The following is a 47267-nucleotide window of genomic DNA, read 5'->3' on the forward strand; positions in this document are numbered from 1 at the left end:
GAGTTCAGAGCGAGTGACAAAATTGTGTTCTAGGGATTGGGCAAGTGTGACCAGTTAATTTTCCAGTTTGGTATTACCATTAAAGTGCTCCAAGCTTCTTCGATTTACTTCTTTAGGCTACAATAGTTGTTTTCCCCTAAATGATATCCAAATGCCAACCAGCCCACTTTATTCCCTTCAAGACTTTAATACTTTCGCTTTAGCCCATGGCTGTCAGCAATTAGTTCATGCTACGACATCAAATGTGTTGGTTGATACTTGCTGCAAACTTTATCAAGCGCAGCAACCTATGCTTATTTTAGGTGGCGGTAGTAATATTATTTTATGTGAAGATTTTCAAGGGACTGTGGTATTAGTCGAAACTAAAGGGATTGATATTACGGACGATGAGAATTATCACTATCTGAGTGTAGCGGCTGGAGAGAATTGGCATGATCTTGTTAGTTTTTGCTTAAGAAATAGATTCAGTGGTCTAGAAAATCTAGCGTTGATCCCGGGGACTGTTGGCGCTGCTCCGATTCAGAATATTGGTGCATACGGCGTCGAATTAAACGATTTTTGTGATTGGGTTGAGTACGTTGATTTGCGTGATGGCCACTTGGTACGTTTAGCTGCCAATGCTTGTGATTTCGGTTATCGAGACTCTATCTTTAAGAAAGAGTTGTTAGGTAAGGCGGTGATCACCAAGGTTGGTTTTAAGCTACCAAAGCGTTGGGTTCCACGATTAGATTATGGCCCTCTTAGATCGTTTAAAGCTGAACAAGTCACTGCTCAGCAAGTGTTTGATAGCATTTGTGAAACTCGTCGAGAAAAATTACCTGATCCAGCGGAGTTTGGCAATGCGGGGAGCTTCTTTAAAAACCCGATAATCGATAAGGCTGACTTTGATCGGCTTGTCGGCGTATTTCCAGATATCGTCGGCTATCCTCACGGCGATGAACAAGTAAAAGTGGCTGCTGGTTGGCTTATTGATAAATCGGGTTTAAAGGGACGCCAACTTGGTGGTGCTGCTGTGCACCAGAACCAGGCATTAGTGTTAATAAATAAACATAATGCGACCAGTGAAGATGTACTTTCGTTGGCGAGATTGATTGTTGAGAAAATTGAAGCACAATTTGGTATTAGGCTTGATCCTGAACCTCGAATGATCACTGCCAATGGTGAAAGGAGTTTATAGATGGCTGAGCAATGGAGTCGAAAACGCGAGATACTATCTGAATTGGCCGCAGGGTCATTTGTATCTGGAGAGGCTTTGGCCTCTCTTTTAGGGGTTTCTCGTACCGCTGTAAGTAACCATATTGCTGGACTGGAAGAGTATGGCGTTGATATTTACAGTGTCAAAGGCAAGGGCTACCGCTTAAACGGACCTATATCGTTAGTTGATGAAGTGAAGCTAAAGCAACAAATTAGCAATCGTTGCTTTTATTTTGACGAAATCCCCAGTACTAACGCTTTTATTTTAAAACACGCAGAAGACTTAGTTTCGGGCGATATCTGTGTTGCTGAATATCAATCGGCAGGGCGAGGTCGACGTGGTCGTGTTTGGGTTTCGCCTTATGGTTGTCACTTGTATTTCTCTATGTATTGGCAATTTCCGCAAGGAATGGCGCAAGCGATGGGGTTAAGCCTAGTTGTGGCATGCTCGATTGTTACCGTACTTGAAAAGCTTGGCATTAAAGATGTTGGGGTAAAGTGGCCTAACGATATCTACCTTGAAAGTAAAAAACTCGCTGGCGTGTTGATTGAGATGAGTGGTCATACAGATAGTGAGTGCAATTTAGTCATAGGTATCGGCTTGAATATGGCCATGGGTGAGCAACATGCAGCACTGATTGATCAGCCTTGGAGTGATTTAACCGGTCAAGCAAGTCTGCCAGATAAAACGGCTTTGTTAGCTCTGCTGCAGAAGCAATTACAGCAAGATCTTAATCTATTTCAACAGTCTGGACTCACACCGTTTCAAGATCGTTGGCGCGAAGCTGATCTCTTTCAAGGAAAGTCGGTAAAGTTACTGATGGGCCAAGATGAGATTTATGGTGTCTGTATGGGGGTCGATGAGCAAGGGGCTGTTGTCTTAGAAACAGAGTCGGGATTGCAAAGCTATATTGGTGGTGAGATTAGCCTGCGTAAAGCAGACTAATCAGTATTAGCTTTTATACATAGCAGGTTCTCTATTTACGCAATAGGACTTGATCCATCATATGATCAGGTCCTTTTTGTAAGATAAGGTGTGCTCTTTCGCGCGTAGGCAATATATTTAGAGTGAGGTTAGGGCCGTTAATTGAGTCCCAAATGTTTGAAGCTGTCGCGGTTGCTTCAGAGTCATCGAGCTTTGAGTAATGATGGAAGTAAGAATCTTCACTACTGAACGCCCCGGTTCTGAACTGTAAAAAACGGTCGACATACCACTCTTTTAGTAACGCCTCATGGGCATCGACATAGATCGAGAAATCGACAAAGTCAGAAACAAATGGACGCTGGGTATCAACAGGTGAGTCTTGGCCAGTTTGCAAAACATTGAGTCCTTCAATGATTAAAATATCTGGCTGTCTGATCCATTGTTTTTCATCTTGAATGCGGTCATAGGTAATATGTGAGTATATCGGTGCACTGACTGCCGACTCACCAGCCTTAATCGCTGAAATAAACTCAACTAAGGCTTTCATATCGTAACTTTCTGGAAAACCTTTTCGCTGTAATAGGCCACGTCGCTTAAGCTCTGCTAACGGATACAAAAAGCCATCAGTGGTAATTAAATCGACTTTTGGATGCTCAGGCCAATGGCTGAGCAGTGCTTGTAGAATACGGGCTGTAGTGCTCTTACCAACAGCTACGCTGCCTGCGATACTGATAATATAGGGGCGTTTAGGCGGTACATGTCCGAGGAACTCATTTAACGCCAAACCTCTTTGCTGCTTTGCGCCAACATTTAAATTTAATAGACGACTCAGCGGCAGATAAATATCGGTGACTTCAGATAAGGATATTTTTTCATTAATACCACGTAAATCTGCCAAATCATTTTCACTGAGTGTTAATGGCACAGACTCTCTCAGTCCTGCCCACTGTAGGCGCTGAAAAGCGAGATAAAGAGCGTTGTGAATTTGGTTTGGTTGCGACATTGCGAAGTTCTCCGTTCAGGAGGGCACAGTACACTATGAATTTATTATGAACAACTGCAATGAGAACTGCGATGCTGGCTTTAAGTACTAATTTGATTTAATTGCTTCAAAAGTATACTTGAAAGTAGCGTTAAGCATAAAAAAACGCCATTTAACTCACTTTTTTAATAATATTTCACTTTTGCTATTGCACTTAGGCTCACATTTCCATAATATCCGCTACCGAAATGACACGCCGGCATAGCTCAGTTGGTAGAGCAACTGACTTGTAATCAGTAGGTCCCGAGTTCGACTCTTGGTGCCGGCACCATTTCTCTGGAGGGGTTCCCGAGTGGCCAAAGGGATCAGACTGTAAATCTGACGGCTCAGCCTTCGAAGGTTCGAATCCTTCTCCCTCCACCATATTCTAGGTAGTTAGGTAACCTGAAGTAGGTTCCGCGGATGTCGTATAATGGTATTACTCCAGCCTTCCAAGCTGATAACGCGGGTTCGATTCCCGCCATCCGCTCCAAAATCTTGCTGATAATACTTAATCAGTAGAAAGCACTCGGTCTCGAGTGCTTTTTCCCGTTTAAGACTACCTATCAGCTCCTCCCTGCTTCTCACCATTCTGATTATCTTACTAACTGATTCGATGACATTTTAATGCATCGGATTTTTTGCTATATGCAGTTTCATCACCAAAATACTTGGATTGGGGCAATACCATGGCTAAAGAAAAATTTGAACGCGTAAAACCACACGTAAACGTTGGTACCATTGGACACGTTGACCATGGTAAAACTACTCTAACTGCCGCTATCTCTTCTGTGTTAACGAAGACTTACGGTGGTACTGCACGTGATTTCGCACAGATCGATAACGCTCCAGAAGAGCGTGAGCGCGGTATTACAATTAATACTTCTCACATCGAATATGACACTCCATCACGTCACTACGCACACGTAGACTGTCCAGGTCACGCGGATTATGTTAAAAACATGATCACTGGTGCTGCACAGATGGACGGCGCGATTCTAGTAGTTGCTTCTACAGATGGTCCAATGCCACAAACACGTGAGCACATCCTGCTTTCACGTCAGGTTGGCGTTCCATTCATCATCGTATTCATGAACAAGTGTGACATGGTTGATGACGAAGAGCTTCTAGAGCTAGTAGAAATGGAAGTTCGTGAACTTCTATCTGAGTACGACTTCCCAGGTGATGACTTACCAGTTATCCAGGGTTCTGCTCTTAAAGCTCTTGAAGGCGAGCCAGAGTGGGAAGCTAAGATCCTTGAACTAGCTGAAGCTCTAGACACATACATCCCTGAGCCAGAGCGTGCTATCGATGGTGCATTCATTCTTCCAATTGAAGATGTTTTCTCAATCGCTGGTCGTGGTACTGTTGTTACTGGTCGTGTAGAGCGCGGTATCATCAAAGTTGGTGAAGAAGTAGAAATCGTTGGTATCAAAGATACAACTAAGTCTACTTGTACTGGTGTTGAAATGTTCCGTAAGCTTCTTGACGAAGGTCGTGCTGGCGAGAACTGTGGTGTTCTTCTACGTGGTATCAAGCGTGAAGACGTTGAACGTGGTCAAGTATTGGCTGCACCTGGTTCAATCACTCCACATACTACTTTCAAGTCAGAAATCTATGTTCTGTCTAAAGAAGAAGGCGGACGTCACACTCCATTCTTCAAAGGCTACCGTCCACAGTTCTACTTCCGTACAACTGACGTAACCGGTACTATCGAATTGCCAGAAGGCGTAGAGATGGTAATGCCTGGTGACAACGTAGCTATGACAGTAACTCTAATCTGCCCAATCGCGATGGACGAAGGTTTACGCTTCGCAATCCGTGAAGGTGGCCGTACAGTTGGTGCTGGTGTTGTAGCTGAGATCGTTGCTTAATTAGCAATCGTCTTAACTCGATACTGAAAAAGGCAGCTTAGGCTGCCTTTTTTGTTTTTATTGTATTTAGGTTTAATTTGTTAGTGAAGCTGGGCTATGTATTCTTGCCAAATAAGTGGAATAAGAATACAATCTATGACCGATTTTTGACTCGTTGAGTATACTTAACTAAGTATGTTGGACAGTCGCCAGTTCGGATAGCGAGTCTGACTGAATTTTTCACTGAGCAAAATGCTATTTATAGTGTCACTTGACTCAGAACGTAGTGAGTAACGGAATTAACCGATGACAACAAATACTGAAAGCCAGGGTAACTCTCTGGATATCGTAAAGTGGGGCCTAGTCGTAATCTTGTTGGCTGCTGCAATTATTGGCAATCAATATTTTAATGAAGCAAGTGTTGTAGTGCGCGCCCTAGGTGTCGTCGTGACTTTTGCTATCGCTGGTTTCATCGCGTTGCAAACAGAAAAAGGCAAGCAAGCTTTAACTTTTGCTCGTGAATCACAGATTGAAGTTCGTAAAGTGGTTTGGCCTACGCGTCAAGAAGCACTCAATACAACTTTCATTGTATTAGCTGCAACAGCCGTTTTAGGTTTAATCCTTTGGGGCCTAGATGCAGTATTGCTTAGAATTGTTAATTTTATTACAGGCGTATAGGCATTAAGTATGACTGAAGCTACTGAAGCTAAAAAAAGATGGTATGTAATTCAAGCGTTTTCCGGTTATGAAGGCCGTGTGTGTAAAACGTTGCTTGAGCATATCAGAATGCACGAAATGGAAGCTTACTTTGGTGAGGTTTTAGTACCGACTGAAGAAGTGGTAGAAATGCGTGCAGGCCAACGTCGTAAAAGCGAACGTAAGTTTTTCCCTGGCTATGTATTAGTTCAGATGGAAATGAATGATGAAAGCTGGCACTTGGTGAAAAGTATCCCTCGTGTAATGGGCTTCATCGGTGGTACGTCTGATCGTCCTGCCCCAATTTCTGATAAAGAAGCTGATGCAATTCTTCAGCGTCTGCAAGAAACTACTGAGTCTCCAACGCATCGCGTTATGTTTGAGCCAGGTGAAGTTGTTCGTGTTACTGACGGACCTTTTGCTGACTTTAACGGTACGGTTGAAGAAGTGGATTATGAGAAGAACCGCGTTAAGGTTTCTGTGATGATCTTCGGTCGTTCAACACCAGTAGAACTTGATTTTAGTCAGATTGAAAAAAGCTGATTAAATAAAGCACAAATACTGTTTGGAAATGGGAGCGAATTTATATATAATTCGCTCCCATATTTTTCGGGGAGCTGTTCAGCATAGTGCTGATAGCGTTTGTACCCAAACTTGAGGAAATGTCTCATGGCAAAGAAAGTTGATGGTTACATCAAACTGCAAGTCGCAGCCGGTGCTGCAAACCCGTCGCCACCAGTAGGCCCAGCATTGGGTCAGAAAGGTGTTAACATCATGGAATTCTGTAAAGCATTCAACGCTCGTACTGAAAAGTTCGAGAAAGGTATGCCAATTCCTGTAGTTATCACTGTTTACTCTGATCGCTCTTTCACTTTCGAAACTAAGACTCCACCTGCGTCTTTCCTACTGCTTAAAGCAGCTGGTCTGAAATCAGGTTCTGGCCGTCCTAACACTGAAAAAGTGGGAACTATCAAGCGTAGCGCTGTCCAGGAAATTGCTGAGACTAAAGCCGCTGATATGACTGGTGCTGATATTGAAGCGATGACTCGCTCAATTGAAGGTACTGCGCGTTCAATGGGTTTGGTAGTAGAGGATTAAGATTATGGCAAAGCTAACTAAACGCGCTCGTCTAATTCGCGAGAAAGTTGAAGCGACTAAAAGCTACGACATCAATGAAGCTGTTGCACTACTTAAAGAACTAGCTACTGCTAAGTTCCTTGAAAGTGTTGACGTTGCGGTTAACCTTGGTGTTGATCCACGTAAATCTGACCAAAACGTTCGTGGCGCTACTGTGCTACCACACGGCACTGGTCGTGACGTACGTGTTGCTGTGTTCACTCAAGGTGCTAACGCTGAAGCTGCTACAGCAGCTGGTGCTGAGCTTGTTGGTATGGACGAGCTTGCTGCACAGATTAAAGCTGGCGAAATGAACTTCGACGTAGTTATCGCATCTCCAGATGCAATGCGCGTTGTTGGTCAGTTAGGTCAAATCTTAGGCCCACGCGGTCTAATGCCTAACCCAAAAACTGGTACTGTAACGCCAAACGTTGCTGAAGCAGTTAAGAACGCAAAAGCGGGTCAAGTACGCTACCGTAACGATAAGAACGGTATCATCCACACTACTATCGGTAAAGTGGACTTTGAACCAGCTCAACTTAAAGAAAACTTAGAAGCACTACTTGGCGCACTTAAAAAAGCCAAGCCAGCTGCAGCTAAAGGCGTTTTCATTAAGAAAGTAAGCATCTCTACCACTATGGGTGCAGGTGTTGCGGTTGACCAGGGTACTCTGGAAGACGCAAAGTAAATTTACAAAGCTCGCGCATTAGTCTATAATGCGCGCACTTTGTAGGGTTGAGGCTGAGAGTTAACCTTTTAGGTTGATTATTAGTCTCCGTCCAAGACCGTAGGTGTTGCTCAAGTAGTTAACTTAATTTCCTGCGTAGACGGTGTCGGACCCCAGATAGATTTTTGTCTGCTGGAATTTTTCGCGCCGTAAGTCGCTAAGTATCTATGATATTTAGCATGGTAATTGCTAGGGAATTTCCCTAGATAGAATCCAGGAGTATACCAATGGCGTTAGGACTCGAAGACAAAAAAGCGATTGTTGCTGAAGTCAACGAAGCTGCCAAAGGTGCTTTATCTGCAGTTGTAGCCGATTCACGTGGCGTAACTGTAGCTAATATGACCGGACTTCGTAAAGCAGCTCGTGAAGCTGGAGTGTACATTCGTGTTGTACGTAACACTCTTGTTAAGCGCGCTGTAGCTGGTACTGATTTTGAGTGCCTAAGCGATACGTTTACTGGTCCTACTTTGATTGCATTCTCTTCTGAGCACCCAGGTGCAGCTGCGCGTCTTCTTAAAGATTTCGCTAAAGCGCAAGAGAATTTTGAAATCAAAGCAGCAGCCTTTGAAGGGGAATTAATCCCTGCAGAAAATATTGATCGTTTAGCAAAACTACCAACTTACGAAGAAGCACTAGCTCAGTTCATGATGACTCTAAAAGAAGCATCTGCTGGCAAGTTCGTTCGTACATTGGCCGCTCTACGCGATCAGAAAGAAGCTGCTTAATTTTAAGCCGCTTTAATTTAAAATTGAATTCAGTACAATTAGGAAACTTTTGTTATGTCTATCACTAAAGACCAAATCTTAGAAGCCCTTGCAGCAATGTCTGTAATGGAAGTTGTTGAACTAATCGAAGCAATGGAAGAGAAGTTCGGCGTATCTGCAGCTGCTGCTGTTGTTTCTGGTGGTGGCGATGCTGCTGCTGCTGAAGAGAAAACAGAATTCGACGTAATTCTTACTTCTCACGGCGACAACAAAGTTGCAGTAATTAAAGCTCTTCGCGCTGCTACAGGTCTTGGCCTGAAAGAAGCTAAAGGCATGGCTGAAGCTGCTCCAGTAGCAGTTAAAGAAGCTATCTCTAAAGAAGAAGCTGATGCTCTTAAAGCTGATCTAGAAGCGGCTGGTGCTGCAGTAGAGATCAAGTAAGTTATACTATAACTTACAACCACCCGAGTAATCGGGCGGAGGCTGGCGGTTTTTTAACCGTCGGCCTTTTTTGCGCTGTAAGCGCAGGCGATTTTTTTTTCACCGTTTATCGCCAGATTTCGCAGTTCCTAGCAGAGATTACTGGTTGGGTTCTTGCTTTCAACGGTGATGGGCAAACGCGCTGTTTCGACATTTTAAGTCGTTTCAGTCTTGGTCACATCTCGCAATCAGAGGAAACCCATGGTTTACTCCTATTCTGAAAAGAAGCGTATTCGCAAAGACTTTGGTAAGCGTCCACGTGTTTTGGATATCCCTTACCTTTTGTCAATCCAGTTGGACTCTTTTAAGAAGTTCACCGATCAAGATCCTACAGGTGAGCGTGGCTTTGAAGCTGCCTTCCGTAGCGTTTTTCCCATCAAGAGCTTTTCTGGTAATTCTGAGCTGCAATATGTCAGTTATAAGCTAGGCGAGCCAGTTTTTGATGTGAAAGAGTGTCAAATTCGCGGTGTTACATACGCAGCTCCATTGCGCGTTAAGTTACGCATGGTTCTGTATGACCGTGAAGCAGCACCTGGCACAGTAAAAGACATTAAAGAACAAGAAGTTTACATGGGTGATATACCCATGATGACTGACAACGGTACCTTTGTAATTAATGGTACTGAGCGTGTAATCGTATCTCAGCTACATCGTAGCCCAGGCGTATTCTTTGATCATGACCGTGGTAAAACCCACTCTTCAGGTAAGGTGCTGTATAACGCACGTATTATTCCTTACCGTGGTTCTTGGTTAGATTTTGAATTCGATCCGAAAGATGCATTGTTTGTTCGTATTGACCGTCGTCGTAAGTTGGCGGCATCGATCATTCTGCGCGCTTTAGATTATTCAACTCAAGATATTCTTGACCTGTTCTTCGATCGCGTAAACTTTAAGATCAAGAAAGATTCACTAGTAATGGATCTTGTTGCTGACCGTCTACGTGGCGAAACTGCAAGTTATGATATTAAAGACGCTGAAGGCACTGTTCTTGTTGAGAAGGGTCGTCGCATTACTGCACGCCATATTCGTCAACTTGAAAAGTCAAATACTACCGAGCTTGAAGTACCAGTTGAGTACATCTCTGGTAAGATTTCTGGTCAAGATTATATCGATCCAGATACAGGCGAAGTATTGGTTTCAGCTAACGCTGAGATCAGCCTAGAAGATCTTGCTAAGTTATCTATGGCTGGCATCAAAGAGATCAGTACACTGTATATCAACGAACTTGATAACGGTGCATACATCTCTGACACGCTACGTATCGATTCAACAACTAACCGCCTAGAAGCGCTAGTTGAAATCTATCGTATGATGCGTCCTGGTGAGCCACCAACCAAAGATGCAGCAGAAGCACTATTTAACAATTTATTCTTCAGTGAAGAACGTTATGATCTATCTAAAGTAGGTCGTATGAAGTTCAACCGTCGTCTAAGCATTGATGACGATGAAGGTACGGGTATTCTTTCTAAAGAAGATATCGTTGCCGTAATGAAGAACATTATTGCTATTCGCAACGGTTTTGACGAAGTCGATGATATCGATCACTTGGGTAACCGTCGTATCCGTAGTGTTGGCGAAATGGCTGAAAACCAGTTCCGTGTTGGTCTTGTTCGTGTTGAACGTGCCGTACGTGAGCGTTTAAGCCTTGGCGATCTAAATGAGCTAATGCCTCAAGATTTGATCAATGCTAAGCCAATCTCTGCAGCTGTTAAAGAATTCTTTGGCTCTTCACAGCTTTCACAGTTTATGGACCAAAACAACCCATTGTCAGAAGTAACGCATAAGCGTCGTATTTCTGCTCTAGGTCCAGGTGGTCTAACTCGTGAACGTGCTGGTTTCGAAGTTCGAGACGTACACCCGACTCACTACGGTCGTCTATGTCCAATCGAAACGCCTGAAGGTCCAAACATTGGTTTGATCAACTCGTTGTCAACCTTTGCGCGTACTAACAACTATGGTTTCCTTGAAACACCTTACCGCAAGGTTATCGATGGTGTGGTTACTGATGAAGTAGATTACTTATCAGCAATCGAAGAAGGCCGTTACGTTATTGCACAGGCTATCGTTCAGTTAGATGAGAACGGTCGTATGATGGATGAGCTTATTGCTTGTCGTCATAAAGGTGATTCTACCTTTATGGGCGCAGCTGACATCCAGTATATGGACGTTTCACCACAACAGATTATTTCTGTTGCGGCATCGCTAATTCCGTTCCTAGAACACGATGATGCTAACCGTGCATTGATGGGTGCGAACATGCAACGTCAGGCCGTTCCAACACTACGTGCTGATAAGCCGTTAGTTGGTACAGGTATTGAGCGTACACTTGCTGTTGACTCTGGCGTGGTTGTTGCTGCTAAACGTGGTGGTTATGTTGACTACGTTGATGCAAGCCGTATCGTTGTTAAAGTTAACGAATCTGAGTTAACTCCAGGCGAAGCGGGCATCGATATTTACAACTTGACTAAATACACGCGTTCTAACCAGAACACATGTATTAACCAACGTCCTTGTTGTTCAGTCGGTGACCCAATTGTTCGTGGCGACGTACTTGCTGATGGCCCATCTACCGATTTAGGTGATTTGGCACTTGGTCAGAACATGCGTATCGCGTTCATGCCTTGGAACGGTTACAACTTCGAAGATTCGATCTTAATCTCTGAGCGTGTAGCTCAGGAAGACCGTTTCACGACTATCCACATTCAAGAGCTTTCGTGTATTGCTCGTGATACTAAGTTGGGTAGCGAAGAGATCACTGCTGATATTCCAAACGTTGGTGAGTCTGCGCTTTCTAAGCTAGATGAATCAGGTATCGTTTATATCGGTGCAGAAGTGAAGGGTGGCGACATCCTAGTTGGTAAAGTAACACCTAAAGGTGAAACTCAGCTGACTCCAGAAGAGAAGCTCCTCCGAGCAATCTTCGGCGAAAAAGCATCTGACGTTAAAGACAGCTCACTACGCGTACCTAATTCTGTTAAAGGTACTATCATCGACGTACAAGTATTTACTCGTGACGGCGTTGAGAAAGACAAGCGTGCTGTAGAAATCGAAGAGATGCATATCGCTCAGGCGAAGAAGGATTTGACTGAAGAGTTCCAAATTCTTGAAGAAGGTGTTCTTGGTCGTGCTCGCAACCTATTACTAGGTGCTGGTTTCGATGAAGCCCATCTTGCAGCAATTCCACGCTCACAATTGTTGGTTCAAACCATCGATGACGAAGCGAAGCAAACTGAGCTAGAACAACTAGCTGAGCAAGCGGAAGAGCTGAAAGCAGATTTCGATAAGAAGTTTGAAATCAAGCGTCGTAAGATCACTCAAGGTGATGACTTAGCGCCTGGCGTACTAAAAATTGTTAAGGTTTACTTAGCCGTTAAACGTACTATCCAGCCTGGTGATAAGATGGCGGGTCGTCATGGTAACAAGGGTGTAATCTCTAAGATTTGTCCTGTTGAAGATATGCCATACGACGAAAAAGGTAACCCAGTTGATATCGTTTTGAATCCACTAGGTGTACCTTCACGTATGAACATCGGTCAGGTACTTGAAGTTCATATGGGCGCAGCAGCAAAAGGCATCGGTAATCGTATTACTGAAATGCTTGAAGAGCAGCGCGAACTGGCAGAACTTCGCGGATACATCAAGCAGGTTTATGAACTAGGTGACGAAGTAATTCAAAAAGTCGACATCGATTCATTTACTGATGATGAAATCTTGCGTCTTGCTAAAAACCTTAAAGGCGGTGTTCCAATTGCTACACCTGCGTTTGATGGCGCCAAAGAGAAAGAGATCAAGCAGATGCTTGAGCTTGCAGGCCTACCAAAATCTGGTCAGTTAACACTGATTGATGGTCGTACAGGTAACGAATTTGAGCGTAAGGTAACCGTTGGTTACATGTATATGCTTAAGCTTAACCACTTGGTTGACGATAAGATGCACGCCCGTTCTACCGGTTCGTACAGTCTTGTTACTCAGCAACCATTGGGTGGTAAAGCACAGTTCGGTGGTCAGCGTTTCGGTGAGATGGAAGTATGGGCACTTGAAGCTTACGGTGCTGCATATACCCTTCAGGAAATGCTAACTGTTAAGTCGGATGATGTGAACGGTCGTACTCAGATGTATAAGAACATCGTCGACGGTAACCATCAGATGCAACCAGGTATGCCTGAATCTTTCAACGTATTGTTGAAAGAGATCCGTTCACTTGGTATCAACATTGAGTTAGATACTAAGTAAAACAGGTTACCGCCTCTATTTGGCAAAATCGGTGCTCTGTATATGCAGGGCACCTGATTTAACTCCTTCAGGAGAGAAACGTGAAAGATTTATTAAAGTTTCTAAAACAGCAAAGTAAGACTGAGGAATTTGAAGGTATCAAGATCGGCCTAGCGTCGCCTGATCTGATCCGTTCTTGGTCATTTGGTGAAGTTAAGAAGCCAGAAACCATTAACTACCGTACATTCAAGCCTGAGCGTGAAGGTTTGTTCTGTGCGCGTATTTTTGGTCCTGTAAAAGATTATGAATGTTTATGCGGTAAGTATAAGCGTCTTAAGCACCGTGGTGTGATCTGTGAAAAGTGTGGCGTTGAAGTTACACAGACTAAAGTACGTCGTGAACGTATGGGTCACATCGATCTTGCTAGCCCTGTTGCGCACATTTGGTTCTTGAAGTCTCTTCCGTCACGTATCGGTTTGATGCTAGACATGACTCTTCGTGATATCGAACGTGTACTTTACTTCGAATCTTTCGTAGTAATCGAGCCTGGCATGACCAGTCTTGAACGTGGTCAAATGCTAACAGAAGAAAACTATCTGGATGCATTGGAAGAGTACGGCGATGAATTCGACGCCAAGATGGGTGCTGAAGCAGTTCTAGAATTGCTACGTGCTATCGATCTTGAGAAAGAAATTGAAATGATGCGCGAAGAATTGCCATCTATCAATTCTGAAACTCGTCGTAAGAAGGTCACTAAGCGTCTTAAGCTTATTGAGGCATTCTTCACTTCTGGCAACAAGCCTGAGTGGATGATCCTTAAAGTGTTACCGGTTCTGCCACCAGATCTACGTCCTCTAGTTCCACTAGATGGCGGACGTTTTGCTACGTCTGATTTGAACGACCTTTACCGTCGTGTAATCAACCGTAACAACCGTCTAAAGCGTCTGTTAGACCTAGCTGCTCCAGATATCATCGTACGTAACGAAAAGCGTATGTTGCAAGAATCTGTTGATGCGCTATTAGATAACGGCCGTCGTGGTCGTGCTATTACAGGTTCTAACAAGCGTCCGCTTAAATCTTTGGCTGATATGATCAAAGGTAAGCAAGGTCGTTTCCGTCAGAACTTGCTAGGTAAGCGTGTTGACTATTCTGGTCGTTCGGTAATTACCGTAGGTCCAACTTTACGTCTACACCAGTGTGGTCTTCCTAAGAAGATGGCACTTGAGTTATTTAAGCCATTCATCTATGGCAAGCTAGAAGGTCGTGGCCTAGCTACAACTATTAAAGCTGCAAAGAAGATGGTTGAGCGCGAAGTTCCAGAAGTTTGGGACGTACTAGATGACGTGATCCGCGAACACCCAGTGATGCTTAACCGTGCACCAACACTGCACAGACTAGGTATCCAGGCGTTTGAGCCAGTACTAATCGAAGGTAAAGCGATTCAGCTTCACCCATTGGTTTGTGCGGCATACAACGCCGACTTCGACGGTGACCAAATGGCTGTTCACGTGCCACTAACGCTTGAAGCGCAGTTAGAAGCACGTTCACTAATGATGTCGACCAACAACATCTTGTCACCAGCAAACGGTGAGCCGGTGATTACACCATCTCAAGACGTTGTATTGGGTCTTTACTACACGAGTCGTGAGCGAATTAACGGCAAGGGTGAAGGCATGGCATTTGCTGATGTGGCTGAAGTTGAAAAAGCTTACCGCACCGGTGTTGCAGAGCTACACGCTCGCGTTAAGGTACGTATTACCGAGACTGCGACCACTGAAGCTGGCGAAAAAGTGAAGACACGTCGTATCGTAGATACAACGGTTGGTCGTGCATTGCTTTCAACGATCCTGCCTAAAGGTCTTTCTTATGATTTGGTTAACCAAAACATGGGTAAGAAGCAGATCTCTAAGCTATTGAACACTTGTTACCGTCAACTAGGTCTTAAAGATACCGTTATCTTTGCTGACCAATTGATGTATACCGGTTTCCATTATGCAACTGTGTCAGGTGCCTCTGTAGGTATCGACGATATGGTTATTCCTGATGAGAAATACACCTTAGTTGCTGATGCTGAAGCGGAAGTTCTTGAAATTCAAGAGCAGTTCCAATCTGGTCTAGTAACTGCTGGTGAGCGTTACAACAAAGTAATTGATATCTGGGCAAGTGCCAACGAGAAAGTTTCTAAAGCGATGATGGCTAACCTGTCTACTGAGACAGTGATTAACCGTGATGGCGTTGAGGAACAGCAAGAATCGTTTAACAGCATCTATATGATGGCTGACTCGGGCGCTCGTGGTAGTGCTGCACAGATCCGTCAGTTGGCGGGTATGCGTGGTCTGATGGCTAAACCAGATGGTTCAATCATCGAGACTCCAATTACCGCTAACTTCCGTGAAGGTCTAAACGTATCTCAGTACTTTATTTCTACTCACGGTGCGCGTAAAGGTCTTGCGGATACTGCATTGAAGACAGCTAACTCTGGTTACCTAACTCGTCGTCTAGTTGACGTTGCTCAAGATTTAGTTGTAATTGAAGATGACTGTGGCACGTTTGAAGGTCTAACTATGAAACCGCTGATTGAAGGTGGTGATGTAGTTGAGCCGTTACGTGAACGTGTTCTTGGTCGTGTTGTTGCACAAGATGTGTTGAAGCCTGGTACTGAACAAGTACTTGTACCGCGCAACACGCTTCTTGACGAAGCATGGTGTGACATCATCGAAGAGAATTCTATCGATGAAATGATTGTTCGCTCAGTGATTAGCTGTGATACAGACTTCGGCGTTTGTAAGTTCTGTTACGGTCGTGATTTGGCTCGTGGTCATATCATTAACCAAGGCGAAGCGATTGGTGTTGTTGCTGCTCAGTCAATTGGTGAGCCAGGAACACAGCTTACGATGCGTACTTTCCACATCGGTGGTGCGGCATCACGAGCTTCTGCAGAGAACAATGTTCAAGTTAAGAACTCTGGTACGCTTAAGTTACACAACGCTAAGTTTGTAACTAACAGCAACGGCAAATTGGTAATTGTTTCTCGTTCTTCTGAACTTGCAATTATTGATGAGCTTGGCCGTGAGAAAGAACGTTATAAGGTTCCTTACGGTACAGTTCTTGAGAAATTGGAAGATGATGGTGTTGCTGCTGGCGAAATTATCGCTAAGTGGGATCCGCATACTCACCCAATTATCACTGAAGTGGCGGGTAGTATTAAGTTCGTAGATATGATTGAAGGTGTCACTATGACACGTCAAACAGACGAACTAACGGGTCTATCTTCAATCGTAGTGCTTGAAGTTGGTCAACGTCCAACAGCAGGTAAAGAGATGCGTCCGATGATCCGTCTAGTTGCTGCTGATGGTAGCGATTTGATGATCCCCGGTACTGAAGTACCAGCGCAATACTTCTTGCCTGGACAAGCGATTGTTAACCTTGACGATAACGCACCAATTAACGTTGGTGATGCATTAGCACGTATTCCTCAAGAATCTTCAAAGACTCGCGATATTACCGGTGGTCTACCACGCGTTGCGGACTTATTTGAAGCGCGTAAGCCAAAAGAGCCTGCTATTCTTGCTGAAGTATCGGGAACTATCTCGTTCGGTAAAGAAACCAAAGGTAAGCGTCGTCTAGTTATCACCCCAGCTGATGGTGGTGAGCACTATGAAGAGATGATCCCTAAGTGGCGTAACCTTAACGTGTTCGAAGGTGAAAAAGTTGAACGCGGTGAAGTTATTGCTGATGGTGCAGAAGCAGCTCACGACATTCTACGTCTACGTGGTATCCACAATGTGGCTAACTACATCGTGAATGAAGTACAGGACGTTTACCGTCTACAGGGCGTTAAGATCAACGATAAGCACATTGAGGTGATCATTCGCCAGATGCTGCGTAAGTGTGAGATCGTAGACGCTGGTGATAGTGAATTCCTACCGGGTGAACAGGCGGAAGTTTCTCGCGTTAAGATCGCCAACCGCGAACTTGAAGCGCAGGGTAAGCAGCCAGCAACATTCGAGCGTGAACTTCTTGGTATTACCAAGGCGTCACTAGCAACAGAATCGTTCATCTCTGCAGCATCGTTCCAGGAGACCACTCGTGTTCTTACTGAAGCGGCTGTTGGTGGTAAGAGCGATAAGTTACGTGGTCTAAAAGAGAACGTAATTGTTGGTCGTCTAATCCCTGCTGGTACGGGTTACTCATACCACCAGAAGCGTGCTGAAGCTGCAGTTAAACCTGCGGCTTCTGAAGCGCCAGCGATTAGCGCAAGTGAAGCTGAGCAGAATCTTGCTGATCTACTTAATCTAGCTGGTAGCAACGATTAATCGGTGCTGAAAAGTAAATAGATTGTAAAAAAGGCGCGTTTAGCGCCTTTTTTTTACTTTAAATCGGTTAAAAGTTGTCTATTTCTTGACAGATACTCCATACACTTCTAAAATTTCGCGTCCCACACCTGTGGGATATAGATTTTTCACACCTTACTGTTGATTTAGTCAACTGATTCGGAGCTATACATGGCAACTGTAAACCAGTTGGTACGTAAGCCTCGCGCACCGAAAGTCGATAAGACTAACGTTCCTGCGCTAGCTGCGTGTCCACAAAAGCGTGGTGTTTGTACTCGCGTATATACAACAACACCTAAAAAACCTAACTCTGCACTACGTAAAGTAGCTCGTGTGCGTCTAACTAACGGTTTCGAAGTTACTTCGTACATCGGCGGTGAAGGCCACAACCTGCAGGAACACAGCGTAATTCTAATCCGTGGCGGTCGTGTAAAAGACTTACCGGGTGTGCGTTACCACACTGTACGCGGCGCATTAGACTGTGCTGGTGTAAGTGAACGTCGTCAAGGTCGTTCTAAGTACGGTGCTAAGCGTCCTAAGTCTTAACGTTTTCCGTTAAGTAAGGCCAAGCTAGTTTTTATTGAGATTCCAGTTTTGGGGTCCCTGAAGCATACGGAGAAATTGTTATGCCAAGACGTCGCGTTGTAGGACAACGTAAAATCCTACCAGATCCAAAGTTCAAAAGTGAGTTGCTGGCTAAGTTCATCAACGTCATTATGCAGGACGGCAAAAAGTCGACTGCAGAAAAAATTATCTACAAGGCACTAGATACTGCGTCTGAAAAGAAAGGCGAAGATCATTTAGTAATCCTTGAAGCAGCCCTGGACAACGTACGTCCATCAGTCGAGGTTAAATCTCGTCGTGTTGGTGGTTCTACTTACCAGGTACCATGTGAAGTTCGTCCAGTGCGTCGTAACGCACTAGCGATGCGCTGGTTGGTTGAAGCTGCACGTAAGCGTGGTGAAAAATCTATGGCTTTACGTCTAGCAGGTGAAATGTTAGACGCATCTGAAAACAAAGGTACTGCTGTTAAGAAGCGCGAAGACGTGCATCGTATGGCAGAAGCAAACAAAGCGTTTGCTCATTACCGCTGGTAATATCTTGGCGTGGGTTATACCCCACGCCTTACTTGCATTGCTAACACTCAGATTAAGCTAAGAGGGTATAAATCGTGGCTCGTACAACTCCAATTGAGCGCTACCGTAATATCGGTATCTGTGCTCATGTTGATGCTGGTAAAACCACTACAACTGAACGTGTTCTGTTCTACACTGGCTTATCTCATAAGATCGGTGAAGTTCATGATGGCTGTGCCACTATGGATTGGATGGAACAAGAGCAGGAACGTGGTATTACCATCACCTCAGCCGCAACGACTACTTTCTGGCGCGGAATGGATGCGCAGTTCACTGAGCACCGCATAAACATCATCGACACTCCGGGTCACGTTGACTTCACTATTGAAGTAGAGCGTTCTTTGAGAGTACTTGATGGTGCTGTGGTTGTTTTTTGTGGCTCATCAGGGGTAGAACCTCAATCTGAGACTGTTTGGCGACAAGCTGATAAGTATCATGTGCCGCGCTTAGTGTTCGTCAATAAGATGGACCGCGCAGGTGCAAACTTTGATAGCGTAGTCGACCAGATCCGTAATCGCCTTGGTGCGACTTGTGTACCGATTCAAATGAATATTGGTGCGGAAGAGGATTTTAACGGTGTTATCGATTTGATCAAAATGAAAGCGATTAACTGGTCTGAAGAAGATCAGGGAATGACTTTCTCTTATGAAGCTATCCCAGAGCATTTAGCCGAGAAAGCGGCAGAAATGCGCGAGTATTTGGTTGAGAGTGCAGCTGAAGCGACAGAAGAATTGATGGAAAAGTACCTAGAAGATGGGGAACTTTCAGAAGATGAGATCAAAAAGGCACTACGTATACGCACCTTAAACAATGAAATCGTATTGGCAACCTGTGGTTCTGCATTTAAGAACAAGGGTGTACAAGCGGTTCTTGATGCTGTGGTAGATTTTCTGCCATCGCCTGTCGAAGTTCCCGCAATTAAGGGGATTGATGACAATGAAGAAGAGACTTGTCGTCAAGCTGACGATAATGCTCCATTTGCGGCGTTAGCATTTAAGATTGCAACAGACCCATTCGTGGGTACCTTAACCTTTATTCGTGTTTATTCAGGCGTATTGGAGTCAGGTGCTGGCGTTTATAACTCTGTTAAGCAAAAGCGTGAACGTATTGGTCGTATGGTGCAAATGCACGCTAATGATCGTCAAGAGATTAAAGAAGTGCGCGCTGGCGACATCGCAGCTCTTATTGGTCTTAAAGACGTGACTACTGGCGATACATTATGCGATATCGATCACAAAGTAATTCTAGAGCGCATGGAGTTTCCTGAGCCTGTAATTACTATCGCTGTTGAACCAAGAACCAAGGCAGACCAGGACAAGATGGGGATGGCATTGCAAAAACTTGCAATGGAAGATCCGTCATTCCGTGTTGAGACTGATGAAGAATCGGGACAAACACTGATCTCTGGTATGGGTGAGCTACACTTAGACATCATCGTAGACCGTATGCGTCGCGAGTTCGGTGTTGAATGTAATGTAGGTAAACCACAAGTTGCATATCGTGAGACTATCCGCAAAACAGTGGAAGTCGAAGGTAAATTCGTACGTCAATCTGGTGGTCGAGGTCAATTCGGTCACGTTTGGTTGAAACTAGAGCCTCAAGAAGAAGGTTTTGGTTACGAATTCGTCAACGATATTGTTGGTGGTGTGGTTCCTAAGGAATACATCCCAGCAGTTGATAAGGGTATTCAAGAGCAGATGAAGAGCGGTGTATTAGCTGGCTTCCCTGTTCTCGACATAAAGGTTACTTTGTATGACGGTTCATATCATGATGTGGACTCGAACGAAATGGCCTTTAAAGTCGCTGGTTCAATGGGCTTTAAAAAGGGTGCGCTTGAAGCAGACCCTGCCTTACTTGAACCTTGCATGAAAGTTGAAGTTACAACACCTGAAGATTATATGGGTGATGTGGTCGGAGACTTGAACCGTCGTCGTGGCCTTATTGAAGGTATGGATGATGGCATTGCAGGTGTTAAACTTGTGCATGCAACAGTACCGTTATCTGAAATGTTCGGTTATGCAACCGACTTGCGCTCTGCTAGTCAGGGACGTGCCTCATACTCTATGGAGTTTTTGAAGTACTCTGATGCACCGCAAAATGTTACTAAAGCAATAATAGAGGCCAGAGGCTAAACTGTCTCACTCTATTGTTGATATACTTAATTGCTATTGCTCGGTTTTAAGCCGAGCATTTTCTGAAAAGAAAGGAATATATCGTGGCTAAAGAAAAATTTGAACGCGTAAAACCGCATGTTAACGTTGGTACTATCGGACACGTTGACCATGGTAAAACTACTCTAACTGCTGCTATCTCTTCTGTGTTAACGAAGACTTACGGTGGTACTAAGCGTGACTTCGCACAGATCGATAACGCTCCAGAAGAGCGTGAGCGCGGTATTACAATTAATACTTCTCACATCGAATATGATACTCCATCACGTCACTACGCACACGTAGATTGTCCAGGTCACGCCGATTATGTTAAAAACATGATCACTGGTGCTGCACAGATGGACGGCGCAATCCTAGTAGTTGCTTCTACAGATGGTCCAATGCCACAAACTCGTGAGCACATCCTGCTTTCACGTCAGGTTGGCGTACCATTCATCATCGTATTCATGAACAAGTGTGACATGGTTGATGACGAAGAGCTTCTAGAGCTAGTAGAAATGGAAGTTCGTGAACTTCTAACTGAATATGACTTCCCAGGTGATGACTTACCAGTTATCCAAGGTTCTGCGCTTAAAGCCCTTGAAGGCGAGCCAGAGTGGGAAGCTAAGATCCTTGAGCTTGCAGAAGCACTAGATACTTATATTCCTGAGCCAGAGCGTGCTATCGATGGTGCATTCATTCTTCCAATCGAAGATGTTTTCTCAATCGCTGGTCGTGGTACTGTTGTTACTGGTCGTGTAGAGCGCGGTATCATCAAAGTTGGTGAAGAAGTAGAAATCGTTGGTATTAAAGATACAACTAAGTCTACTTGTACTGGTGTTGAAATGTTCCGTAAGCTTCTTGACGAAGGTCGTGCTGGCGAGAACTGTGGTGTTCTTCTACGTGGTATCAAGCGTGAAGACGTTGAACGTGGTCAAGTATTGGCTGCACCTGGTTCAATCACTCCACACACTACTTTCAAGTCAGAAATCTATGTTCTGTCTAAAGAAGAAGGCGGACGTCACACTCCATTCTTCAAAGGCTACCGTCCACAGTTCTACTTCCGTACAACTGACGTAACCGGTACTATCGAATTGCCAGAAGGCGTAGAGATGGTAATGCCTGGTGACAACGTAGCTATGACAGTAACTCTTATTGCTCCAATCGCGATGGACGAAGGTTTACGCTTCGCAATCCGTGAAGGTGGCCGTACAGTTGGTGCTGGTGTTGTAGCTGAGATCGTTGCTTAATTAGCAATCGTCTTAACTCGATACTGAAAAAGGCAGCTTAGGCTGCCTTTTTTGTTGCCTGAAGAAAAGTGAGGGCAGGGCTAGCATTCCAGATCTGACTGTGTATAATGACGCCACTTTGTTGAAATGAGTCAATTTGACGGTATTTCAAACAACGGGCTTGATCTCAGCGATGAAATCAGTATAATAGCCCCTCGCCTTAACCATTAGGCGATTTAAATTGGTCTGCCTTCGGGTTTGACGTAAAAAAAACAGCGACTCCGATTGTGAGTCGAACGGTTAAATCATCTCACTCTGCTTTTTCTATAAGGAAAATTGCTAGAGGGTGATTTTTTTGTGTACATTTTAGGAGCTCTGGTCAATGCAGAACCAAAGAATCCGTATCCGCTTAAAAGGATTTGATCATCGTTTGATTGATCAGTCTACTGCGGAAATCGTTGAAACTGCTAAGCGTACCGGCGCGCAGGTTCGTGGTCCAATTCCACTACCAACGCGTAAAGAACGTTATACCATTTTGACTTCTCCACACGTTAATAAAGATGCACGTGATCAGTACGAACTACGTACTCACAAGCGTCTTGTTGACATCGTTGAGCCGACTGAAAAGACTGTAGACGCACTTATGCGTTTAGATCTTGCGGCTGGTGTTGACGTTCAGATTAGCTTGGGTTAATTGAGATCCTTAGAAGAGGTTTGAGAGATGGCTATCGGTCTTATCGGTCGTAAAGTAGGTATGACTCGCATCTTCAATGAAGATGGCGCGTCGGTACCTGTAACAGTAATTGAAATTGCTGCTAACCGCGTAACCCAAGTGAGAACTTTGGATACAGATGGTTACCGTGCACTTCAAGTTACTACTGGTACCAAAAAAGCTAATCGCATCACTAAACCAGAAGCAGGTCACTTTGCTAAGGCAGGCGTTGAAGCCGGTCGTGGTTTATGGGAAATGCGTTTGGCAGATGGTGAAGGCGAGGGCATCGAAGTTGGTGCTGAGCTTAATGTAGATATCTTCGCTGACATAGCGAAAGTTGATGTTACTGGTCAATCTAAGGGTAAGGGCTTCCAAGGCGGTATTAAGCGCTGGAACTTCGCTACTCAAGATGCAACACATGGTAACTCACTGGCACATAGAGCTAACGGTTCTATTGGTCAAAACCAAACACCTGGTCGCGTTTTCAAAGGTAAGAAAATGTCTGGCCACATGGGTGCAGAGCGTGTTACGACACAGAATCTAGAAGTAATTCGTGTAGATGCTGAACGTAACCTGCTTTTGGTTAAGGGTGCAGTTCCAGGCGCTACTAATGGCGACCTGATCATCAAACCAGCTGTTAAAGCTTAAGGTCTGAGGAGATAGTAATGGAATTGGTATTGAAAGACGCACAGAGTGCTCTTGAAGTTTCCGAAGCTACCTTTGGCCGTGACTTTAATGAAGCACTGGTTCATCAGGTAGTTGTAGCTTACGCTGCAAACGCGCGTCAGGGCACTCGTGCTCAAAAGACTCGCGCAGAAGTAACTGGCTCTGGCAAGAAGCCATGGCGCCAAAAAGGTACTGGCCGCGCACGTGCTGGTACTGTTAAAGGCCCAATCTGGCGTGGCGGTGGCGTAACATTCGCTGCTAAAACACAAGATCACAGCCAAAAAGTTAACAAAAAGATGTACCGCGGAGCGCTGAAAAGCATTTTCTCTGAATTGGTACGTCAAGACCGTCTTATCGTTGTTGAGTCATTTGGCGTTGAAGCTCCTAAAACTAAAGAGCTAAAAGCTAAACTGAACGAAATGCAACTTGAAGACGTGTTGATTGTTACTCCAGAAGTTGACGAGAACTTGTTCTTAGCTGCTCGTAACTTGTACAAAGTTGACGTACGTGATGTTGCTGGTATTGATCCAGTTAGCCTTATCGCATTCAACAAAGTACTCGTAACCGCTGAAGCTATTAAGCAAATCGAGGAGATGCTGGGATGATAAGCGAAGAACGTTTGTTAAAAGTTATTCTTGCTCCACACATCTCTGAAAAGAGCACTGTGAATGCAGAGAAGAACAATACAGTTGTTTTCCGTGTAGCTATCGATGCAACTAAAGCTGAAGTTAAAGCTGCAGTAGCACAGCTATTCGAAGTTGAAGTCGATTCAGTTCGCACTTTGGTTAACAAAGGTAAAACTAAACGCACCGGCGCCCGTGTTGGCCGTCGTAGCGATTGGAAAAAAGCCTATGTTACTCTAGCTGAAGGTGCTGACATCGATTTCGTCGGCGGCGCTGAATAAGGCAAAGGAGAATTATCATGGCAGTTATTAAGTGTAAGCCAACCTCTCCAGGTCGTCGCCACTTAGTTAAAGTGGTGAACAGCGATTTGCATAAAGGTAAACCTTTTGCAGGCCTGTTGGCGAAAAAATCAAAAAGTGGTGGCCGTAATAATACGGGTCGTATCACTGTCCGTCACATTGGTGGTGGTCATAAGCAACATTATCGTCTAATCGACTTTAAGCGTAACAAAGACGGTATCCCTGCGAAGGTTGAGCGTTTGGAATATGATCCAAACCGTACAGCTAACATCGCTTTGGTACTATACGCTGATGGTGAGCGTCGTTATATTCTTGCTGCTAAAGGCATGAAAGCTGGTGATAAGATCCAGTCAGGTATCGATGCAGAGATCAAGAGCGGTAACGCACTGCCTCTACGCAACATCCCAGTGGGTAGCGTAGTACACGCAGTTGAAATGAAGCCTGCTAAAGGTGCTCAAATCGCGCGTTCAGCTGGTGCTTATGTACAAGTTATTGCTCGTGATGGCGCATACGCCACTCTACGTCTTCGCTCTGGCGAAATGCGTAAAGTGCCGGTTGATTGCCGCGCGACATTGGGTGAAGTTGGTAATGCCGAGCATATGCTACGCCAGTTAGGTAAAGCAGGTGCTAAACGCTGGAGAGGCGTACGCCCAACAGTTCGTGGTGTTGCAATGAACCCAGTAGATCACCCACATGGTGGTGGTGAAGGCCGTACTTCTGGTGGCCGTCACCCTGTATCACCTTGGGGTCAGCCTACTAAGGGTTATAAGACTCGTAGTAATAAACGCACCGACAAGTACATTGTACGTCGTCGCAATAAAAAGTAAGAGGATTCGCCATGCCACGTTCTCTCAAGAAAGGTCCATTCATTGACCTACACTTGCTGAAGAAGGTAGAGAAAGCGATGGAAGCGGGAGATAAAAAGCCAATTAAAACTTGGTCTCGTCGCTCTATGATCATTCCTAACATGATTGGAATGACCATCGCTGTCCATAATGGTCGTCAGCACGTACCTGTGTTCGTAACTGACGAAATGATCGGCCACAAGCTTGGTGAATTTTCACCAACTCGCACTTATCGCGGCCATGCTGCAGATAAGAAAGCGAAGAAGCGTTAATACGGGAGACATAAGATGGAAGTTTTAGCTAAACATCGTTTTGCCCGTACGTCGCCTCAAAAGTGTCGTTTGGTTGCAGATCAAATCCGTGGACTGCCTGTTGCTAAGGCTCTCGAAATTCTAACTTTCAGCCCTAAGAAAGCTGCAGTACTTGTTAAAAAAGTACTGGACTCTGCTATCGCCAATGCTGAGCACAATGAAGGTGCTGACATTGACGAATTAAGAGTTGGAGCGATTATGATCGATGAAGGTCCAACTATGAAACGTATCATGCCACGTGCCAAAGGCCGTGCTGATCGTATAATCAAGCGTACCAGCCACATTACTGTGGTTGTATCAGATCGCTAGGAGTTAGCAATGGGACAGAAAGTACATCCTAATGGTATCCGTCTGGGTATCACTAAGCCTTGGATCTCGACCTGGTACGCTGACAAGTCAGACTATGCCAATAACTTGAGCAGTGACTGGGAAGTGCGTAAGTTTCTTGAAAAGAAACTTAAGCAAGCATCAGTTTCTAAGATTGTTATCGAGCGTCCAGCAAAGAGTGTTCGCGTTACTATTCACACTGCCCGTCCAGGTGTTGTGATTGGTAAGAAAGGCGAAGACGTTGAGAAGCTACGCAACGCAGTTGCAAAGCTGACTGGTATTCCAGCTCAAATCAACATCGCTGAGATCCGTAAGCCTGAGCTAGATGCTAAGCTTGTTGCCGATGGCATCGCTTCGCAGCTAGAGCGTCGTGTTATGTTCCGTCGTGCTATGAAGCGCGCAGTTCAAAACGCAATGCGTCTTGGTGCTAAGGGTATCAAAGTTGAAGTGAGTGGCCGTCTAGGCGGCGCTGAGATTGCGCGTTCAGAGTGGTATCGTGAAGGTCGTGTACCTTTGCATACACTGCGTGCTGATATCGACTATTCTACTTCTGAGAGTCACACTCAATACGGTGTGATTGGCGTTAAAGTTTGGGTCTTCAAAGGCGAAGTTCTAGACGGCGTTCTACCTCAGCACGAAGAGCCGAAACAGCAGCCGAAGCGTAAGCCTCGCGGTAAATAGGAGAGCTGGCAATGCTGCAACCAAAAAGAATGAAGTTTCGCAAAATGTTCAAGGGCCGTAACCGCGGTCTAGCGAACGGCACTGAAGTTAGCTTCGGTGAATTCGGTTTGAAAGCTGTTGGACGTGGTCGTCTAACTGCTCGTCAAATTGAAGCTGCGCGTCGTGCTATGACACGTCACATTAAACGTCAAGGTCAGATCTGGATTCGCGTATTCCCTGACAAGCCAATTACCTCTAAGCCTCTTGAAGTGCGTATGGGTAAAGGTAAGGGTAACGTTGAATATTGGGTTTGCCAGATTCAACCTGGTAAGGTTCTTTACGAGATGAATGGTGTATCTGAGGAGTTAGCTCGTGAAGCTTTCACCCTAGCTGCTGCTAAACTACCTCTGAAGACTACCTTCGTAACTAAGACGGTGATGTAATGAAAGCGAGCGAACTAACAGAAAAGAGCGTTGAAGAATTGAACGCTGAACTGCTTGGTCTGCTGCGTGAGCAGTTTAATCTGCGTATGCAACACGCCACTGGTCAGTTGACTCAGACTCATCAGCTTAAAATCGTGCGTCGCAACATTGCGCGCGTTAAGACCATTATTACTTCTAAGGCGGGTGCATAATGTCTGATACTATCCGTACTTTGCAAGGTCGAGTACTTAGCGACAAGATGGACAAGTCTATCACTGTAGCTATTGAACGTAAGGTAAAACACCCTTTATACGGTAAGTTTATCAAGCGTACTACTAAGATCCATGCACATGACGAACAAAATCAGTGTAATGCTGGCGATGTCGTGACTATTCGCGAATGTCGTCCGCTGTCTAAGACTAAGTCTTGGACTCTGGTTGAAGTAATAAGAAAAGCTTAATTTTATTAAGCACTTAAACGAACGGCTCCTAAAGTTGGGGCCGTTTTTATTATTAGTACTATCTATTCCTATTTTTAGGTGTTACACTTGCGCGCCAATTTTGACTAAATTAAAGTCAGAATTAGGGTAAAATGTAGCCCCTTTGTGGGATTGTGAAGTAACGATAGCGGAGCACTTAAAATGATCCAAATGCAATCGACTCTAGAAGTCGCCTGTAATAGCGGCGCTCGTAGAGTTCAGTGTATTAAGGTCTTGGGTGGCTCTCATCGTCGTTATGCCGGTATCGGCGACGTCATCAAGGTTTCTGTTAAAGAAGCTATTCCTCGCGGTAAAGCGAAGAAAGGTGATGTATATAACGCGGTGGTAGTCCGTACTAAGAAAGGCGTACGTCGTCCAGACGGTTCTGTCATTCGCTTCGATCGGAACGCAGCGGTATTGCTTAACGCAAACCTTGCACCGATTGGTACTCGTATCTTTGGACCTGTGACACGTGAGCTGCGTACTGAGCAGTTTATGAAGATTGTGTCATTGGCACCAGAAGTACTGTAAGGAGCTTCAAAATGGCAGCTAAAATACGTCGTCAAGACGAAGTAATTGTACTAGCAGGTAAAGACCAGGGTAAACGCGGTAAGGTTTCTCAGGTTCTTCCAACTGGTAAATTAATTGTAGAAGGTCTTAACCTTGTCAAGAAACACCAAAAGCCAAACCCACAATTGGGCGTAGCTGGCGGTATTGTTGAGCAAGAAGCACCGATACAAGCATCAAACGTAGCGATTTTCAACTCTGCCACTGGCAAAGCTGATCGCGTTGGTTTCCGATTTGAAGACGGCAAAAAAGTTCGTTTCTTTAAGTCGAACAGTGAACTCGTTAAGTAATTTGGAGTAAACGATGGCGAAACTGCATGATAAATACAAAGAGACTGTTAGTCCTGAACTTGTAACCAAGTTTGGTTTTACCAGTGTCATGCAAGTCCCTCGGATTGAAAAGATCACCCTTAATATGGGTGTTGGCGAAGCAGTAGCAGATAAGAAAGTTATGGAGCATGCGCTTCGTGACATGACTGCTATCGCTGGTCAGAAGCCAGTAGTGACTGTAGCTCGTAAGTCAGTTGCTGGTTTTAAAATCCGTGAAGGCTACCCAATTGGCTGTAAGGTTACACTGCGCGGTGAGCGTATGTGGGAATTCTTAGAGCGTTTAGTTGATATCGCGATCCCTCGTATTCGTGACTTCCGTGGTTTGAGCGCTAAGTCGTTCGATGGCCGTGGTAACTATGCGATGGGCGTACGTGAGCAAATCATCTTCCCAGAGATCCAATACGATAAAATCGATAAGATCCGCGGTATGGATATTGTAATCACTACTTCTGCGACGAATGATGAAGAAGGCCGAGCTTTGCTCGAAGGCTTTAACTTCCCATTCAAGAAATAAGGGTAGCGTAATGGCAAAAAGTTCAATGAAAGCACGTGAAGCAAAACGTGCACAGCTCGTAGCAAAGTTCGCTGAAAAGCGCGCTGCACTTAAAGCTATCATTAGCAGTCCAGCAACATCTGATGATGATCGTTGGGATGCAGTACTTAAGTTACAAGCTCTACCACGTGACTCTAGCGCGGCGCGTCAGCGCAATCGCTGTAGTCAAACTGGTCGCCCACATGGTTTCCTACGTAAATTCGGCCTTAGCCGTATTAAATTACGTGAAGCAACTATGCGCGGTGAAGTTCCTGGTCTACGCAAGGCCAGCTGGTAAGCACTTGTCACGGAGTAAGCTAATATGAGCATGCAAGATCCTATTGCGGATATGTTAACACGTATTCGTAACGGCCAAGCTGCTAAACACGTATCTGTGAAGATGCCTTCTGCTAAGCTTAAAATCGCTATCGCGAAAATGCTTAAAGAAGAAGGTTATATCACTGACTACGCCGTAGCAGATGAAGCCAAGCCTGAATTGGAAATCACTTTAAAGTATTTCCAAGGTCAGCCAGTCGTTGAGACTATCCAGCGCGTTAGCCGTCCTGGTCTTCGTATTTACAAAGGTAAAAACGAACTTCCAAAGGTTATGGGCGGACTGGGTGTCGCTATTGTGTCCACTTCTCAAGGTTTGATGACTGATCGTACTGCCCGCCAAAATGGCATGGGCGGGGAAGTTATCTGCTACGTAGCATAAGGAGCTAGCAATGTCTCGTGTCGCAAAAGCACCAGTCGCTATCCCTGCAGGCGTAGAAGTGACTTTAAACGAACAAACTATCACCGTAAAAGGTACTAAAGGTAGTTTGACTCGAGTTATTAACTCTGACGTTTCTGTTGTTGTTGAAGACAATGAAATCAAGTGTTCACCAGTTGAAAGCGCTAAAACCGCTGCTCAAGCTGGTACAGCTCGTGCATTAATCAACAACATGGTTGTTGGTGTTACTGAAGGTTTCGTTAAGAAACTACAGTTAGTTGGTGTTGGTTACCGTGCAAAACTTGCCGGTAAAGATATCGATTTGACTCTAGGTTTTTCACATCCTTTGGTTCACAAACTTCCTGACGGCGTAACAGCTGAATGTCCATCACAAACTGAAATCGTACTTTCTGGTACTGATAAGCAGTTGATCGGACAAGTAGCAGCTGAGATTCGCGGTTACCGTCCACCAGAGCCTTACAAAGGTAAAGGTGTTCGCTATGCTGACGAACAAGTACGCCGTAAAGAGGCTAAGAAGAAGTAAGGTAATACGATATGGATAAGAAAACATCTCGCTTACGCCGCGCTCTACGTGCCCGTAAGAAGATCCAAGAGCTGGGCGTTAATCGTCTGGTTGTACATCGTACACCACGTCACACTTACGCTCAGGTCATTAGCCCTGAAAACGTAGTGTTGGCGGCAGCTTCTACTGCTGAAAAAGCAGTAACCGAGCAGCTAAAGTACACAGGTAACGTAGATGCAGCTAAAGTAGTGGGTAAAACCGTTGCTGAGCGCGCTATCGAAAAAGGCGTAGCTGTAGTTGCATTCGATCGTTCCGGCTTCAAGTATCACGGACGCGTTGCTGCATTAGCAGACGCTGCTCGTGAAGCTGGCCTCAAGTTCTAAGGAATGATGAAAAATGGCTAAATTTGAAGCTCAACAGCAAAAAGACGATCTGCAAGAGAAATTAGTTGCAGTAAATCGTGTTTCTAAAGTAGTTAAAGGCGGACGTATCTTTAGCTTCACTGCACTAACTGTAGTGGGTGATGGTAACGGTAAAGTCGGTTATGGCTATGGTAAAGCGCGTGAAGTACCAGCAGCAATTCAGAAAGCAATGGAAAAGGCTCGCCGTAACATTGTAAACGTTGAATTGAACAATGGTACTTTGCACCACCCTGTAAAGGGTCGTCACACTGGTTCACGTGTTTACATGCAACCAGCCTCTGACGGTACCGGTATTATTGCCGGTGGCGCAATGCGTGCCGTATTGGAAGTAGCAGGCGTTCATAACGTTCTGTCAAAAGCATACGGTTCTACTAACCCGATTAACATCGTTCGCGCTACTGTCGATGCGTTGGTGAATATGAAATCACCTTCACAAATCGCAGCTAAGCGTGGCCTGAATGTTACTGAAATTCGAGGTTAATGCACCATGGCTACTAAAACACTTAAAGTAACTCAGACTAAAAGTTCAATCGGCCGCTTACCAAAGCACCGTGCAACTTTGACAGGTCTTGGTCTACGCCGCATTAATCACACTGTTGAACTAGAAGATACTCCTTCAGTTCGCGGTATGATTAACAAGGTTTACTACATGGTTTCGGTGGAGGAAGTATAAGATGCGTCTAAATACTCTATCACCTGCTGCAGGTGCTAAGTCAGCAGCTAAGCGTGTAGGTCGCGGTATCGGTTCAGGCACTGGTAAAACTTGTGGCCGTGGTCACAAAGGCCAGAAGTCTCGTTCTGGTGGCGGCGTTCGCGTCGGTTTCGAGGGTGGTCAAATGCCACTTAAGATTCGTTTGCCTAAGTTTGGTTTTACCTCGCGTAAAGCGTTGGTATCTGCCGAAATTCGCATTAGCGAGTTGGCTAAAGTTAACGGTGATGTTATCGACCTAAATGCGCTGAAAGATGCGAATCTAGTTACTCGCAACATACAGTTTGCTAAAATCGTTCTTTCAGGTACCATTGAGCGCCCTGTGACCGTTAAAGGTCTGAAGGTAACCCAAGGTGCACGTGCAGCTATTGAAGCTGCCGGTGGCAAGATCGAGGAATAATACGTCGATGGCAAAACCAGGACTTGATTTAAAAAGCGCGAAAGGCGGTTTATCAGAATTGAAAACCCGTCTCCTGTTCGTGATTGGTGCAATTATCGTCTTTAGAGCCGGTTCGTTTGTACCAATTCCTGGTATTGACGCTGCTGTATTAGCAGAGCTGTTTAATCAGCAAAAGGGGACCATCCTAGGCATGTTTAACATGTTCTCTGGTGGTGCCCTTGAACGTGCCTCTATCTTCGCATTAGGTATCATGCCGTATATTTCGGCATCGATCATAATGCAGTTGTTGACTGTGGTTCATCCTGCACTTGCTGAATTGAAAAAAGAAGGCGAGTCGGGAAGAAAGAAAATCAGTCAATATACTCGATACGGCACATTGGTCCTGGGTACGTTCCAGGCAATCGGTATCGCAACAGGTCTACCAAACTTGGTTCCAGGGTTAGTTGTTAACCTAGGATTCAGTTTCTACTTCGTTGCTGTAGTGAGCTTAGTGACAGGAACAATGTTCCTAATGTGGCTAGGTGAGCAAATTACCGAAAGAGGCATAGGTAACGGTATCTCGATTCTTATTTTCGCAGGTATTGTTGCTGGCCTGCCATCTGCTATCGGCCAAACAGCCGAGCAGGCGCGTCAAGGCGACTTGAATGTACTAGTATTGTTGTTGCTAGCAGTGATTGTTTTCGCTGTTACTTATTTTGTGGTTTTCGTTGAGCGTGGACAACGTCGTATCGTTGTTAACTATGCAAAGCGTCAGCAGGGCCGTAAGGTTTTTGCAGCGCAGAGCACTCACTTACCGCTTAAGATTAATATGGCTGGTGTAATCCCGCCTATTTTTGCGTCCAGCATCATTTTGTTCCCAGGCACACTGGCTCAGTGGTTTGGTCAAAATGAGTCCATGTCATGGTTAAGTGATTTTTCACTGGCTGTGTCACCAGGACAACCGCTGTACTCATTATTATATGCAACAGCGATTATTTTCTTCTGTTTCTTCTATACTGCGTTGGTATTTAACCCTCGCGAAACAGCAGATAACTTGAAGAAGAGTGGTGCGTTTATTCCCGGGATTCGTCCTGGAGAACAGACTTCGCGTTATATTGATAAAGTTATGACCCGCCTAACATTAGCTGGCGCGTTATATATAACCTTTATCTGCTTAATTCCGGAGTTCATGTTAATTGCGTGGAAAGTACAGTTCTATTTTGGCGGTACTTCACTACTAATTATGGTAGTCGTAATCATGGACTTCATGGCTCAGGTTCAGACGCATATGATGTCTCATCAGTATGAGTCTGTAATGAAGAAGGCTAACTTGGTAAACAAAGCGAATTTAGATCGCTTTGGTCGCTAAGATAGCAATCTCGGAGTGATGAAATGAAAGTTCGAGCTTCCGTGAAGAAGATCTGCCGTAACTGCAAGATCGTAAAGCGTAGTGGCGTTGTACGTGTGATTTGTGTTGAACCTAAACACAAACAGCGTCAAGGCTAAACAAAAATTGACCAGCCCAGTCCGGGCTGGTCAAAATATTATTTGCTAAATTGTCGTCTGTCGAGTATCCTACCGGGCTTTTCACAGATGACCTTTAACTTAAGGAGTGCATAGTGGCCCGTATCGCTGGCATTAACATTCCTGATCAAAAGCATACAGTCATTGCATTGACTGCTATCTACGGCATCGGTCGTACTCGCGCACAAGCTATTTGCGCGGCTACTTCTATTGCTGAAGATGCTAAGATCAAGGAATTGAGCGAAGCTCAAATTGATACTCTACGCGAAGAAGTTGCCAACTACATTGTAGAAGGTGATTTACGTCGTGAAGTTTCCATGAACATCAAGCGTCTTATGGACCTTGGTTGTTACCGTGGCCTTCGCCATCGTCGTAGCCTTCCCCTTCGTGGGCAACGTACTAAGACCAATGCGCGTACGCGTAAAGGTCCACGTAAACCAATCAGAAAGTAACGGGGTAATCCAGAATGGCTAAAGTTCCGTCACGTTCTCCGCGTAAGCGTGTACGTAAACAGGTTGCTGATGGTATGGCGCATATCCATGCGTCTTTCAACAACACAATTATTACCATTACAGATCGTCAAGGTAACGCACTATCTTGGGCAACTTCTGGTGGTTCAGGTTTCCGTGGTTCACGTAAATCTACCCCATTTGCTGCACAGGTTGCTGCTGAGCGTGCAGGTACTGCTGCTCAGGACTACGGTGTTAAAAACCTAGAAGTTTTTGTGAAGGGTCCAGGTCCAGGACGCGAATCAGCGATTCGTGCACTAAACTCGGTTGGTTATAAGATTACTAACATTACCGATGTGACGCCTATCCCTCATAATGGTTGTCGTCCTCCTAAGAAACGTCGCGTTTAATTCGTCGTTTTTAATAGGATAGTTGGAGAAAGAACATGGCAAGATACTTGGGTCCAAAGCTCAAGCTCAGCCGCAGAGAAGGTACAGACCTTTTCCTAAAAAGCGGCGTGAGAGCAATCGATTCGAAGTGTAAGCTTGAAACTGCACCTGGACAACACGGCGCTCGTAAGACCCGTCTGTCTGAGTATGGTGTTCAGCTACGCGAGAAACAAAAAGTTCGTCGTATTTATGGTGTGCTAGAAAAGCAATTCCGTAACTACTACAAAGATGCTGCACGTACTAAAGGTAACACTGGTGAAAACCTACTTACTCTTTTAGAAACCCGTCTAGATAACGTTGTTTATCGCATGGGCTTTGGTGCAACACGCGCTGAATCACGTCAGCTAGTTAGTCATAAGTCAATTATGGTTAATGGTAGCGTCGTTAACATTCCATCATTCAAAGTGTCTGCGAATGATGTAGTGAGCGTTCGTGAAAAGTCTCGCACTCAAGCTCGTATTAAAGCGGCTTTAGAAGTGTCGGCTCAACGCGAAAAGCCAACATGGGTTGAAGTTGACAACACTAAGATGGAAGGTGCTTTCAAGCGCATTCCTGAGCGTAGTGATTTGTCTGCGGAAATTAACGAACAGCTGATCGTCGAACTTTACTCTAAGTAAGGTTAAAACAAAAGAGAGGACACAATGCAGGGTTCTGTTACAGAATTTCTTAAACCGCGTCTCGTTGATATCGAGCAGGTTAATCCAACACGTGCCAGGGTTACACTGGAGCCGCTTGAGCGTGGTTTTGGTCACACTCTAGGTAACGCGTTGCGTCGTATCCTATTGTCGTCTATGCCAGGCTGCGCGGTTACCGAAGTAGAGATTGATGGTGTACTGCATGAATACAGTAGCAAGGAAGGCGTGCAAGAGGATATCCTTGAGATACTACTAAACCTTAAAGGTTTGGCAGTAGTTATCGAAGGGAAAGACGAAGCTATGCTTACGCTAAGTAAGTCAGGCGCAGGCCCTGTTACTGCAGCAGATATCACGCATGATGGTGATGTTACTATCATGAATCCTGACCATGTTATCTGTCATTTGACAGGTAATAATGACGTCAGCATGCGTATCCGCGTAGAGCGTGGTCGTGGTTATGTACCGGCTTCTGCCCGTGCACAAACCGAAGACGATGATCGCCCTATCGGCCGTTTGTTGGTTGATTCTTCGTTCTCACCTGTTGCTCGCATTGCATACAATGTAGAAGCAGCTCGTGTTGAGCAGCGTACAGACTTAGACAAACTCGTTATTGATATGACCACAAATGGTACTATCGATCCTGAGGAAGCTATCCGTCGCTCTGCAACAATTCTTGCTGAACAGCTAGATGCGTTTGTTGAGTTACGTGATGTGACTGAGACTGCACCAGTAGAAGAGAAGCCGGAGTTCGATCCGATATTGTTGCGTCCTGTCGACGATTTAGAGCTAACTGTACGTTCAGCCAACTGTTTGAAGGCTGAAGCGATTCATTACATCGGCGATCTGGTACAACGCACTGAAGTTGAGCTGCTTAAGACTCCTAACTTAGGTAAGAAATCTCTTACTGAAATTAAGGATGTTTTAGCGTCTCGCGGACTGTCGTTAGGTATGCGTCTGGAAAACTGGCCTCCAGCTAGTTTAGCAGACGACCTTTAAGTCCAGATTAGTACAGATATAGGTAATAAGGATTAGGTCATGCGCCATCGTAAGAGTGGTCGTCAACTAAACCGTAACAGCAGTCATCGTCAAGCTATGTTCCGTAACATGGCTTGCTCAATAGTTCGTCACGAAGTGATTAAAACTACTGTAGCTAAAGCGAAAGAACTGCGTCGCGTAGTTGAACCTCTAATAACACTTGCTAAGAGTGATAGCGTTGCAAACCGCCGTTTGGCATTTGCTCGTACTCGCGACGCTGAAGTCGTTGGTAAGTTATTTACTGAATTGGGTCCACGTTTCCAGGAACGTCCTGGTGGATATACCCGTATTCTTAAGTGCGGTCTACGTACTGGTGATAAAGCGCCTATGGCGTATATTGAACTAGTAGGTCGTCCTGAAGCAGCTGAAGCTGTTGAAGACACTGCAGAGTAAATAAGTCTTAGTTTTAAAAGGCCGAACAATAGTTCGGCCTTTTTTATGCCTGAAATAAATTAATTTAATATGCTTCCCCTCTTTAGAAACCGCTCGATACTCATTAAGTATAAACATGCGATGATTCAGCGTGGGTCTAATGCTTCTGTAAAAATGATATTGATGGCTCCATGTTTCAGCCATCTTCGGTAACGGTTCCAGCTAGACTTTACCTGCTCCATCCCTCCGGTATATTTTACCTGCTATACCTATATAGCCGTTCAATACTGAGATTCGTAGAGTGTGAATTCAATATATCGGAAAGATGCTTATTCAATGTCAGTACGATGCAAGGTCATGCTGCTCGCAACCAGCTAAGATCATAGTTGGCCTGTTATACCAATCAGTATAAAGATTTGGTCGCTCAGCGAGAGTTTAGCGGCACTGAGACAAGGTCATTAAATGCTCATCGTTAACTGCTCCTGCGTTACTCTACCTCCTATATCCATATAGTCGTGCAGTAATGATATTCACCACATCTGACCTTCAGGGATGGAGGAAATGTCTTATGTATGTCGGGAACATACAAGACCATGTGGTTTGCAACGAGTGAAGAGCATAGTAATTCTACGTTTAAGCTCGTTAATACAGTATCAGAGCCGCTAAAACTCGCTATTCTGGCGCGTTTTTGGCTGCCTACTTCTGCGTTGAACAACTTCACAACGGAGTGACCATTCTTTCAGTTATTCGCCTTGAATTAGTTTGCCAAAAAACGTTCTGAGTAGATCAACTTCTTATACTGATTGGTATTAACGCAGCATTCGCGGCGTTAGCCTTGTTCAAAGTTGAAGTGCAGTACGGAGTATTTATGGCTGCTTACTTCAGTGTTGAATGATGTTTCAAGGGGGCAACAGTCCCATCATGTATTTGACTAGACATAATTTGCCTAAAATACTCTGGTAGAGCGCTTTATTATAGTGATTATAATTATCTCAGGAAGTTTTCAGTTAGCTAACTCCATGAGCCAAGATGTTAGCGATATCCACAGGCTAGTCGTTGCTGATTTGACTGCAATGCTAAGAACATGGAGTATGAATACTCAACGAGAAACGTAAACAGTGTTATCCGCAATATCAATTGATATAAGCAGGTGTTCTACTTAAAGTTAGTTCCCGGCATAATTAAGTAACTATCTGACTGTTCGGACGCATTATTTTTAGGTCACTTAACGCTGAATGGGGACATAACAACAGTAGAAGCAGATCTTTGATGTGAACCCTATTTAATCGTACTCGATATGCCAAGGTGCTCGTTCGCTTTGTGAAGCGTAATGGTAGGACTGCATATGTGTGTTTTTCGGATGCCTTCCTATTGTGCATCTTCCTTTCGAGGGCTATAAAGCTTACTTCAAACCCAATCTCTTCAACCCAAACTTAATCTCAAGCTCAAGCATAACCTGACGCAGCCTCTATTCTTGAGCTCATTTAATACCTCTTTGATACTATTAGTTAGATTTGTAGGAATATCTATTTTTTTGGTTGGTTTCTAGATGTTATTTCTGGCCGTTTTTGATTATGTTGTACTAAGTAAGCCTATATCAGCCTTATCAATACGTTTAGACGATAAATAGCTGCAATGCTGCCCAAAGGTGTCACGGTTGTATAGTGCGTGATAGAGAGCGTTACTGGCGTCCGGATAGCCTAGTGGTTGAACCTTATCTATTTTGATAGATACAAAAAAGCCTTCATGACGAAGGCTTTTTGATTAAGATGATAACGAGCTAGGCTTAGTAACCGCCAGTTTTTTGCTCTTGGTTATAATCCAGTTTCTCATGAGTTTGACCCATGGCTTCGGCAACTTCTGGTGGCATGTAGTTTTCATCATGCTTAGCCAGAACTTCAGTCGCTTGTAACACGCCCGGTGCAGCAAGTACGCCCTGCGCCACAATGCCTTGTCCCTCACGGAATAGATCTGGTAATAGGTCGTCATAAGTTACGATGATTTCACCACCTGCAGCGTCATGTACAGCAAACTCTACATGCAAACTCTCAGGGTCACGTACCATAGAGCCAACGGTTACCATACCGCCGACACGAATACGTTGACCAATCTCAGGCATAACCCCAGTATCTTTCTTACCTTGTACAATTTCAGTGGGTGTAAAGAAAAGGTTCAAGTTTGAATTCAGCGCATATAAAAGCAAAGAAGCGATTGCTGCTACACCGACAATTAGGGCTACAGCAAGGGTAAGGCGTTTTTTACGTCTAGGATTCACTATTTAATACTCCGAGTTTCTTTAAGGCGATCTTCGCGTTGGATCTTCTTTGCGATTTCAACTAATACCTTACGTTTCTGTCTAACACTAAGGACAACCAGGGTACCTAGTGAAAGAAAAGTTACACCATAAGCCAACCATACATAAAAAGCATAGCCGCCCATGTTGAAAAATTCACTAATTGAGTCGAACTGCATTATTTGACCCCTTCTGCTTTAGCAAGTTCACGCACCCATGGACGCATTCCATTTCGTGCTAAAATTTCTGATCTAAATCTCACTAATGTAATCGCACCGATCATTAATCCGAAGCCTGCGATGTTAATCAATAACGGGTATAGCATTTCTGTTGGCATCGTAGATTTTTCTGTGATGCGTATAGTTGAAGGCTGATGTAGTGAGCTCCACCAATCAACAGAGTACTTGATGATTGGAATGTTAATAACACCTACGATTGCTAAGATCCCAGCGGCTCTTGCTGCAAGCACTTTATCTTCAAAAGATGCATATAAAGAGATCACACCCAAGTATAAAAACAACAAGACTAGTTCAGAGGTTAGTCGTGCATCCCATACCCACCAAGTGCCCCACATCGGCTTACCCCACGTTGCCCCCGTAATCAGTGCAATAAAGGTAATCACCGCACCAATAGGTGCAATCGCAGCGGCGGCCCAATCAGCAGATTTTATTTGCCACACTAGACCAATGAATGATGAAGTCGCCATTGCCATGTAAGCGGCCATTGACATCGACGCTGCAGGTACATGGATAAAGATGATTCTATAGCTGTCACCTTGCTGATAATCGGTTGGAGCAAATGCTAAGCCCCATACTGTACCAATACCGATAAAAGAGATGGCAAGCATGGCAAACCAAGGTAGTAGGGTGCCTGAGAGTTTGTAGGCGCGTTCAGGATCCGCGTATGGATGTAACCATTTCCACATTTTAGTTAGTACTCACTCGTAAGGATGCACCAATTGCAAAAGGTGCTAACGTTAATGAACCGACCAGCATTGCGCCAATAATAGCGAGCTGACCATCATAGGGTAAATTCATACCAGCAGCATCAATCGCGCTGGTAGCAAAAATTAAAACAGGAATATATAAAGGCAATATCAATAGGCTTAATAACACGCCGCCTTTACGTAAACCTACAGTTAGAGCTACACCAATGGCTCCCAGTAAACTTAATACCGGTGTACCGAGGGCTAGTGTCGCAATCAATGCGCCATAGCTATTACCGTCTAGATGCAGTAACACTGCTAATAAAGGTGCAACTAAAATTAAAGGTACACCTGTTAATATCCAATGCGCCAGTACTTTAGCCAATACCATCAAAGGTAAAGGTTGAGGACTCAGTAGCATTTGCTCCAAGCTACCATCAGCGTAATCCGCCTTAAATAAACGTTCGAGCGATAGCATTGATGCTAATAGTGCCGCAACCCAAATAATGCCAGGTGCAACGCGTGTTAATACTTGAGGCTCGGGTCCGATGCCAAGTGGGAACAGGGTAACCACTAGGACAAAAAACAGTAGCGGATTGAAAATATCACCGCGATGTCTTATAGCTATCTGCAGATCCCGCTTTAACAGCGTGTTAAACGCTTTGGTATAACTGATACCTTTCTTCATTGCCAAACCTTATACAAAGCGATAATCGAGACGAATTTTACGAAGAATATCATCACCAATCACACCCATATCTTGGTGTGTGGTCAATATTACGCATCCCCCCCGTTTTGCATGGGCTAAAAACAGGTGTTCGAGTTCTTCAACGCCTTTCTTATCGATAGCGGTAAAAGGCTCATCAAGTAGCCATATCTTACAGTTGGTATGCCATAGTCTAGCGAGTGCTGTTCGTCTATGTTGACCTGCTGATAAATGACCTGCGAGCGCTTCTTCAAAACCTGACAGATTGACCTTAGATAGAATTTCACGAGTATCGAATTCATCATACCCACTAATTCTTAAATTGAAGTTAAGATTTTCTTCGGCTGTTAACTCACTTTTAACACCAGCAAGGTGGCCAAGATACAATAACTCATCATTGTACTCGTCACGACAGCGGTTTATGTCTTCACCCTTAAAGTTGATTTGCCCGGCATAGGGGCGAGATAAACCGGCGATAATCCGCAAAAGACTTGTTTTGCCAGCACCGTTAGGACCTTCGATTTGAACGATCTCACCTTCAAAAATATCGAAGCTAAGTTCATCAAATAGAATACGTTCTTCTCTGATGCAGGTTAAGTTATTAGCTGATACCAGTGTTGTTGCTTTTGATTTTTCTACCACTGAGCCCTCTATATCAAGCTGTATGAAAACACAAGAGATACTAACACATACACTTTCAAGCGTTTAGTCTTGCTTGTTGCTAAGTGTCAGCAATTTGATGTAGTTCGAATATTATGTATTTTCTATGAACTTTTTAAACATTTGCTAATATATTAACCTTTTTGAGAGTTATGTCTTGCGAAAACCCCATTGTCGCGATTAATATCACAAAAAGATGCCATTTGTTGAACTTTGTAGTAACCTAGCCGAGATTTAAGAAGTCTGCCGAATTTTATGAGGGCAGCGTGAGCTTTGTTAGAATTTGCATTAGGAACGTATAAAATGAAAAAATTATTAGCACTGACTGCAGCTGCAGCTTTGACTCTGTCTACAAGCGCTTTTGCCCAAGATGGTAAGGCTGTATATGACAAGGCATGTCAAGTATGTCACAGCATGGGTGTTGCTGGCGCGCCAAAGTCACATGACGCAGCGGCATGGGAGCCACGCCTAGCTAAAGGCATGCCGGCTCTAGTATCTTCTGTTAAGTCAGGCCTAAATGCTATGCCACCAGGCGGCATGTGTACTGATTGCTCTGATGAAGATTACACGAAAGCAATCGAGTACATGTCTAAGTAACTTTTAGTTAGACATTAAAAAAAGCCGGCATTAGCCGGTTTTTTTGTACCTGTTATTTGGTCTGCCATGTTGTTAGGCCGGGCTATTAAGATGTTTTATACCAATTAGTATAAAGATTTGGTCGCTCAGCGAAAGTTTAGCGGCACTGAGACAAGGTCATCAAATGCTCCTCGGTAACTGCTCCTGCGTTACTCTACCTCCTATATCCATATAGTCGTGCATTAATGACATTCACCACATCTGACCTCCAGGGATAGAGGAAATGTCTTATGTATGTCGGGAACATACAAGACCATGTGGTTTGCAACGAGTGAAGCGCATAGTTGAACTAGGTTAAGCTCCCTCTTGTTCCATAAGAGTCACAGTATCAGAGCCGCTAAAACTCGCCATTCTGGTGCGTTTTTGGCTGCCTACTTCTGCGTTGAACAACTTCACAAGGGAACAACCATTCATTCAGTTATTAGCCTTGAATTAATTTGCCAAAAAACGTTCTGAGTAGATCAACTTCTACAGATTGGTATTAGCCATGCATAGTGAGGTGTAACTTCCTTTATCTTGAGGATCTGAATTGGCAGGCAAGGTATCCGTTTATATATTATCTAATGACTTTGGTGAACAATTTATAGAGTGGGATTTATTTGGGGTTTACGCGTAAGAACCATTCATTAGCTTGAATGAAGAATGTTTATACAAAATACCTGTCGTTAATGGAGCGGGTTTAACCTGACTATTTTGATGATGCTTAAGCTGAAAGGGGAGGCATCATCATCGGTACAATTTCCTGCCTCATAATATAGACATAAAAAAACCGGCTAATGCCGGTTTTCTCATTGGTAATTAGGATTTACTGTACTTGAGTATCTAGTACGAGTTGGCCAGTTTCACCGACTTTAACCATGGCTAGTGTGCCCTGGATATCACCCGTTTGCGCTCTAACGCTGCCATGTTTAGAAAGTACTGCAATGACTTCAACTGCTTTTGCGTCACTCAACTTAACGTTACCACCCATATTGGTGCTGTCGTCTAGCGTGATGGTTACCGGTAGAGACTCAGCAGAAACTTTAGTCGCTGCAAGTGGAACCTTTGGACCTTCAGTTGAACGAGCGAAGATGAATAACATATCAGTGCTAGACACTTTAGCTTGTAGTTCTGGAGAGATGGAGACTTCAACAGTAACAGTTTTAGCGGTTGCATCAGACTTTACATTCTTGTGAGCGTCATCATTTGGCATAACGCCTTCAGAGTTCATTCGCATTTTTGCGCTATCGATAGCGTTCATGATTGCACCACGATCTACGTCGCTGCGGTCGCTATCTAGGATTAGCTGCCATGCGTTAATCGCTTTTTGATAATCAGCTGTGAAGAATGAATCCATACCAACAAGTAATAATGTTGATGGGTCTTCAGCATCAAGTGCTAAAGCCTGATCAACGAGCGCTTGCACTGCTGGGGTCATCTGCTGGTTTGAACGGTAATAAAGCGCAGTGGCTTTAGGGCCAAGCAGTTCAGCATGGACGCCGACAAGATCCATCGTCTTATCGAATGCTTTAATTGCATCATCGTAACGATTTGCAGAGATATAAGCGTGGCCTAGGCCAAACCATAATTGACTATTCTCTGGCTCAGCTTGTACTTGCGCTTCCATCATCTCTACACGCTGAGACATGATCTGCTCGGTTGTCTGGCCAGAATGTGGATCATTTGCAGTCATTGGTTGGTCTAGGTTTTTGTATGCACCCAAAGTTGAGTACATGTAACCGCAAATACCAATAATAACTGCAGACATGACTGAAGGCCAAAGAATACTTTTTGGCTTAAGGTTGTTAACGAGTGATTCATCGTTACCTTGTTTCATATCTTGAAGTAAGCTGATTTCGAGCTCTTTCTTTAGTGCGTCAAACTCAGGTTGATCGAGTCGCTCATCTTCAAGTTCTTTCTCTAATGTTGAAAGGCGTTCATTGAATAATTCAAGGTTGGTATCTTTACGAACACCCGCTTCTTCAGCTCTCAGCATACGCTGCTGGCGGAAGTGTGGGAACCAAATTAGCGCTAAGCTAACCAACAGGAATGAGGCTATTAAAATCCAGAATGTGGTCATTATGTCTATTTCACTTTCGTTTGCGAAAAAGCGGATTCACCGCTGAACTAGGGATAAGATTATACGTAAAGATTATTCATTGAACAGTAATATAACCTTAAAAGGTCATAGTTGAGTACTTGTTCACAAATTGATTCTATTTGTAAATCTTATTGAAACTTACGGGAACTTTGTCTGTCAGACCTTAAAATTCCGCTAAATATGCTCGGTTTACAGTGGAATGTGATCTGCAATTGTTTATGTGTGTTTGTTAATAAGATAGGGGAAGAATGCGACAAGTCACCCATATTTGTACGAAATAGGCAGACATTAACAATAGCAAATACTAAACTGAGCTAAAATTTGTACCTTTTAATAGTGTTAACTACTAACACGTATGTAATGATTAAGCGATAGCTTAACAATACATGATTTAGGACTGAGGAAAACCCATGATCCCAGAATTAGGACACTTTTCGCTGATTATCGGCCTGGCATTTGCCATGCTGTTAGCCATCGTTCCTTTAGTAGGTGTAGCTCGTAAAGACCAGTACCTAGTGCGCTATGCTTGGCCACTAAGTTACGGTATGTTCTTCTTTATTCTCTTCTCCGTTATTGCGCTTGGTTATAGCTTTGCCGTCGATGACTTCTCTGTTGCTTATGTAGCACATCACTCGAACTCTGAATTGCCAATCTTCTTTAAGATTGCTGCAGTATGGGGTGGCCATGAAGGTTCTTTGCTATTTTGGGTATTCTCACTAGCAGCTTGGGCCGCGGCAGTTGCACTATTTAGTAAAGGTTTAGAAGAAGTCTTTACTGCACGTGTTCTTGCTGTTCTAGCGATGATCTTAATCGGCTTTACGCTGTTTATGTTGCTAACGTCTAGCCCGTTTGAGCGCCTATTCCCTATTCCTATGGAAGGCCGTGACCTTAACCCAATGTTGCAAGACGTTGGATTGATTTTCCATCCTCCAATGCTTTATCTAGGTTATGTAGGTTTCTCTGTTAGCTTTGCTTTCGCAATAGCAGCATTGATGAGTGGCCGTCTTGATTCTGCTTGGGCTCGTTGGAGCCGTCCATGGACGCTAGCTGCTTGGGTATTCCTGACTGGCGGTATCTCATTGGGTTCTTGGTGGGCTTATTATGAGCTTGGCTGGGGTGGTTGGTGGTTCTGGGATCCAGTTGAGAACGCATCTTTCATGCCTTGGTTGATTGGTACAGCTCTACTTCACTCACTTATCGTAACTGAGAAGCGTGGCGCATTCCGTAACTGGACTGTATTGCTTTCAATCTTTGCATTCTCTTTAAGTTTACTGGGTACCTTCATTGTTCGTTCTGGTGTATTGACTTCAGTTCACTCGTTCGCGGCTGATCCAAGCCGAGGTATGTTCATTCTCTTATTGTTAGGTTTAGCTATTGGTGGTTCACTAACCTTATTCGCCTTTAGAGCGAGTGAGATGAGTAGCCCAGCCCGCTTTGAGCTTAAATCTAAAGAAACGATGCTATTAATCTGTAACCTATTGCTGACAGTTGCTTGCGGTACGGTATTACTTGGTACGTTATATCCACTGCTAATCGATGCATTAGGCATGGGTAAAATTTCTGTAGGCCCTCCATACTTCAACGCAGTATTTGTTCCTATCGTTCTAGTATTATTTGCCTTTATGGGAATTGGCCCGAATATTCGTTGGAAGAAGTCGAAAACGGGTGAACTTAAGCGTCAGATTATTGTTCCAGCAGTGATTGCCACAGTCGTTGGTCTAGCTGCACCTTTCTTGGCTGACGGTGAATTTAATATCTGGGTGGTATTCGGTATTGGTATTGCTGTATGGGTCATGTTGATGACATTCCGTGCCGCATACAACATCGTTAAGACTAAAGATGGTTCTATAGACATGACACGACTAGGTCGTAGTCAGTTAGGGATGATCATCGCTCACCTCGGTATTGCGGTATCAGTAGTAGGTGCCACTATGGTATCTAATTACTCAATAGAGAAGAGTGTACGTATGGGGCCTGGTATCTCTCAGGAGCTTGCGGGATACACATTCAACTATATTGAAACTAAGAATGTAGTAGGTCCTAATTACACTGCGCAGCAAGGTCAGATTGAAGTCTATCAAGGTGATGAATACGTCACATTGCTAAGACCGGATCGTCGCCAATATAATGTGCGCACTATGGATATGACTGAAGCTGGTATTGACTGGGGATTATTCCGCGACCTTTATGTGACGATGGGTGACCCAATTAGTCGTACCGAGTTTGCTGTACGTCTAAACTATAAGCCATTTGTTCGTTGGATTTGGTTTGGTTCTATCTTCATGATGGTTGGTGGTTTCTTCGCAGCTTCTGATAAGCGTTACCGTGTTAAGGCAACTAGTGCAGAAAAGAAAGCTGCTAAAGATGCCGATAAGTTAGCAACCGCTTAATTGGTATAGGGTAAGTATGAAAAAGCTAGTTTTATTTATTCCACTTGTCGTGTTTTTAGGTATGGGAGTGTTCCTTTATAAGGGGCTCTTCCTTAACCCACAAAAACTTGACTCCGCTTTAGAAGGAAAGCCGATCCCGGCTTTCCAGTTAGAAGTGTTAGAGTCTGGTGACACAGTTAGTAATGAAACACTGAAAGGTAAAGTTGGCTTACTTAATGTATGGGCAACTTGGTGCCCATCATGTAAGTATGAGCATCCTTTCTTGATGACTTTAGCGCGTAAGAATATTTTGCCTATCTACGGTATCAACTACCGTGATGATCGTCCTCTCGCTATCCGTGAGCTGAGTCGTGAAGGTAACCCATACGCTATCAACATCTATGATCATGATGGACGTTTAGGCTTAGATCTTGGTGTGTACGGTGCACCAGAAAGCTTCTTGGTCGACCATAAAGGTATTATTCGATACCGTTACGCAGGTCCAATTGATCGTAATGTCTGGAAGGAAACACTTTATCCAATGGTTCAACAGCTCCAGGCTGAAGCTGTGAAGGATGGTGCATCGTGATTAAATCATTAATGAAAGGCTTTACAGCTTTAGTGCTTTTGTTAAGCATGGCGTCACTCGCTAATGCCACACCAGTAGACACATATGAATTTAAGTCTGTTGCTAACCAAAAGCGCGCGTTAAGTCTTGCCCATTCTTTACGTTGTCCTCAGTGTCAAAACCAAAACCTAATCGATTCTAACTCTCCTGTTGCTCAAGACTTACGTCTTGAAGTTTATCAGATGGTCGATGAGGGTAAGGGGGATGATGAAATTGTTGAGTTTATGACGAGCCGTTACGGTGAATTCGTGCTTTATAAGCCAAGAATGGAAGCGAAAACATACGCGCTTTGGCTAGGACCGTTAGCGCTACTGTTATTTGGTGGCTTGATTGGATTCTTCTTCATTCGTAAGCAACGTATAGCAGAAGTAAACAATCAAGACTTAAGCACTGAAGATCAGCAAGAGCTCGATCGTCTATTAAAGAGAGATGCTAAATGAGATTGTCTATAGTGGGCCTGCTTGCAGCAACTATGTTGTTTGCTGTTGGCGCGCAAGCTTATCCAGGTATGGAGAAGCAAGCTGAAAGACAAGTTCAGTCAAGTGTCGATCTTATTAGTGTCTTACCTCAGCCATTTCCGATCGAAGCTGTACCTTTTAAAGACAGTAAAGGTAACGCCGTAGACTTTAGCCAGTATAAAGGCAAAGTTATCATGGTAAACATGTGGGCCACTTGGTGTCCTCCATGTGTTAGAGAGTTGCCGGCGATCAGTCGGTTCTCTGCCAAGATCGGATCGGATGATTTTGAAGTATTGCCAGTTTCAATCGATCTAGAAGGAAATAAGCAAGTTGAGCCATTTCTTAAATCGTTAGGAATGGAAGGCTTCAACACCTATTATGATAAAGAGCAAAAGCTAGGGCATGTATTTCCTTTGGAAACGATCCCAGCGACCTTTATCCTCAATAGGGAGGGGCAGTTAATTGCTTTTGTTCGTACTTTTGTCGATTGGGATGATGATAAGGCAGCGGCACTTATTAAGGGTTTCTTAGATCAACCTCTGCAACAAGTTAAAGCAGATTGACCCCAAGCACTCATAATCGTTAAAAAATGGGGCTTTTAGCCCCTTTTTTGTACGTATCGTTTGTTAACTATGCATTTGATTCGATTATTCTAATTTAATTGAAAAACCCCCTTGCGCTGATCTCAAATTTCCCTATAATGCGCATCCACTGACACGGCACAGCAGGCCAACTAGACTAACGCTTGAGATTAG

The 47267-nt window shown here is 44.3% G+C and carries 55 protein-coding genes and 3 tRNA genes; 51 read left to right on the forward strand and 7 right to left on the reverse strand.

The features are described from left to right. Window positions 1–151 precede the first annotated feature (151 nt). A complete protein-coding gene (murB, locus tag ACVBIO_RS15400) occupies window positions 152–1177 on the forward strand; it encodes a UDP-N-acetylmuramate dehydrogenase (RefSeq protein WP_447164529.1) in 1026 nt (341 codons plus the stop codon). Further along, window positions 1178–2140, forward strand: a complete 963-nt coding sequence (gene birA, locus ACVBIO_RS15405) for a bifunctional biotin--[acetyl-CoA-carboxylase] ligase/biotin operon repressor BirA (protein WP_447162233.1) — start codon at window positions 1178–1180, stop codon at window positions 2138–2140. It begins immediately after the preceding gene. Between the two features lie 31 nt (window positions 2141–2171). Here birA and coaA read toward each other — a convergent pair whose 3' ends face one another. After that, complete coding sequence (gene coaA / locus ACVBIO_RS15410; protein WP_447162234.1) at window positions 2172–3122, reverse strand: type I pantothenate kinase; 951 nt, start codon at window positions 3120–3122, stop codon at window positions 2172–2174. 234 nt (window positions 3123–3356) lie between these two features. On the opposite strand from coaA, the gene ACVBIO_RS15415 reads away from it, so the two are divergent. From ACVBIO_RS15415 to rplQ, 44 genes are all read left to right on the forward strand, one after another. Beyond that, a tRNA-Thr gene (locus ACVBIO_RS15415) sits at window positions 3357–3432 on the forward strand. Window positions 3433–3439: 7 nt separating this feature from the next. Continuing rightward, a tRNA-Tyr gene (locus tag ACVBIO_RS15420) sits at window positions 3440–3524 on the forward strand. Between the two features lie 35 nt (window positions 3525–3559). Continuing rightward, a tRNA-Gly gene (locus ACVBIO_RS15425) sits at window positions 3560–3633 on the forward strand. Between the two features lie 196 nt (window positions 3634–3829). Then, the gene (gene tuf / locus ACVBIO_RS15430) at window positions 3830–5014 is read left to right on the forward strand and encodes an elongation factor Tu (protein ID WP_447162235.1); all 1185 of its coding nucleotides are present in this window, start codon (window positions 3830–3832) and stop codon (window positions 5012–5014) included. Between the two features lie 285 nt (window positions 5015–5299). Next, on the forward strand, window positions 5300–5671 hold the full coding sequence (gene secE, locus ACVBIO_RS15435) for a preprotein translocase subunit SecE (RefSeq protein ID WP_447162236.1): 372 nt from the start codon (window positions 5300–5302) through the stop codon (window positions 5669–5671). A gap of 9 nt (window positions 5672–5680) precedes the next feature. Next, a complete protein-coding gene (gene nusG, locus ACVBIO_RS15440; protein ID WP_012279191.1) occupies window positions 5681–6232 on the forward strand; it encodes a transcription termination/antitermination protein NusG in 552 nt (183 codons plus the stop codon). Between the two features lie 126 nt (window positions 6233–6358). Beyond that, window positions 6359–6787, forward strand: coding sequence for a 50S ribosomal protein L11 (gene rplK, locus ACVBIO_RS15445; RefSeq protein WP_012153448.1), 429 nt, complete (start codon window positions 6359–6361; stop codon window positions 6785–6787). Window positions 6788–6791: 4 nt separating this feature from the next. Beyond that, the gene (rplA, locus tag ACVBIO_RS15450; RefSeq protein ID WP_447162237.1) at window positions 6792–7493 is read left to right on the forward strand and encodes a 50S ribosomal protein L1; all 702 of its coding nucleotides are present in this window, start codon (window positions 6792–6794) and stop codon (window positions 7491–7493) included. Between the two features lie 266 nt (window positions 7494–7759). Then, window positions 7760–8257 (forward strand): 50S ribosomal protein L10, encoded by a 498-nt coding sequence (rplJ, locus tag ACVBIO_RS15455; protein WP_447162238.1) that lies wholly within the window; start codon window positions 7760–7762, stop codon window positions 8255–8257. Window positions 8258–8311: 54 nt separating this feature from the next. After that, window positions 8312–8677, forward strand: coding sequence for a 50S ribosomal protein L7/L12 (rplL, locus tag ACVBIO_RS15460; RefSeq protein WP_447162239.1), 366 nt, complete (start codon window positions 8312–8314; stop codon window positions 8675–8677). A gap of 240 nt (window positions 8678–8917) precedes the next feature. Then, complete coding sequence (gene rpoB / locus ACVBIO_RS15465; RefSeq protein ID WP_447162240.1) at window positions 8918–12949, forward strand: DNA-directed RNA polymerase subunit beta; 4032 nt, start codon at window positions 8918–8920, stop codon at window positions 12947–12949. 80 nt (window positions 12950–13029) lie between these two features. Continuing rightward, window positions 13030–17244, forward strand: a complete 4215-nt coding sequence (gene rpoC / locus ACVBIO_RS15470; protein WP_447162241.1) for a DNA-directed RNA polymerase subunit beta' — start codon at window positions 13030–13032, stop codon at window positions 17242–17244. Between the two features lie 189 nt (window positions 17245–17433). Next, window positions 17434–17808 carry a 30S ribosomal protein S12 gene (rpsL, locus tag ACVBIO_RS15475; protein WP_012153454.1) on the forward strand — a complete coding sequence of 125 codons (375 nt, stop codon included), beginning with the start codon at window positions 17434–17436 and terminating at the stop codon, window positions 17806–17808. Between the two features lie 80 nt (window positions 17809–17888). After that, window positions 17889–18359 carry a 30S ribosomal protein S7 gene (rpsG, locus tag ACVBIO_RS15480; protein ID WP_012153455.1) on the forward strand — a complete coding sequence of 157 codons (471 nt, stop codon included), beginning with the start codon at window positions 17889–17891 and terminating at the stop codon, window positions 18357–18359. A gap of 74 nt (window positions 18360–18433) precedes the next feature. Continuing rightward, entirely contained in the window at window positions 18434–20530 is a 2097-nt protein-coding gene (fusA, locus tag ACVBIO_RS15485) for an elongation factor G (protein WP_447162242.1), read from the forward strand. An 83-nt stretch (window positions 20531–20613) separates the two neighbouring features. Then, on the forward strand, window positions 20614–21798 hold the full coding sequence (tuf, locus tag ACVBIO_RS15490) for an elongation factor Tu (protein ID WP_447162243.1): 1185 nt from the start codon (window positions 20614–20616) through the stop codon (window positions 21796–21798). 361 nt (window positions 21799–22159) lie between these two features. Then, window positions 22160–22471: a 30S ribosomal protein S10 gene (gene rpsJ, locus ACVBIO_RS15495; RefSeq protein ID WP_005503530.1), complete on the forward strand. Its 312-nt coding sequence runs from the start codon at window positions 22160–22162 to the stop codon at window positions 22469–22471. 27 nt (window positions 22472–22498) lie between these two features. Next, on the forward strand, window positions 22499–23137 hold the full coding sequence (gene rplC, locus ACVBIO_RS15500; RefSeq protein WP_012153457.1) for a 50S ribosomal protein L3: 639 nt from the start codon (window positions 22499–22501) through the stop codon (window positions 23135–23137). A gap of 17 nt (window positions 23138–23154) precedes the next feature. After that, a complete protein-coding gene (gene rplD, locus ACVBIO_RS15505) occupies window positions 23155–23760 on the forward strand; it encodes a 50S ribosomal protein L4 (RefSeq protein ID WP_012153458.1) in 606 nt (201 codons plus the stop codon). Then, window positions 23757–24059: a 50S ribosomal protein L23 gene (rplW, locus tag ACVBIO_RS15510; RefSeq protein ID WP_012153459.1), complete on the forward strand. Its 303-nt coding sequence runs from the start codon at window positions 23757–23759 to the stop codon at window positions 24057–24059. Before rplD ends, rplW begins: the two co-directional genes overlap by 4 nt. Window positions 24060–24076: 17 nt before the next feature. Beyond that, window positions 24077–24904, forward strand: a complete 828-nt coding sequence (gene rplB / locus ACVBIO_RS15515; RefSeq protein WP_012153460.1) for a 50S ribosomal protein L2 — start codon at window positions 24077–24079, stop codon at window positions 24902–24904. A gap of 11 nt (window positions 24905–24915) precedes the next feature. Next, the gene (gene rpsS, locus ACVBIO_RS15520; protein WP_011863970.1) at window positions 24916–25194 is read left to right on the forward strand and encodes a 30S ribosomal protein S19; all 279 of its coding nucleotides are present in this window, start codon (window positions 24916–24918) and stop codon (window positions 25192–25194) included. A 15-nt stretch (window positions 25195–25209) separates the two neighbouring features. After that, window positions 25210–25542 (forward strand): 50S ribosomal protein L22, encoded by a 333-nt coding sequence (gene rplV / locus ACVBIO_RS15525; protein WP_012144645.1) that lies wholly within the window; start codon window positions 25210–25212, stop codon window positions 25540–25542. Between the two features lie 9 nt (window positions 25543–25551). Beyond that, window positions 25552–26241 (forward strand): 30S ribosomal protein S3, encoded by a 690-nt coding sequence (rpsC, locus tag ACVBIO_RS15530; protein ID WP_012153461.1) that lies wholly within the window; start codon window positions 25552–25554, stop codon window positions 26239–26241. 11 nt (window positions 26242–26252) lie between these two features. Next, complete coding sequence (rplP, locus tag ACVBIO_RS15535; RefSeq protein WP_012279176.1) at window positions 26253–26663, forward strand: 50S ribosomal protein L16; 411 nt, start codon at window positions 26253–26255, stop codon at window positions 26661–26663. After that, window positions 26663–26854, forward strand: coding sequence for a 50S ribosomal protein L29 (gene rpmC / locus ACVBIO_RS15540; protein WP_012144642.1), 192 nt, complete (start codon window positions 26663–26665; stop codon window positions 26852–26854). The genes rplP and rpmC overlap by 1 nt, the downstream gene beginning before the upstream one ends. Beyond that, window positions 26854–27102, forward strand: a complete 249-nt coding sequence (gene rpsQ / locus ACVBIO_RS15545; protein ID WP_447162244.1) for a 30S ribosomal protein S17 — start codon at window positions 26854–26856, stop codon at window positions 27100–27102. The genes rpmC and rpsQ overlap by 1 nt, the downstream gene beginning before the upstream one ends. A gap of 180 nt (window positions 27103–27282) precedes the next feature. Next, window positions 27283–27651, forward strand: coding sequence for a 50S ribosomal protein L14 (rplN, locus tag ACVBIO_RS15550; protein ID WP_011863976.1), 369 nt, complete (start codon window positions 27283–27285; stop codon window positions 27649–27651). 11 nt (window positions 27652–27662) lie between these two features. Beyond that, entirely contained in the window at window positions 27663–27977 is a 315-nt protein-coding gene (rplX, locus tag ACVBIO_RS15555) for a 50S ribosomal protein L24 (RefSeq protein ID WP_012279173.1), read from the forward strand. A gap of 13 nt (window positions 27978–27990) precedes the next feature. Further along, entirely contained in the window at window positions 27991–28530 is a 540-nt protein-coding gene (rplE, locus tag ACVBIO_RS15560) for a 50S ribosomal protein L5 (protein ID WP_447162245.1), read from the forward strand. A 10-nt stretch (window positions 28531–28540) separates the two neighbouring features. Then, entirely contained in the window at window positions 28541–28846 is a 306-nt protein-coding gene (gene rpsN, locus ACVBIO_RS15565; RefSeq protein WP_447162246.1) for a 30S ribosomal protein S14, read from the forward strand. Window positions 28847–28870: 24 nt separating this feature from the next. Beyond that, entirely contained in the window at window positions 28871–29263 is a 393-nt protein-coding gene (gene rpsH / locus ACVBIO_RS15570) for a 30S ribosomal protein S8 (RefSeq protein ID WP_012153468.1), read from the forward strand. Window positions 29264–29273: 10 nt separating this feature from the next. After that, on the forward strand, window positions 29274–29804 hold the full coding sequence (gene rplF, locus ACVBIO_RS15575; RefSeq protein WP_447172950.1) for a 50S ribosomal protein L6: 531 nt from the start codon (window positions 29274–29276) through the stop codon (window positions 29802–29804). A gap of 11 nt (window positions 29805–29815) precedes the next feature. Then, entirely contained in the window at window positions 29816–30166 is a 351-nt protein-coding gene (gene rplR, locus ACVBIO_RS15580; RefSeq protein ID WP_012153470.1) for a 50S ribosomal protein L18, read from the forward strand. 13 nt (window positions 30167–30179) lie between these two features. Next, window positions 30180–30686 (forward strand): 30S ribosomal protein S5, encoded by a 507-nt coding sequence (gene rpsE, locus ACVBIO_RS15585; protein WP_012153471.1) that lies wholly within the window; start codon window positions 30180–30182, stop codon window positions 30684–30686. 6 nt (window positions 30687–30692) lie between these two features. Continuing rightward, the gene (gene rpmD, locus ACVBIO_RS15590) at window positions 30693–30878 is read left to right on the forward strand and encodes a 50S ribosomal protein L30 (RefSeq protein ID WP_020912153.1); all 186 of its coding nucleotides are present in this window, start codon (window positions 30693–30695) and stop codon (window positions 30876–30878) included. Window position 30879: 1 nt separating this feature from the next. After that, window positions 30880–31314 (forward strand): 50S ribosomal protein L15, encoded by a 435-nt coding sequence (rplO, locus tag ACVBIO_RS15595; RefSeq protein WP_012153473.1) that lies wholly within the window; start codon window positions 30880–30882, stop codon window positions 31312–31314. A gap of 7 nt (window positions 31315–31321) precedes the next feature. After that, entirely contained in the window at window positions 31322–32662 is a 1341-nt protein-coding gene (gene secY, locus ACVBIO_RS15600) for a preprotein translocase subunit SecY (RefSeq protein WP_012153474.1), read from the forward strand. A 23-nt stretch (window positions 32663–32685) separates the two neighbouring features. After that, window positions 32686–32799 carry a 50S ribosomal protein L36 gene (rpmJ, locus tag ACVBIO_RS15605; protein WP_006083579.1) on the forward strand — a complete coding sequence of 38 codons (114 nt, stop codon included), beginning with the start codon at window positions 32686–32688 and terminating at the stop codon, window positions 32797–32799. A gap of 113 nt (window positions 32800–32912) precedes the next feature. Then, complete coding sequence (gene rpsM, locus ACVBIO_RS15610; RefSeq protein ID WP_012153475.1) at window positions 32913–33269, forward strand: 30S ribosomal protein S13; 357 nt, start codon at window positions 32913–32915, stop codon at window positions 33267–33269. Between the two features lie 14 nt (window positions 33270–33283). Then, window positions 33284–33676 (forward strand): 30S ribosomal protein S11, encoded by a 393-nt coding sequence (gene rpsK, locus ACVBIO_RS15615; RefSeq protein WP_012153476.1) that lies wholly within the window; start codon window positions 33284–33286, stop codon window positions 33674–33676. 35 nt (window positions 33677–33711) lie between these two features. Continuing rightward, entirely contained in the window at window positions 33712–34332 is a 621-nt protein-coding gene (gene rpsD / locus ACVBIO_RS15620; RefSeq protein WP_012153477.1) for a 30S ribosomal protein S4, read from the forward strand. Window positions 34333–34356: 24 nt separating this feature from the next. Further along, window positions 34357–35346 (forward strand): DNA-directed RNA polymerase subunit alpha, encoded by a 990-nt coding sequence (locus ACVBIO_RS15625; protein WP_012279167.1) that lies wholly within the window; start codon window positions 34357–34359, stop codon window positions 35344–35346. A gap of 39 nt (window positions 35347–35385) precedes the next feature. Then, window positions 35386–35778 carry a 50S ribosomal protein L17 gene (gene rplQ / locus ACVBIO_RS15630; RefSeq protein WP_012153479.1) on the forward strand — a complete coding sequence of 131 codons (393 nt, stop codon included), beginning with the start codon at window positions 35386–35388 and terminating at the stop codon, window positions 35776–35778. 1765 nt (window positions 35779–37543) lie between these two features. On the opposite strand, the gene ccmE is transcribed toward rplQ, so the two are convergent. Genes ccmE through ccmA form a run of 5 tightly spaced genes read right to left on the reverse strand, consistent with a single transcriptional unit; the run spans window position 37544 to window position 40323 of the window. Beyond that, window positions 37544–38032, reverse strand: a complete 489-nt coding sequence (gene ccmE / locus ACVBIO_RS15635) for a cytochrome c maturation protein CcmE (RefSeq protein ID WP_447170044.1) — start codon at window positions 38030–38032, stop codon at window positions 37544–37546. Then, the gene (gene ccmD / locus ACVBIO_RS15640) at window positions 38032–38229 is read right to left on the reverse strand and encodes a heme exporter protein CcmD (RefSeq protein WP_447162248.1); all 198 of its coding nucleotides are present in this window, start codon (window positions 38227–38229) and stop codon (window positions 38032–38034) included. Before ccmD ends, ccmE begins: the two co-directional genes overlap by 1 nt. After that, the gene (gene ccmC, locus ACVBIO_RS15645) at window positions 38229–38975 is read right to left on the reverse strand and encodes a heme ABC transporter permease CcmC (RefSeq protein WP_447162249.1); all 747 of its coding nucleotides are present in this window, start codon (window positions 38973–38975) and stop codon (window positions 38229–38231) included. The genes ccmD and ccmC overlap by 1 nt, the downstream gene beginning before the upstream one ends. Window position 38976: 1 nt before the next feature. After that, a complete protein-coding gene (ccmB, locus tag ACVBIO_RS15650) occupies window positions 38977–39663 on the reverse strand; it encodes a heme exporter protein CcmB (RefSeq protein WP_447162250.1) in 687 nt (228 codons plus the stop codon). Window positions 39664–39672: 9 nt separating this feature from the next. After that, window positions 39673–40323 (reverse strand): cytochrome c biogenesis heme-transporting ATPase CcmA, encoded by a 651-nt coding sequence (gene ccmA / locus ACVBIO_RS15655; RefSeq protein ID WP_447172951.1) that lies wholly within the window; start codon window positions 40321–40323, stop codon window positions 39673–39675. A gap of 321 nt (window positions 40324–40644) precedes the next feature. Between ccmA and ACVBIO_RS15660 the strand changes: the two genes are divergently transcribed. Further along, window positions 40645–40938: a c-type cytochrome gene (locus ACVBIO_RS15660; RefSeq protein WP_447162252.1), complete on the forward strand. Its 294-nt coding sequence runs from the start codon at window positions 40645–40647 to the stop codon at window positions 40936–40938. Window positions 40939–41782: 844 nt separating this feature from the next. Here ACVBIO_RS15660 and ccmI read toward each other — a convergent pair. Then, window positions 41783–43036 carry a c-type cytochrome biogenesis protein CcmI gene (gene ccmI, locus ACVBIO_RS15665; RefSeq protein ID WP_447164526.1) on the reverse strand — a complete coding sequence of 418 codons (1254 nt, stop codon included), beginning with the start codon at window positions 43034–43036 and terminating at the stop codon, window positions 41783–41785. 431 nt (window positions 43037–43467) lie between these two features. Here ccmI and ACVBIO_RS15670 point away from each other — a divergent pair, with 431 nt between their 5' ends. Genes ACVBIO_RS15670 through ACVBIO_RS15685 form a run of 4 tightly spaced genes read left to right on the forward strand, consistent with a single transcriptional unit; the run spans window position 43468 to window position 47075 of the window. Then, window positions 43468–45447: a heme lyase CcmF/NrfE family subunit gene (locus tag ACVBIO_RS15670; protein ID WP_447162254.1), complete on the forward strand. Its 1980-nt coding sequence runs from the start codon at window positions 43468–43470 to the stop codon at window positions 45445–45447. Window positions 45448–45463: 16 nt separating this feature from the next. Continuing rightward, window positions 45464–46015 (forward strand): DsbE family thiol:disulfide interchange protein, encoded by a 552-nt coding sequence (locus tag ACVBIO_RS15675; protein WP_447162255.1) that lies wholly within the window; start codon window positions 45464–45466, stop codon window positions 46013–46015. A gap of 11 nt (window positions 46016–46026) precedes the next feature. Next, complete coding sequence (nrfF, locus tag ACVBIO_RS15680) at window positions 46027–46494, forward strand: heme lyase NrfEFG subunit NrfF (RefSeq protein WP_447162257.1); 468 nt, start codon at window positions 46027–46029, stop codon at window positions 46492–46494. Beyond that, complete coding sequence (locus ACVBIO_RS15685; protein WP_447162256.1) at window positions 46491–47075, forward strand: TlpA disulfide reductase family protein; 585 nt, start codon at window positions 46491–46493, stop codon at window positions 47073–47075. The genes nrfF and ACVBIO_RS15685 overlap by 4 nt, the downstream gene beginning before the upstream one ends. Window positions 47076–47267 lie beyond the last annotated feature (192 nt).

Source organism: Shewanella sp. 0m-8 (assembly GCF_052977265.1).

Coding starts and splice junctions, on each gene's coding strand:
- murB (WP_447164529.1), top strand. CDS start 152: ATGCCAACCAGCCCACTTTATTCCCTTCAAGACTTTAATACTTTCGCT.
- birA (WP_447162233.1), top strand. CDS start 1,178: ATGGCTGAGCAATGGAGTCGAAAACGCGAGATACTATCTGAATTGGCC.
- coaA (WP_447162234.1), bottom strand. CDS start 3,122: ATGTCGCAACCAAACCAAATTCACAACGCTCTTTATCTCGCTTTTCAG.
- tuf (WP_447162235.1), top strand. CDS start 3,830: ATGGCTAAAGAAAAATTTGAACGCGTAAAACCACACGTAAACGTTGGT.
- secE (WP_447162236.1), top strand. CDS start 5,300: ATGACAACAAATACTGAAAGCCAGGGTAACTCTCTGGATATCGTAAAG.
- nusG (WP_012279191.1), top strand. CDS start 5,681: ATGACTGAAGCTACTGAAGCTAAAAAAAGATGGTATGTAATTCAAGCG.
- rplK (WP_012153448.1), top strand. CDS start 6,359: ATGGCAAAGAAAGTTGATGGTTACATCAAACTGCAAGTCGCAGCCGGT.
- rplA (WP_447162237.1), top strand. CDS start 6,792: ATGGCAAAGCTAACTAAACGCGCTCGTCTAATTCGCGAGAAAGTTGAA.
- rplJ (WP_447162238.1), top strand. CDS start 7,760: ATGGCGTTAGGACTCGAAGACAAAAAAGCGATTGTTGCTGAAGTCAAC.
- rplL (WP_447162239.1), top strand. CDS start 8,312: ATGTCTATCACTAAAGACCAAATCTTAGAAGCCCTTGCAGCAATGTCT.
- rpoB (WP_447162240.1), top strand. CDS start 8,918: ATGGTTTACTCCTATTCTGAAAAGAAGCGTATTCGCAAAGACTTTGGT.
- rpsL (WP_012153454.1), top strand. CDS start 17,434: ATGGCAACTGTAAACCAGTTGGTACGTAAGCCTCGCGCACCGAAAGTC.
- rpsG (WP_012153455.1), top strand. CDS start 17,889: ATGCCAAGACGTCGCGTTGTAGGACAACGTAAAATCCTACCAGATCCA.
- rpsJ (WP_005503530.1), top strand. CDS start 22,160: ATGCAGAACCAAAGAATCCGTATCCGCTTAAAAGGATTTGATCATCGT.
- rplC (WP_012153457.1), top strand. CDS start 22,499: ATGGCTATCGGTCTTATCGGTCGTAAAGTAGGTATGACTCGCATCTTC.
- rplD (WP_012153458.1), top strand. CDS start 23,155: ATGGAATTGGTATTGAAAGACGCACAGAGTGCTCTTGAAGTTTCCGAA.
- rplW (WP_012153459.1), top strand. CDS start 23,757: ATGATAAGCGAAGAACGTTTGTTAAAAGTTATTCTTGCTCCACACATC.
- rplB (WP_012153460.1), top strand. CDS start 24,077: ATGGCAGTTATTAAGTGTAAGCCAACCTCTCCAGGTCGTCGCCACTTA.
- rpsS (WP_011863970.1), top strand. CDS start 24,916: ATGCCACGTTCTCTCAAGAAAGGTCCATTCATTGACCTACACTTGCTG.
- rplV (WP_012144645.1), top strand. CDS start 25,210: ATGGAAGTTTTAGCTAAACATCGTTTTGCCCGTACGTCGCCTCAAAAG.
- rpsC (WP_012153461.1), top strand. CDS start 25,552: ATGGGACAGAAAGTACATCCTAATGGTATCCGTCTGGGTATCACTAAG.
- rplP (WP_012279176.1), top strand. CDS start 26,253: ATGCTGCAACCAAAAAGAATGAAGTTTCGCAAAATGTTCAAGGGCCGT.
- rpmC (WP_012144642.1), top strand. CDS start 26,663: ATGAAAGCGAGCGAACTAACAGAAAAGAGCGTTGAAGAATTGAACGCT.
- rpsQ (WP_447162244.1), top strand. CDS start 26,854: ATGTCTGATACTATCCGTACTTTGCAAGGTCGAGTACTTAGCGACAAG.
- rplN (WP_011863976.1), top strand. CDS start 27,283: ATGATCCAAATGCAATCGACTCTAGAAGTCGCCTGTAATAGCGGCGCT.
- rplX (WP_012279173.1), top strand. CDS start 27,663: ATGGCAGCTAAAATACGTCGTCAAGACGAAGTAATTGTACTAGCAGGT.
- rplE (WP_447162245.1), top strand. CDS start 27,991: ATGGCGAAACTGCATGATAAATACAAAGAGACTGTTAGTCCTGAACTT.
- rpsN (WP_447162246.1), top strand. CDS start 28,541: ATGGCAAAAAGTTCAATGAAAGCACGTGAAGCAAAACGTGCACAGCTC.
- rpsH (WP_012153468.1), top strand. CDS start 28,871: ATGAGCATGCAAGATCCTATTGCGGATATGTTAACACGTATTCGTAAC.
- rplF (WP_447172950.1), top strand. CDS start 29,274: ATGTCTCGTGTCGCAAAAGCACCAGTCGCTATCCCTGCAGGCGTAGAA.
- rplR (WP_012153470.1), top strand. CDS start 29,816: ATGGATAAGAAAACATCTCGCTTACGCCGCGCTCTACGTGCCCGTAAG.
- rpsE (WP_012153471.1), top strand. CDS start 30,180: ATGGCTAAATTTGAAGCTCAACAGCAAAAAGACGATCTGCAAGAGAAA.
- rpmD (WP_020912153.1), top strand. CDS start 30,693: ATGGCTACTAAAACACTTAAAGTAACTCAGACTAAAAGTTCAATCGGC.
- rplO (WP_012153473.1), top strand. CDS start 30,880: ATGCGTCTAAATACTCTATCACCTGCTGCAGGTGCTAAGTCAGCAGCT.
- secY (WP_012153474.1), top strand. CDS start 31,322: ATGGCAAAACCAGGACTTGATTTAAAAAGCGCGAAAGGCGGTTTATCA.
- rpmJ (WP_006083579.1), top strand. CDS start 32,686: ATGAAAGTTCGAGCTTCCGTGAAGAAGATCTGCCGTAACTGCAAGATC.
- rpsK (WP_012153476.1), top strand. CDS start 33,284: ATGGCTAAAGTTCCGTCACGTTCTCCGCGTAAGCGTGTACGTAAACAG.
- rpsD (WP_012153477.1), top strand. CDS start 33,712: ATGGCAAGATACTTGGGTCCAAAGCTCAAGCTCAGCCGCAGAGAAGGT.
- ACVBIO_RS15625 (WP_012279167.1), top strand. CDS start 34,357: ATGCAGGGTTCTGTTACAGAATTTCTTAAACCGCGTCTCGTTGATATC.
- rplQ (WP_012153479.1), top strand. CDS start 35,386: ATGCGCCATCGTAAGAGTGGTCGTCAACTAAACCGTAACAGCAGTCAT.
- ccmD (WP_447162248.1), bottom strand. CDS start 38,229: ATGCAGTTCGACTCAATTAGTGAATTTTTCAACATGGGCGGCTATGCT.
- ccmC (WP_447162249.1), bottom strand. CDS start 38,975: ATGTGGAAATGGTTACATCCATACGCGGATCCTGAACGCGCCTACAAA.
- ccmB (WP_447162250.1), bottom strand. CDS start 39,663: ATGAAGAAAGGTATCAGTTATACCAAAGCGTTTAACACGCTGTTAAAG.
- ACVBIO_RS15660 (WP_447162252.1), top strand. CDS start 40,645: ATGAAAAAATTATTAGCACTGACTGCAGCTGCAGCTTTGACTCTGTCT.
- ccmI (WP_447164526.1), bottom strand. CDS start 43,036: ATGACCACATTCTGGATTTTAATAGCCTCATTCCTGTTGGTTAGCTTA.
- ACVBIO_RS15670 (WP_447162254.1), top strand. CDS start 43,468: ATGATCCCAGAATTAGGACACTTTTCGCTGATTATCGGCCTGGCATTT.
- ACVBIO_RS15675 (WP_447162255.1), top strand. CDS start 45,464: ATGAAAAAGCTAGTTTTATTTATTCCACTTGTCGTGTTTTTAGGTATG.
- nrfF (WP_447162257.1), top strand. CDS start 46,027: ATGAAAGGCTTTACAGCTTTAGTGCTTTTGTTAAGCATGGCGTCACTC.
- ACVBIO_RS15685 (WP_447162256.1), top strand. CDS start 46,491: ATGAGATTGTCTATAGTGGGCCTGCTTGCAGCAACTATGTTGTTTGCT.